The 57,671-nt window shown below is 43.5% G+C and carries 39 protein-coding genes and 1 pseudogene (1 of these 40 running past the window's edge); 23 read left to right on the top strand and 17 right to left on the bottom strand.

Features of this window, described 5'->3' with window-relative positions; genetic code table 11:
* Both nrdA and ACTXGH_RS06005 read right to left on the bottom strand, forming a co-directional pair.
* Window positions 1–2,178, bottom strand: the 5' portion of a protein-coding gene (gene nrdA, locus ACTXGH_RS06010; protein ID WP_439295964.1) for a class 1a ribonucleoside-diphosphate reductase subunit alpha. The gene continues 99 nt to the left of window position 1, outside the view; the window shows 2,178 of its 2,277 coding nt (coding positions 1–2,178); it begins with the start codon at window positions 2,176–2,178; its stop codon lies beyond the left edge, outside the window.
* 494 nt (window positions 2,179–2,672) lie between these two features.
* Window positions 2,673–3,068 carry a YbeD family protein gene (locus ACTXGH_RS06005; protein ID WP_439260785.1) on the bottom strand — a complete coding sequence of 132 codons (396 nt, stop codon included), beginning with the start codon at window positions 3,066–3,068 and terminating at the stop codon, window positions 2,673–2,675.
* A 400-nt stretch (window positions 3,069–3,468) separates the two neighbouring features.
* On the opposite strand from ACTXGH_RS06005, the gene ACTXGH_RS06000 reads away from it, so the two are divergent.
* Entirely contained in the window at window positions 3,469–4,395 is a 927-nt protein-coding gene (locus ACTXGH_RS06000) for a bestrophin family protein (protein WP_439260786.1), read from the top strand.
* Window positions 4,396–4,471: 76 nt separating this feature from the next.
* On the opposite strand, the gene ACTXGH_RS05995 is transcribed toward ACTXGH_RS06000, so the two are convergent.
* From ACTXGH_RS05995 to ACTXGH_RS05975, 5 genes are all read right to left on the bottom strand, one after another.
* On the bottom strand, window positions 4,472–5,935 hold the full coding sequence (locus tag ACTXGH_RS05995) for a di-heme oxidoredictase family protein (RefSeq protein WP_439295963.1): 1,464 nt from the start codon (window positions 5,933–5,935) through the stop codon (window positions 4,472–4,474).
* Between the two features lie 182 nt (window positions 5,936–6,117).
* Complete coding sequence (locus tag ACTXGH_RS05990) at window positions 6,118–7,782, bottom strand: RCC1 domain-containing protein (RefSeq protein ID WP_439295962.1); 1,665 nt, start codon at window positions 7,780–7,782, stop codon at window positions 6,118–6,120.
* Window positions 7,783–8,035: 253 nt separating this feature from the next.
* Window positions 8,036–9,949 carry an RNA polymerase sigma factor RpoD gene (gene rpoD / locus ACTXGH_RS05985; protein WP_439260789.1) on the bottom strand — a complete coding sequence of 638 codons (1,914 nt, stop codon included), beginning with the start codon at window positions 9,947–9,949 and terminating at the stop codon, window positions 8,036–8,038.
* Window positions 9,950–10,402: 453 nt separating this feature from the next.
* Window positions 10,403–12,553 (bottom strand): DNA primase, encoded by a 2,151-nt coding sequence (locus ACTXGH_RS05980; protein WP_439295961.1) that lies wholly within the window; start codon window positions 12,551–12,553, stop codon window positions 10,403–10,405.
* 332 nt (window positions 12,554–12,885) lie between these two features.
* A complete protein-coding gene (locus ACTXGH_RS05975) occupies window positions 12,886–14,067 on the bottom strand; it encodes an outer membrane protein assembly factor BamD (protein WP_439260791.1) in 1,182 nt (393 codons plus the stop codon).
* Window positions 14,068–14,676: 609 nt separating this feature from the next.
* On the opposite strand from ACTXGH_RS05975, the gene ACTXGH_RS05970 reads away from it, so the two are divergent.
* The gene (locus ACTXGH_RS05970; protein ID WP_439260839.1) at window positions 14,677–15,858 is read left to right on the top strand and encodes an RluA family pseudouridine synthase; all 1,182 of its coding nucleotides are present in this window, start codon (window positions 14,677–14,679) and stop codon (window positions 15,856–15,858) included.
* Window positions 15,859–15,861: 3 nt separating this feature from the next.
* On the top strand, window positions 15,862–16,788 hold the full coding sequence (locus ACTXGH_RS05965; protein ID WP_439295960.1) for a polyphenol oxidase family protein: 927 nt from the start codon (window positions 15,862–15,864) through the stop codon (window positions 16,786–16,788).
* 92 nt (window positions 16,789–16,880) lie between these two features.
* Here the strand turns inward: ACTXGH_RS05965 and ACTXGH_RS05960 are convergent, their stop codons facing one another.
* The gene (locus ACTXGH_RS05960; RefSeq protein WP_439260793.1) at window positions 16,881–18,149 is read right to left on the bottom strand and encodes a YeeE/YedE family protein; all 1,269 of its coding nucleotides are present in this window, start codon (window positions 18,147–18,149) and stop codon (window positions 16,881–16,883) included.
* Window positions 18,150–18,688: 539 nt separating this feature from the next.
* Between ACTXGH_RS05960 and ACTXGH_RS05955 the strand changes: the two genes are divergently transcribed.
* The 4 genes from ACTXGH_RS05955 to ACTXGH_RS05940 all read left to right on the top strand — a co-directional run bounded on the left by ACTXGH_RS05955 (window position 18,689) and on the right by ACTXGH_RS05940 (window position 24,262).
* The gene (locus ACTXGH_RS05955) at window positions 18,689–19,297 is read left to right on the top strand and encodes a flavodoxin family protein (RefSeq protein ID WP_439295959.1); all 609 of its coding nucleotides are present in this window, start codon (window positions 18,689–18,691) and stop codon (window positions 19,295–19,297) included.
* 1,059 nt (window positions 19,298–20,356) lie between these two features.
* The gene (locus ACTXGH_RS05950; protein WP_439295958.1) at window positions 20,357–21,796 is read left to right on the top strand and encodes a cytochrome c; all 1,440 of its coding nucleotides are present in this window, start codon (window positions 20,357–20,359) and stop codon (window positions 21,794–21,796) included.
* Window positions 21,797–21,989: 193 nt separating this feature from the next.
* A complete protein-coding gene (locus ACTXGH_RS05945) occupies window positions 21,990–23,591 on the top strand; it encodes a flavin monoamine oxidase family protein (protein ID WP_439260796.1) in 1,602 nt (533 codons plus the stop codon).
* 47 nt (window positions 23,592–23,638) lie between these two features.
* Window positions 23,639–24,262 (top strand): c-type cytochrome, encoded by a 624-nt coding sequence (locus tag ACTXGH_RS05940; RefSeq protein ID WP_439260797.1) that lies wholly within the window; start codon window positions 23,639–23,641, stop codon window positions 24,260–24,262.
* Between the two features lie 147 nt (window positions 24,263–24,409).
* On the opposite strand, the gene ACTXGH_RS05935 is transcribed toward ACTXGH_RS05940, so the two are convergent.
* The 4 genes from ACTXGH_RS05935 to tolQ form a co-directional block, all read right to left on the bottom strand.
* Window positions 24,410–25,702: a translocation protein TolB gene (locus ACTXGH_RS05935; RefSeq protein WP_439295957.1), complete on the bottom strand. Its 1,293-nt coding sequence runs from the start codon at window positions 25,700–25,702 to the stop codon at window positions 24,410–24,412.
* Between the two features lie 136 nt (window positions 25,703–25,838).
* Window positions 25,839–26,852: a cell envelope integrity protein TolA gene (locus ACTXGH_RS05930; protein WP_439295956.1), complete on the bottom strand. Its 1,014-nt coding sequence runs from the start codon at window positions 26,850–26,852 to the stop codon at window positions 25,839–25,841.
* Window positions 26,853–26,923: 71 nt separating this feature from the next.
* The gene (gene tolR / locus ACTXGH_RS05925) at window positions 26,924–27,382 is read right to left on the bottom strand and encodes a protein TolR (protein ID WP_299215903.1); all 459 of its coding nucleotides are present in this window, start codon (window positions 27,380–27,382) and stop codon (window positions 26,924–26,926) included.
* Complete coding sequence (tolQ, locus tag ACTXGH_RS05920; protein ID WP_439295955.1) at window positions 27,379–28,116, bottom strand: protein TolQ; 738 nt, start codon at window positions 28,114–28,116, stop codon at window positions 27,379–27,381. The genes tolR and tolQ overlap by 4 nt, the downstream gene beginning before the upstream one ends.
* A 498-nt stretch (window positions 28,117–28,614) precedes the next feature.
* Between tolQ and ACTXGH_RS05915 the strand changes: the two genes are divergently transcribed.
* The 10 genes from ACTXGH_RS05915 (at window position 28,615) to ACTXGH_RS05870 (ending at window position 47,924) form a co-directional block, all read left to right on the top strand.
* Window positions 28,615–29,910, top strand: coding sequence for an NCS2 family permease (locus tag ACTXGH_RS05915; protein WP_439295954.1), 1,296 nt, complete (start codon window positions 28,615–28,617; stop codon window positions 29,908–29,910).
* 754 nt (window positions 29,911–30,664) lie between these two features.
* Window positions 30,665–33,949: a bifunctional proline dehydrogenase/L-glutamate gamma-semialdehyde dehydrogenase PutA gene (gene putA / locus ACTXGH_RS05910; protein ID WP_439295953.1), complete on the top strand. Its 3,285-nt coding sequence runs from the start codon at window positions 30,665–30,667 to the stop codon at window positions 33,947–33,949.
* A gap of 11 nt (window positions 33,950–33,960) precedes the next feature.
* Window positions 33,961–34,650: a 1-pyrroline-5-carboxylate dehydrogenase gene (locus ACTXGH_RS05905; protein WP_439295952.1), complete on the top strand. Its 690-nt coding sequence runs from the start codon at window positions 33,961–33,963 to the stop codon at window positions 34,648–34,650.
* Between the two features lie 353 nt (window positions 34,651–35,003).
* Complete coding sequence (locus ACTXGH_RS05900) at window positions 35,004–36,749, top strand: xanthine dehydrogenase small subunit (RefSeq protein ID WP_439295951.1); 1,746 nt, start codon at window positions 35,004–35,006, stop codon at window positions 36,747–36,749.
* Window positions 36,746–39,331 (top strand): xanthine dehydrogenase molybdopterin binding subunit, encoded by a 2,586-nt coding sequence (gene xdhB, locus ACTXGH_RS05895; protein WP_439260804.1) that lies wholly within the window; start codon window positions 36,746–36,748, stop codon window positions 39,329–39,331. Before ACTXGH_RS05900 ends, xdhB begins: the two co-directional genes overlap by 4 nt.
* Window positions 39,309–40,385 (top strand): XdhC family protein, encoded by a 1,077-nt coding sequence (locus ACTXGH_RS05890; protein WP_439295950.1) that lies wholly within the window; start codon window positions 39,309–39,311, stop codon window positions 40,383–40,385. Before xdhB ends, ACTXGH_RS05890 begins: the two co-directional genes overlap by 23 nt.
* Before the next feature lie 262 nt (window positions 40,386–40,647).
* Entirely contained in the window at window positions 40,648–42,087 is a 1,440-nt protein-coding gene (gene guaD / locus ACTXGH_RS05885) for a guanine deaminase (RefSeq protein ID WP_439295949.1), read from the top strand.
* A gap of 102 nt (window positions 42,088–42,189) precedes the next feature.
* A complete protein-coding gene (locus ACTXGH_RS05880) occupies window positions 42,190–42,507 on the top strand; it encodes a hypothetical protein (protein ID WP_439260807.1) in 318 nt (105 codons plus the stop codon).
* Window positions 42,508–42,740: 233 nt separating this feature from the next.
* Window positions 42,741–46,985, top strand: a complete 4,245-nt coding sequence (gene hrpA, locus ACTXGH_RS05875; RefSeq protein ID WP_439295948.1) for an ATP-dependent RNA helicase HrpA — start codon at window positions 42,741–42,743, stop codon at window positions 46,983–46,985.
* 336 nt (window positions 46,986–47,321) lie between these two features.
* Window positions 47,322–47,924 carry a class I SAM-dependent methyltransferase gene (locus ACTXGH_RS05870; protein WP_439295947.1) on the top strand — a complete coding sequence of 201 codons (603 nt, stop codon included), beginning with the start codon at window positions 47,322–47,324 and terminating at the stop codon, window positions 47,922–47,924.
* 107 nt (window positions 47,925–48,031) lie between these two features.
* Here the strand turns inward: ACTXGH_RS05870 and ACTXGH_RS05865 are convergent, their stop codons facing one another.
* The 4 genes from ACTXGH_RS05865 to pnuC all read right to left on the bottom strand — a co-directional run bounded on the left by ACTXGH_RS05865 (window position 48,032) and on the right by pnuC (window position 50,840).
* The gene (locus ACTXGH_RS05865; RefSeq protein WP_439260810.1) at window positions 48,032–48,406 is read right to left on the bottom strand and encodes an MliC family protein; all 375 of its coding nucleotides are present in this window, start codon (window positions 48,404–48,406) and stop codon (window positions 48,032–48,034) included.
* Window positions 48,407–48,544: 138 nt separating this feature from the next.
* Window positions 48,545–49,465, bottom strand: a complete 921-nt coding sequence (locus tag ACTXGH_RS05860; protein ID WP_439295946.1) for a DMT family transporter — start codon at window positions 49,463–49,465, stop codon at window positions 48,545–48,547.
* 99 nt (window positions 49,466–49,564) lie between these two features.
* A complete protein-coding gene (locus ACTXGH_RS05855; protein ID WP_439295945.1) occupies window positions 49,565–50,179 on the bottom strand; it encodes an AAA family ATPase in 615 nt (204 codons plus the stop codon).
* The gene (gene pnuC / locus ACTXGH_RS05850; protein ID WP_439260813.1) at window positions 50,130–50,840 is read right to left on the bottom strand and encodes a nicotinamide riboside transporter PnuC; all 711 of its coding nucleotides are present in this window, start codon (window positions 50,838–50,840) and stop codon (window positions 50,130–50,132) included. Before pnuC ends, ACTXGH_RS05855 begins: the two co-directional genes overlap by 50 nt.
* A 268-nt stretch (window positions 50,841–51,108) precedes the next feature.
* On the opposite strand from pnuC, the gene ACTXGH_RS05845 reads away from it, so the two are divergent.
* The 6 genes and pseudogenes from ACTXGH_RS05845 to dnaX form a co-directional block, all read left to right on the top strand.
* Entirely contained in the window at window positions 51,109–52,254 is a 1,146-nt protein-coding gene (locus ACTXGH_RS05845; RefSeq protein ID WP_439295944.1) for a beta-ketoacyl-ACP synthase III, read from the top strand.
* Window positions 52,255–52,462: 208 nt separating this feature from the next.
* Window positions 52,463–53,551 (top strand): peptide chain release factor 1, encoded by a 1,089-nt coding sequence (gene prfA, locus ACTXGH_RS05840; RefSeq protein WP_439260815.1) that lies wholly within the window; start codon window positions 52,463–52,465, stop codon window positions 53,549–53,551.
* Window positions 53,552–53,663: 112 nt separating this feature from the next.
* A complete protein-coding gene (locus tag ACTXGH_RS05835; RefSeq protein ID WP_439295943.1) occupies window positions 53,664–53,972 on the top strand; it encodes a type II toxin-antitoxin system HigB family toxin in 309 nt (102 codons plus the stop codon).
* On the top strand, window positions 53,962–54,312 hold the full coding sequence (locus ACTXGH_RS05830) for a helix-turn-helix domain-containing protein (protein ID WP_439260817.1): 351 nt from the start codon (window positions 53,962–53,964) through the stop codon (window positions 54,310–54,312). Before ACTXGH_RS05835 ends, ACTXGH_RS05830 begins: the two co-directional genes overlap by 11 nt.
* 125 nt (window positions 54,313–54,437) lie before the next feature.
* The gene (gene lysS / locus ACTXGH_RS05825) at window positions 54,438–55,979 is read left to right on the top strand and encodes a lysine--tRNA ligase (RefSeq protein ID WP_439260818.1); all 1,542 of its coding nucleotides are present in this window, start codon (window positions 54,438–54,440) and stop codon (window positions 55,977–55,979) included.
* A gap of 187 nt (window positions 55,980–56,166) precedes the next feature.
* A pseudogene (dnaX, locus tag ACTXGH_RS05820) lies at window positions 56,167–57,513 on the top strand (DNA polymerase III subunit gamma/tau); the annotation flags it as partial.
* Between the two features lie 5 nt (window positions 57,514–57,518).
* Here dnaX and ACTXGH_RS05815 read toward each other — a convergent pair.
* On the bottom strand, window positions 57,519–57,617 hold the full coding sequence (locus ACTXGH_RS05815; protein WP_439296068.1) for a hypothetical protein: 99 nt from the start codon (window positions 57,615–57,617) through the stop codon (window positions 57,519–57,521).
* Window positions 57,618–57,671: the final 54 nt, after the last annotated feature.

Here is a 57,671-nt window from a genome sequence, read left to right as displayed (position 1 = left end):
AAGCTTATACGCGTTTAGCAAATCTTTTAGCAATATCTTCATCGGGACACGACCACCTTCATAACGAACGGGATCGTAGTTGGTATTGGCAGAGATACTTTGATCGACGAACTTTTGCATGATAGCGACTAGCTTTAAGTAACCGTCATTGTTTGGCATTTGCCATAGTAGCTCGTACTGATGTCTCAGCGTACCGATATCAGGGACAACTTGCTTTAAAATGCCATCTTTTGAGGCTTTGATAGAGACCAGACCGCGTGGTGGCTCGATACCATTGGTCGCGTTGGCGATCTGACTAGAGGTCTCAGACGGCATCAAGGCAGTTAGGGTAGAGTTGCGTAGACCGTGAGTGGTAATCTCACCGCGTAGCGTTTCCCAATCGAGATGTAGCGGCTCTTGGCAGATGTTATCCAAATCTTTTTTGTACGTATCAATCGGTAAGATACCTTGCGAGTAGGTAGTCTCATTAAAAGCAGGGCACGCGCCTTGCTCTTTTGCCAACTTGTTTGATGCTTTTAAGAGATAATACTGCAACGCTTCAAAGGTTTGATGGGTCAGACCAAGCGCACTACCGTCTGAATAGCGTACGCCATTCTTCGCTAAGTAATAGGCATAATTGATGACACCAACGCCCAGCGTACGGCGGCGCATACTGCCGTTTTCAGCTGCTTTGACAGGATAGTCTTGATAGTCGAGCAGGGCATCAAGCGCACGAACGATGAGTTCTGCTGGCTCTTCGATATCGCTGACGTTTTCGACTTTACCCAAGTTGACCGCTGATAGCGTACAAAGCGCGATTTCGCCTTCTTCGTCGTTGATATTATCAAGTGGCTTGGTCGGTAGCGCGATTTCCATACATAGGTTTGATTGGCGAATCGGAGCGATGCTCGCATCAAATGGGCTATGGGTGTTGCAGTGGTCGATATTTTGAATATAAATACGTCCAGTGCTGGCGCGCTCCTGCATCATAAGGCTAAATAAGTCAGCGGCTGGCACTTGACGCTTACGAATAGAGTCATCTTGCTCGTATTTGGTATATAGCTCTTCAAACTTGTCTTGATCTTCAAAGAAAGCATCGTACAGGCCAGGAGTATCACCTGGAGAGAATAGCGAGATGTCTTGTCCTTTAATCAGACGGGTATAAAGCGTTTTATTAATCTGAACGCCATAGTCCATATGACGAACACGGTTGTCTTCGACGCCGCGGTTGTTTTTGAGTACGAGTAATGATTCAACTTCTAAATGCCAGAGTGGATAGAATAGTGTCGCTGCACCGCCGCGCACGCCACCTTGTGAGCAGCATTTAACTGCAGTTTGGAAAAGCTTATAAAAAGGAATACAGCCAGTATGCTGAGCCTCACCGCCACGGATAGGACTACCAAGGGCACGGATACGACCAGCATTGATGCCGATACCAGCACGCTGTGAGACATAACGCACGATGGCGCTGGTGGTAGCATTGATAGAATCTAGGCTATCACCACATTCGATCAAGACGCACGAGCTAAACTGACGCGATGGGGTACGCACACCCGACATGATAGGCGTCGGTAGAGAGATTTTGAACTGTGAGGTTGCATCATAGAAGCGTTTGACATAGCTTATGCGCTCAGCTTTGTCATAGTTGGCAAACAGACACATACCGACCAGCATATATAAAAACTGCGGGCTTTCATAAACGGTCTTGGTGACGCGATCTTGCACGAGGTATTTGCCTGCCATTTGCTCAACGGCTGCGTAGGCCAAGTTCATATCGCGCCAATGATCGAGGTATTCTTCCAATTCATCAAACTCGCTACGACTATAATCGGCTAGGATATGCTCATCGTATTTGCCAGAATCTGTAAGAGTTTTAACGTGGTCATATAGGTGCGGCGGTGTAAATTTGTTATAAGCAATCTTACGCAGATGAAAGATTGCCAAACGCGCGGCCAAATATTGATAGTCAGGAGTATCTTCAGAGATAAGGTCGGCCGCTGACTTGATGATGGTCTCATGAATGTCACGAGTCTTGATCCCTTCATAAAACTGAATGTGCGACTTAAGCTCAACTTGTGAGACTGACACATTATCCAAATCATGAGCTGCCCATGCGATAACCTTATGAATTTTATCTAAATCAATAGGTTCTAAACGTCCGTCGCGTTTGGTCACTTGAATCTTATCGATATGTGTCATGTTGCCCTCTATTATTGATTGCTGATATGTACTTTACGTCGATTAAATCTCGCAAAGTTTTTTATTCTGCTATAACAAGGTGTTACGACAGCTGAAGGTTTTTGGACAACAGTTTGCCGTAGCACATAGTGATGAATAAAATCACCGAGCACTAGATATAGCGTTTGTATTAGTAAGTAGGCACAATATAGCGGGAAAATTTTGAAAATGCTATATTGATTTTAGGAGAAAACTATGTTGCTACAAGGTAGTAGCATGTCCAAAATTTGGCAAAGGACGATGGGATAAGGGTTAGACGCGATTGTCTCAAATAATAAAATTTTTTGTAAAAAAGTGGTTATGACTTTATTTTTATTAGTCGACAATTTCTTGATTATTTAGAGATAGAATCGAGTCAATCATCGCGGTGCTGATTGTACAGTAGACCCAAAAAAATCGCCACCCATATGAGTGACGATTACGATATTAAAATGCTAAATTTGGTTTTAAATATTTTATACGACCATGCGCACAGTTTTAGCGTTATCAAGTGCGGCATATAAGCGATTGACTTGCTCAACTGTCGTCAGGTATAAGTTGACACGCACTGAATGAAAGCGGCCTGTCTTTGAGGGCTTGACATCTATAGAGGCCAAGTCAAACTCAGGGAACTGACTGCCAAGGATCAGCTTGACTTCGTTAAGCAAAGTCTCGTGTTCGCCTTCGTGACCGATAATGCTCATAGGGTAGTCCATCGGGAATTCCCAAAGCTCAGGGTTTTGTACGTCTGTTTTTTTGCCTTTTAAGATACCGTCATTAGCGACTAACTCAGTGACTTTGACATCTTTTTTAGACGCATGGTCTTGCTCGCTATGGTTTTGATTGCTGGTGTCTTTTGGGTCATCACTCATGATGGGATCCTTATTTTTTATGGAAATATTGGCTTGCATAGTGTTTTCATCACATAAAAAACCTGAGACGCGCTCAGCTCTTTAGTTGATGTCATTTTTAAATGAGTACATTTTTTATGGGCGGTCGCTGTATTCACTATTTATAGTGGCATTTGGATATTATTCAAGTGCTGTGCTGATTATGACAAGGCATTATGAAATGATAGATGGTATGAGCGATTTAAAATCTTTTCATCAGATATTAGCTATACTATGATGCAGTACATTAACTGCGTCTTAGTACGTAAGAATTAGTACTTGAGGATTAGTGCTCAAGAATTAGTACTTAAGAATTGATATTTAAGCCGCAGTACAGTTTTATTTTTACAGTATTTACAGATAACCTCGCTAGGAAGCTGACATGATTGTCCGGCAAACACCCAATGCTCTCAAGATATTTTTTACCCTTCGCGGTTCAATCATTCCAAAGATCTATCCGCAAATTTTGTTGGTTACTTTACTAAGTACGCTTATAACCGTTATTCAGCATGAGTTTTCACGCTCTTTTCCCTCCTACACCATGGCGCCTTTTACGGTGTTTGGGATTGCTTTATCGTTGTTTCTTGGCTTTCGTAATAATGCAAGCTATCAGCGTTGGTGGGAAGCACGAGGATTATGGGGGCAGCTGGTCTATGAGGCTCGCAGCTTTAGCCGTCAAGTGCTCTCGTTTATAGATGAAAAAGATGAGCAAGGGCGAGACTCCCAGCGCTATATGATTTATCTTACGATTGCTTTTACCCATGCTGTGCGCCATCGACTACGTGGTACGGCGCCTTGGCAGGATGTTGAGCGTTTTGTGGCGCCTGCACATCATGCCGGCATGCGTCAGTCGCAAAACCTGCCTGATTATTTGATGCGATTGCTGGGTCAGCGACTTGGTGATAGTCGGCGTCAGCGCTTATCATCGGAGCAGATGATACAAAACATGGACGAGCGCCTTACCTCCATGACTATCGTCTTAGCCGCCTGTGAGCGCATCCATAATACGCCCTTACCATTTGCCTATATGCTTTTGGTACATCGTACGACTTATCTATACTGCTTTATGTTGCCTTTTGGCTTGGTTTCCTCACTGGGCTGGTTGACTCCTTTTACCTGTGCTGTGATTGCTTATACCTTCTTTGGTTTAGACGCGCTTAGTGAAGAGTTAGAAGAGCCGTTTGGTTTTGCAGCCAATCAGTTACCTCTGACGGCTTTGTCACGCACTATCGAAATCAATTTGTTAGAGGCACTGGGAGAAACCGATCTCCCACCTGATATCGCCCCTAAAAATGGCTATCTACCATAGCCAAGTACTTAAAAGCCAAATACTTAAAAACTGGATAATTAAAAGTTAGATGCTAAAAAACTAGGTGCTCGAAATCTTAAATGCCGTTTAGAAATGACAGTAATATATTTTTTTGCTCAACAGACAACTGCTCAAAACGTGTTTTTGCACCTTCTGCTTCACCGCCGTGCCACAGTATCGCCTCAGTCAGACTGCTGGCGCGACCATCGTGCAAAAAACGCGCGTCCGAGTCTTGTGCTACGATTCCAATACCCCATAATGGCGGTGTACGCCATTCAAAACTTTCAGCATTCTTTTCTTTTACGCCATCATCAAGTCCTGCGCCCATATCATGAAGTAATAAATCGGTATAAGGGTAGATGGTTTGTTGCGATAACAATGGAAAACGGTCACTATCGCCAGTCTTTTGCTTGGGCGTATGACAGCCAGCACAGCCGACTTGGGTGAAAAGATTGGCACCTTTATTAAAAGTTGATAAATTGCTCACCCGCCGCTCAGGAACTGCAAGCGCGGTCATAAAGTCAGTCACAGCATCCAAACTGCTGTCTGAGACCTCTGGCGTACCGCCATTGGCGGCTGTCCAACAAATTGGCTGATTAGCGGTACAGTTAGGGTCCATAAATATCGAAGTGGTTAAGCCCATATCTTGCGACATGGCGTTGGCGTTTTGGGTACGCAGACTTGAATTAATCGCTTTCCAACCAAAGCGGCCAATTCGCTCATGAGCACCTTCGTTAACCCAGTGCACACGGCCACTGATTTCATCTTTATTGTCATCGTTAGCATCGGCGGCAGCGATAATACTGGCTTCAGGGATGAGATTAAGTAAGCCCATACCGACCAGTTGCGGCGAGATACGTCCACTAATAGCGGTATCTCCTAAAGGTTGGTTGGAGTCCGTTGGGGTAAATTCGAATCTGATACTTTTAGAATTTTTATCGTCTTCAACAGTAGCGATATAGCGCATTTTACCTTCGGTAGCGATACTGGCGTCGATACTTTGATGCTGCATTTGCTCACCATAATAAGCATGAGCCAGTCCTTGTTTATCGCCTAGTCTAAATAAAATAGCGTCGCTTAGCTCACCGTCGCTAGCATAGATAGGTTTGCGTCCCTCTGCGCTATGGCACTGAGTACAGGCATTGGCATTAAACAGTGGCCCGACACCATCAAATAACACGCGGCCTTGATTGGCGGGCGTCCATTCGGTGATAAATAACTCACGCCCAGGCGAAACGCCGCCTAAGGCACTACTCGGTAAATTGGGCATGATCTGCAAAAACGGCTGCGAGATATCAGCTGTGATAGTGGCGCTGCCGCCTGCTGGTAGCCAATCGGTATCGGCTTCTGTCTCATCAGGTGTATTTGATGAGGGAGGGTTGCTAGGCAAGCTGGGGCTGCTAACTGTATTATCCTTATTATCGTCTGAGCCACCGCAAGCGCTCAGTACCAGGGTCGTCGCTAAGCAGAGCAGGGCATTACGCATAGCGGGTAGTGCTGATCTGGGTAAAATGGTTGGTCGATGGAGGCAATAAGACATGGAATTACCTAAAATAGTCATAAATCAGTACAATCAAGTAATGAATAAAAATGAGTAAGCTTGATCGTTAATTAAAAAGGGCGACATAAAATATGCAGCCCCTTTTTTTACTTAACGATTATGTTTTTTTAGCTCTTTATAAGTGTTAATCAGCAAGTTTGAAGGACATAAGCCATCGTTGCTTATAGCTGACTTGGCAAGTTCACAGGGATAGGGGTGTTATACATCCAGGCATGCGTGGTGTCTTTATTACCCAATGAACCCTCAAAGCTCCAGCCCCACGTAAATAAAAAACCATACTGAAGAGATGGACTGTTATCTGGGTTGAGCGACTTTTCATGAGCAACAAGATGCATAGCGCCCATTGCCATATTGTCGATGTTGTTTAGATTGGGCAGTTTGTCAGTTGGCTCATCTAGGTCATTATAGATGGTTTTACCTGCACCATTTGTTTCGCCAAACATGCCCCAAGGGTATACCTTGCCATCATCTAGTAAGGCGTAGCTGGCATTGCCATTAGCATAAATACGGCGAATATCTTTACCCTTGAACCATGGTAGTTTGGTAGGTGTTGCAACGATATCGTCCCAAGCTTTTTCGGTATCACCAAATAGCTCACCGTTGTAGCCTATTTGGCTTGTGGCATTGAGTCCCCAACCATAAACCGACTCTTTATTGGTCAAAGCCAATACATGGTCACGGCCAGCGGCAAGTTGAGTGACTTTTTCTACCTCTTTAGCAACACTATCATCAGCGATTTGAGTATCATCACTTTGACTGTTTTTAATGATATTTATAAGGACAGGGGTTGCATTGATATTGACGCAATCATTGGCACTGGTACAGGCTTCACCTTTTCCAAAATTGGCATAAGCGTCGCTACCCCAGCCCCAAACTTGTCCTTTATTATCTAAAGCGTAGGAGCTATTGGCACTGGCAACTACTTGCACGATATGTCCAATGTCAGTTGCTGCTGAGAAGTCTACTTTGACCGGTATGCTACTACCGTCTGTACTAGGAGCAGAGTCATTACCAAGCTGTCCTACATCGTTAGCACCAAATGCCCATATACTGCCATCTTTGGTCAGTACTAGATTGTGCTTGTAACCGGCTGCCACCATGATTGCATCCTCGATACCTTGAACAGCACTGATATCAAGGCGACAGTCTTCAACTTGACTACAGCTATTACGACCTGTTTCGCCGCGTCCCAATTGCCCATATTTATCTTCACCCCAGCTGTAAACTTGTCCGTTTTGGTCAATAGAGAGCGAATGGTTTTGATTAAAACTAACAGATATTAGGTTTTGTGGCGCATTGTTTATGAGCATTGGCGTATCTGGATGTCCCATGACGTCTGTTATTTTTGTTGTCAGTCCAAGACCAGTTTGACCATAATTATTGCGCCCCCAACCGTAAAGCTGACCATCACGAAGGGCAGCGGTATGTGCACCACCTGCCGCTATGGTATCGCCCAGATAGATGGCTTTAGTAGAGCGCATCGTATTACCAGCATTATCCGTCGCTTCTAGGGTTATTTTATTGTGGCCCAACGCTAAAAAAATAGACTCATTAAAATAGCCTTCAGCATCGATCTTTAGCGTACGTACCGGTTCGTCATTGAGTTGATAAGTAAATGACTTGATACCGCTGTTATCTTGTACTCGTCCTGAGACAGATACGGCGGCAACGGCACTATAACCATCAGAAAAATTGCTGTCGGTCGTCAGTAATGGCGGTGTCCCATCAACAATAGGAGTTGTCACTTTTTGGTCATCGCCACAAGCAGTTAAAGCCAGTGCAGTGGTAATAATGGCTAGTGCTCGAGCTAAATGGGATAGACGCATAAAACCTCAATAAGTGCAAATATATGCAAAATAATATAAAAAATAGGAAGGATGTAGAGATATTAAATGCGAATAATATTACAAATAAGAATCATTATCAATGTAAAAGTAAAAATGATGATAGATATTGTGGATTGACTATTACTTTGCGCTAAGTCATAAGTATCTGATAGACACAAAAAAGCTGAGACATGCTCAGCTTTTTGGTTTAATTCTAAGAACGTTTTTATGCGTTTAACAACTTCTAAGTGAATCAGTCGTTTTCTAAGAAAGAGCGCAAATGCTCAGAGCGTGAAGGATGACGCAGTTTACGCAAGGCTTTTGCCTCAATCTGACGAATACGCTCACGCGTCACATCAAACTGTTTACCGACTTCCTCTAAAGTATGGTCTGTTGGCATATCAATACCAAAACGCATTTTTAGCACACGAGCTTCACGCTCAGTCAAGTTACCAAGCACATCACGAGTGGCTTCTTGCAGACCAGCGGCTGTTGCATCATCAACTGGGCTTGAGATAGTACCATCTTCGATAAAGTCACCTAGGTGCGAGTCTTCATCGTCACCAATAGGGGTTTCCATAGAGATAGGCTCTTTGGCGATTTTTAGTACTTTACGGACTTTAATCTCGTCCATCTCTAAGCGTTCGCCCAATTCTTCAGGCGTTGGCTCGCGGCCCATTTCTTGTAGTAGCTGACGTGAGACGCGGTTTATTTTATTGATGGTCTCAATCATATGTACAGGAATACGAATGGTACGTGCTTGGTCAGCGATAGAGCGGGTAATGGCCTGACGAATCCACCATGTGGCATAGGTTGAGAACTTATAACCGCGGCGGTATTCAAACTTATCCACCGCTTTCATCAGACCAATATTACCTTCTTGAATCAAATCCAAGAACTGTAGGCCACGATTGGTATATTTTTTGGCAATAGAGATGACCAAACGCAGGTTGGCCTCGACCATCTCTTTTTTGGCACGGCGGGCTTTGGCTTCACCAATCGCCATACCGCGTGCCACATCTTTCATATCGTTGATTTCCATGTCGAGCTTTTGCTCGTAATCACGGATTTTACGTTGTAGCAAAATGACATCATCGATGACTTTTTCTAAGTTTTCAGCAAAAGCAGGCTTGCCTTTTAGGCGCTCAGTGAGCCAATCTACGTTGGTTTCGTTACTTGGGAAAGTCTTACGAAATTCAGAGCGCGGCATACGACCACGGCGGATTACTAAACGCATGATCTGACGCTCATGCTTGCGCACGTCATCATACACATCATGCATGATAGCCATGACTTGATCTGACATACGGTTATTAAGCTTCAACATCATAAAGCGGCTGGCAAGCTGCTCATAGGCTTCGTCAGCTTGTACGCTACCGCGGCCGTAATCAAGCAATGCTTGTTTGGCTTTGATAAATAAATGCTCAATCTCTTCTAAACGTAGGCGTACTTCTTCTGGATCGATACCGCCCGTTTCTTCTTCAGCCTCATCGCTGTCATCAACCTCTAAATCATCGCTGTCTTCATCATCGTCGTCGTCATCTTTTTCCGCCTCAGCTTTTGCATTGGCTTTCGTTTTCATGACTAAGATTTTTTCTTTTTCTCGCTCTTTTTCTTCTTTAGCTGCGGCGATGTCTTCGTCTGTTTCAGGATCTAAAAAACCAGTGATAACGTCAGAGAGTTTCTTTTCGCCGTCATGTACTTTTTGATATTCATCAAGAACGAATTGTACCGTACCTGGCCAGTAAGCCATCGCATGCTGTACATCACGAATACCTTCTTCAATACGCTTGGCGATAGCAATCTCGCCTTCACGGGTCAACAGATCAACTGTACCCATCTCGCGCATATACATACGAACAGGATCGGTAGTACGGCCGGGCTCAGTTTCAACAGAGGCCAATACTGCCGCTGCTTCATCAGCTGCCATATCATCATCGCTTGAATCATCGTTCATCAAAATATCATCAGCGTCAGGCGCAGCCTCAAATATTTTGATGCCGACGTCAGTGAGCATTTGGACGATGTCTTCGATCTGATCGCTTTCTGTAATAGAGTCAGGCAGCTGGTCATTCACCTCAGCATAGGTAAGATACCCTTGCTCTTTGCCCATTTGGATTAAGGTGGCCAGTTGAGACGTGGAATTGGAAACTGACTTGTCGCTCATAAATACTCACTTGCTTGCGTCGGGCATTTTCGTAAAATAACAGACTATCGCTTGTAGGGTGCGTTGATCTAATCAGTAGATTGATCATATGAAAAGCGTAGAAAATGTCAATAATAACGAAAATGAGTTGATATGAATAAAGGCTCAAAAAACTACAATATAACGGCTAAATAAAAACTTGCTAAAAATACTACTCAAAAATAAAGCAATATGGCTATCTTTAAAAACAACGGTATTTAAAAATAGTGTGACTCAAAACAACAGCCAATATTGACAACGGCATAGTTTAACACAGACCACCGCTTTCAAGCACAAGACAGCCAATCAGTTGCTGCATATATTATAGTCCATGTGTGCTTGCCATAATCATAGATGATGGGGGCAATAATCTATGTTTTAAAGGGCAAATATTTTATCTGCTATTGAATCACCTAAAATGGTCTTAAATTAAGACTAAACGCTGATCATTGATGCAGATTGCTCTGCTTGCTGTGCTCGCATCCAATCATTTAGAAGTTGCGTCTGTTTGCGTACGATCGCAAGTCTAACATGATCCGGATTCTTGATAAGATCTTGCATCTTTCTTTGCATATTAAGCTTGAGTAGCTGCATCACTAGGTTTTCGATCAACTCATCAACGCTTAAAATATTTCTTGTGGTCAAGGTCTTATAAAAAGCGCCCCAACTACGGCTTAATGTTTCTTGAGTGATAGGCTGTAGGTTTGACATAATAAAATGCGCAGCAGCGTTGGCATCTGTTGGTAAATAAAACAAGCAGCGTTTGATTGTATTGACAACATCGAGCAAAGCGGTATCCTGCAAGTCCTCCCATGCTAGCGGACGAAAAGCATCTAAAGGTGCTTTTTGCTTGATATGGGCAGGGAAGTCTAAACGATTGATACCTGCTTTTTGCCAGATTGACTCAATGGTGTCTTCTTGCAGTACGCGGGGCTGAAACAAAAAACACAGCTGCAGCTGTTGGCTGATGGTCATGTCACCATCAAAATCAAGCAGCGCGTCTTTGGCTTCGACATTTTGGCTGCGCTTACCACCCAGCTTTTGATATATATCGTTATTTAGCAAATACCGAAAACTACTGCCTTTCGGTAACGCAGTGGTCAAGCTGCGCACTTGTGACATTAGCTTGGCTTTGCCTTCTGCCAATGCCAAATCGTAACGCTCACTCAAATAGGCAAAAATGTATTGTGACAAGGGTTTGGCATTGGCGATTTGTTCACGCATGGCCTCACTGCCGTTTGCTTTTATAAAAGTATCAGGATCATGACCGTTGGCCAAGGTCAAAAACCGTAGTTCCTTATCATCAGCGAGTACTGGTAGAGCAACCTCAAGTGTGCGCCAAGCCGCTTTTTGTCCTGCGCTATCACCATCAAAACTGAGCGTTAGTGTGGGGTTTAGGGTCAGTAAACGTGAGATCTGGCTTTCATTGATGGCGGTACCCATAGAGGCTACTGCGCCATAAATACCTGCTTGGTAAAGGGCGATCACATCCATATAGCCTTCGACCACTAGCCAGTGCTCTGCACGCTGCTGGCGTGATTCGTAATAGCCATATAGTACATGTTGTTTATGAAAGACAGGCGAGTCAGACGAGTTGATGTATTTGGGCTTCACGTCATCGTCTAAAGCGCGACCACCAAACCCAATCGTGCGTCCTTGATTGTCTCGAATCGGAAAGATAACCCGATCACGGAGCAAATCATAATCACGTCCAGACTCTGACTGCCGTACTAAACCCAAGGCTTTAAGCCCTTCGATATCTTGCGGGAACTGATGCTCAAGATGCTGCCAACCAAATGGCGCATAGCCCAGCCCAAAAGTCTCAAAAGTTTCTTGGGTAATACCGCGGGTCATAAAATAATGCTTGGCATGGGGATGCGTGGTTAGATTGTGCTGATAAAACTGTTGAATCTGATTTAATAATTCATATAAGTTACCATCTTGCTCAGCATGGCTACTGCTGTCGCCAGACAGCCCCATTGCTGTCTCTGTTAACCACGCCGGTGGATAGCCATTTTCGGTATCGTTTTGATACTCTGCGCCATAAGTGTCTATTGGGTAAGGAGTTGAGTCGTAAGGATCTAACGGTGGATAATCATCGTACCCATTGCTGTCATCGTAAGCGGGTTGGTCGTTATACCCGAGTTGACTTGCGCCTTGATTACTTAAGTTAGATACGACAGAAGGAGTATGTGCGGTCTGTGCTGCGCTGTGACGGTCCACAGTCGGACTGGGCACTGATGGTGGAATAGGCTTAGATGCTCGGCGTTGATAACTGACGTTACGTTGTTCATCTTTTGGCACTTCAATGCCAGTTTGTTTTGATAACTCATTGACCGCTTCGATAAAGGTTAAGCTTTCATAATCGCGCAAAAAGCTAATGGCGTTACCGCCGACATTACAGCCAAAACAGTGATAAATGTTTTTTTGTGGATTGACATAAAACGAAGGCGACTTTTCGCCGTGGAACGGACAGCACCCTTTATATTCACTGCCAGCACGTTTAAGCGTGGTGTGACGACCAATGATACTGATCAAGTCAGCTTGGCTGTTTAATTGTTCAAGAATATGATTGGGGATACTCATGAGAAAGGACAGTTTATCATAGAATAATACAAAAGTTATTTTAACACTTTTATTCTTTGCAATAAGTACTTATAGATTATTAATGTATATGTAACACACAATGAGTGCTACTTTACATGAAGAAATAGCCTAAGTAGCTAAAAAATTGAACTTATGACTCATAGTCTAAATTTTATGTATTAATACACAAAAGACAAAGCTCAGCTAATGACAAAATAATGATAAATGAGGTTTGTTAAACCAACAAGCAAATAAGACCAACTATATAGTTGATCTTATTTTTAATAGCTCATAGACGAGTATAAGAATAGCAGAACAAGTGTAGCGAGCGTTTAGTTATTATCATCCAAGTCTACCGTATTGCTATCATTTGGTAGTGTGGTACGGCGCATGGGGTTCATGTTTTGTGGGTCGACACTTGCTTCTCTAGCGGTAGAACCTGTGCTGGCCTGATTGGTCACGCGCTCAGTTGCGCTTTCAGGTAGACCCAAACCTACATTTACACCGCTGTTGCTGCGGGTTGGTGCGCCGTTAGCGGCGGGGGCAGCAGCATTATCAGCTGGCAATCTGAGCTGAGTGGCCGCTCGAACGGTTTGAGTTTTGGTGGCGCCAGTATATTCACCGTTGTTCATGGGCACATCTTTTAAGCTTGCACGACCAAGCTGACCAAAGGTTAGCTTATTCAACCATGAGCGGTCAGTTTTGGTAGAGAGTCTGACACGGCCATCATTCGTGAGCCATTCAGGGTAGTTGATTTGCAGTAAAGTTTTATACTCTTGTGCCAAATCAGTTAATCCTAACTGCTGATGACTATAAGCAAGAATAGCAACCGCCTCTGGTACCGCTTCACTAAGTGGGTAGTATTGAAATACCCATTTGGCACGGTTAACCGCGGCGACGTGTGCTTCACGTTCGATATACCAGTTGGCTGCGGTCAGCTCACTACGGGCAAACTGATTGTAAATAAAAGTCATACGCTGCGCTGCGTCTGGCGCATATGGGCTGTTAGGGTATTTATTAATCAACTCTTGAAAATTGGCAAAGGCAATACGTAAATAGGCAGTATCGCGCTCAGATTGATCCATTTTGAACAGCTTAATACCCTCAGATGAGCCTTGCATATTGGCCACACCGCGTACGTAATATGCGTAGCTTACTTGCGGGTTAGCAGGATAGAGATTGATGAAACGATCTGCACTTGCTGCCGCTGTCTCAAAGCTACCACTTGCATATTGAGCATACATAATATCAAGGAGTGCTTGTTCAGCATATTGTCCCGTCGGGTAAAAAGTACGTAAACTGGTCAGATCCTCAATCGCCTGTATGTAGCGGCCTTTATCAATCTGAGTAATAGCATCGTTATAGTAATCTTGCTCTGATTTTTCAGCGGTTTCGACCGCGTCACTGTCTGTATTCGTCAGATTTTTAAAAGTCTGACAGCCAACCAAGTTTACACTTAGAGCAAGCAAGGTTACTGACGAGATTTTGATAAAGGTGTTGCCAATAGGGCGCATACTTCTTCTCCGGCACAAGGCGCACAATAGCGGTGACGCTATCGTACTAATAACAAAGTTAATGATAAAAGGCTAATTATTAAATTATAAGGTAATAACGTCCAAAACAGCAAAGCAACGAGACATAAAGTAACTAGTGGCTTATAGTTGAACATAGCATACAGCAAAATCACGTTTACTTTATAGAATAACGTCTGCTTCGTCTATTCTTCTGTGCGCTATTTTGTAGCCAGATAGCACAGCAAAGTCTGACACAACAAATTTTGGACAGTTTAGCATGAGCGTCTTTTATGGGCGATGACAATTGTGGCTATTCCACTATAATATACAGTAAATTACGGCAACGTTATATTATAGAGAGTTACTATTATGGCTATTTATTTGGCAAATTTTTAGTAGTAAAGAAGAGATAACTGTCTGTAAGCATAGGGGGAAAAGCGCTTAGCATGGTACACTATGACGATGTTTAACCAGCTTTTTATTGAGAGTCTGAAAGTTCTTACTTAAGCATCTAATGAATTGCGGCTTTATCGCTTTATAAAGTTAATCCTTATGACCTGCTCATTTGTGAATTAGGTCACCTACGAATCTGCTATGAATAATAATGCTATGACCACAAATATAACACCGAAACAAACGTCTGATACCGAATTGGTGGCGCAACAGTCATCTATAGAGGATGGATTGACCACCAATGGCTCAAGCCTTGATGTTGACTCGCTTGATGAGAATTTGTCTGATGATGAGCAAGCATCTGATTATGAAGAAATCAACGACGATGAAGATCAAGATGAATACGCCAGCTCTATAGCTGGGCAAGTCTTACCGCAAGTGATTGACATAACGCATACGGTAACTGAGAAGGAAGCGGGTCTACGTATAGATAAGCTTGCCTCACAGGTTTTTACTGACTTTTCACGAGTGCAGTTACAAGGCTGGGTTGGTGATGGTAGTTTGTTATATAACGGTAGCGTACAAAAGCCCAAACAACGTGTCAAAGCGGGAGATGTGATACATCTATCTACGACATTGCAGCAGCATAGTGAAGATCAGCCAGAAAATATCGCCATCGATGTCGTTTATGAAGATGATGACGTACTGGTGATTGATAAGCCTGTCGGCATGGTGGTTCATCCAGGGGCGGGCAATCAGACAGGCACTTTGGTCAATGCTTTGCTATACCATTATCCTCAGCAGCATCACTTGCCACGCGCAGGCCTTGTACATCGAATTGATAAAGATACCTCAGGGCTCTTACTGATTGGTAAAACCAAGCCTGCGCAAATGGCTTTGATGGAGCAGCTCAAAGACAAATCTGTTTATCGTCACTATCAGTGTGTCGTAGCAGGGGATGCAGCAAGCTTACTGCGTCATCGCCGTATCGATGCACCAATTGGTCGTCATCGCAATCAGCGCACAAAGATGACGGTGATGACCGCTGGACGTGAGGCCGTAACGCACTTGTTAAATGTCACACCGCTTAATGATAATTACTGTTTACTGGACGTCGGACTTGAGACGGGTCGTACCCATCAGATTCGTGTACACCTAAGCCATATCACTTATCCAATAGTTGGAGATCGTGTCTATGGAGGACGTCGTCAATTGCGGGCAGGGTTGACAGAAGAGCAGCGCCAAGCGATTGGTAATTTCCCAAGACAAGCGTTGCACGCATATACTTTGGGGTTTGTCCACCCAACGACGGGTGAAGATATCGAAGTGACCACTCCTATTCCTGAAGATATGCAAAAACTCATATCAGTGCTAACTGATGGTTATGATGACGAATAAAATATGACAGATAAACTTCCCCTGACAATGCTGGCACAGCTCAATGAAGTGACAGTATTCCAAACAGCCGCCTATCATACCGCTGGTTTTGTGCATGCTGATATTAAGCATAAAACGCTTGAAGATCAAAAACATCAACCAATGCTGCAATCAAAACAAGCAAGCTATGGTGAGTTAAATCTTGGACTGCACGTTGCTGATGATCCTGTACAGGTATTGGATAATCGTATGCGTTTGCTAGCGACTATCAATCAGCAACTGACAATCCAACGGCGTGCGCCTATCAGTAGTGTGTACTGGGTAAATCAAGTTCATGGTAAACAAATCTATGATGTAGACGCAAGCCCGCTTAGTATGCGTCCAGTAGATGCTGATGCAATGGTCAGTAAGCGAGATGGTTTGGGACTTGCTATTATGACAGCCGATTGCGTGCCAATCGTATTATATCAGCCAGCAAGCGGCCAGATTGCAGCGATTCATGCAGGCTGGCAAGGACTTGCCTGCGGAGTCATTCCAACGACGATAAAGCGTTTTACAGAGTCTGGCGACATCAAAGCGTGGATAGGCGTTTGTATCAGTCAAGAAAACTACGAGGTTGATAGTCAGGTTCGAGATAAGCTGCTAGCAGGTTGCATCGAAAATCAGTCGTTGTCAGTACAAAGTATAAGTAGTACTGAGCGCTTCGATCAGTTATATGCGGTAGATTCCGACGTTCATAGCTCGACTAATACGGACTTGTATACAGATAAAATTAAGCTTGATTTACCAAAGATAGCTGCCGATCAGATAAGCAATGCTAGCGTGACATTAGCAAATGAAACCTCGATAAGCTGTAGTTACGCTGATTCTAGCTATTATTCGTATCGGCGCCAGACGCATTTGCAGCAGCCAGCAACGGGGCGTATGGCATTAATTATTGTGCGTAGTTAAGCTAAAGCACTAACAAAAAGTGTTTAGGCAGTAATAAAAAGAGCAGGCTAAAACCTGCTCTTTTTATTGCCGTTTCAACAGACTCATTTATATTAGCATACAGAATCATTGGACTTTGGTACCGAAAGCCCGAATAGCGGACGTAAGTATAAGGCTAAAAAAGTACCGGCCATAGCAAGTATGCCCCAAATGTAGCCATGCAAGCTAAAAGATGCGATGCCGCCGAAGTAAGCGCCAATGTTACAGCCAAATGCTAAACGTGCACCGTAACCCATCATCAGACCACCAATGACTGACGCTGCAAAATTACCCACAGTAATCTGAGTAAACTTGAACAGACCGCCCGCCGCTGACGCAATAAACGCACCGATGATAATACCGATATTCAATACAGTCGTTGAGTCTGCAAAAATAGACGCATCAAGCGCCGCTGCATTCGCCCCTTGCCAATAGCCCCAGCTAGCGACATCAACGCCCAAGCCGCTCGCTATCTTGGAGCCCCATAAAGTAAATGCTGAGGTAATGCCCCAAGGCTGACCGCGCGTCAGTAACGTCAAGGCATTGAGTAGAGCAAGAACAATCGCTGCTGCAAATAGAGGCCAAGAACCACGAAAGATGCGCTTCCAGCCAGACTCAGATGGTACAGGTGCCATCTTAGGTGCGGCTCTTTTTTTCTCAACGACCAACGTAACCCAAGCGATTAAACCAAATAACGCAAGCGACACCAGCCAGGCGCCTGTATAACCAAGACCTGTAGAAGTGGCTAATGAATAGGGGGCATAAGCTGGCATCTCCTCTGTCCAAAATGGCAGATGATAAGCGCCAATCGTAGCCCCTATTATAAAAAAGATAAAAGTGATGAACATAACCGAACGTCCACCGCCTATCGCATAGAGTGTGCCAGAAGCACAGCCGCCACCAAGTTGCATGCCGACACCAAAAACAAAAGACCCAACTAAGAGGCTGACACCCAATGGCGCCACATAACCTGCGACTGGGCCGCCAAATATTGTGGTGCCATAAGCAAGAATAGGAGCAAACAATGTCACTGCGACTGCTAGCATCAGCATATGGGAACGCATCGCCTGTCCATTACCGACAGCCATGATACGTCTAAATGCTGAGGTAAAACCAAAACGTGCATGAAAGAGGGTATAGCCCAGCAAAAGACCAATACCCAGAAGTAAAGATTGAGAGATATGCTGGGTATCAAGTAAATGAATGAGTAGTAGCAGGCCTGCTATTACGCCGCCGGCTATTAATACTTTTTGCGGTGCATTGAGTGCTAGACTACCTCTTACAATGGGGTCTTTTGCATCATTTACAGGCTGAACTCTAGTGGTGGTATTTAACGTATTCAAGGCAATGACATCCTTCTCCGATGCATGTGATCGAATGTGATTTGTATAAGTATTTATATAAGAATAGGAAGTAGGGTTATGAGACTCGTTTGATGCTTTTAATAGTGTATAAGTAAGCGCTCCATCATAATCTTATTGTCATCAAAGTAAATATTAGCGCATTAGAAGAATAAGAATAATTATATGACAATATGGAATAGGCTGTTTATTACTGACTATTTAACATTAATAGAGGGTGACACTGCTTGTTAATTCTTGCTTGCTGATGGATAAAGCATAGTATCTATTACACAAGGATAATTGATAATGTGTAAAATCTCGCTACAGTGTGCACTAATAAATGACGAGCAGTAATAAGCTGGTACTCATTAAAACATGCCTGTTACAATATGCTTGAATTTACCGAAGTCTACCGCATATCAGGTAACAAGCATCTGCACCAGCTATGTTGGTAACGTTTCCCATCATATTTTGAGGGATTTAGAGCAACAGTACCCTACCGCTGAATCAATTACTTATTATCCATTATTAGAGTTTGTATGAATACATCAACCAAAGCATCTTTATCTACCAAAAACGCGCCTAATGTATCGATTGCTGTTATTTTTCATAGTAACTATGGGCATACCAAGCGCGTCGCAGAAGCGATCGTACAAGGCGCACATAAACAACTGCCAAAAGCTCAAGCAAAAGCGATCGATATCCATGATGTTGATTGGGATTTTGTGGATCAAGCTGATTTGCTGGTATTTGGTAGCGCGGTATATATGGGCAGTGTTACCGCTGAATTTAAGACCTTTATGGATGAGACCTCAAAGCGTTGGTATCATCGCAAATGGGAAGGCAAGTGGGCGGCGGCTTTTGCCAATTCAGGTGGACTAAGTGGGGATAAGCTTGCAGTATTGCAGCAAATTTCATTGTACGCTATGCAACATGGAATGAACTGGATCGGTCTGCCATTGATGCCGACAGGTCATGAGGCTCATGATTTAAACCGACTATCGAGCTTTTTAGGTTTGATGACTCAGTCGCTTGATGGCCCACCTGAAGAAACCCCAGGTAAGGGTGATATTGATACCGCTATTTGGTTCGGCGATCACTTAGCAAAGACAATTATCAAGCATCAGCCAGTTAACGAAACCTCATAGATTAAAGTTTCGTATTTATAAGTGAGCAACCATTAAAACAAAAAAGCAGACGTCAATATTGATGTCTGCTTTTTTGTGAGCTCAGTTAATAATGATCTATATCAGTGGTGGATAAATTAAGGTTGGAAGTCACAGGGATAGGGCTATCAAAAAGTAGCAAGGACTGACAGCCAGTAAAAAGCAGCATCGGTATCAACATGCAAAAAAGGTTAAAGGGTTTCATAGTAGTTTTTGGCATACCTTTCATAAAATTTGAATTAAAGCTTGAATAAAGACCTGAATAATCGTACCGAAATGACAGTTTTAAATTATGACTGAAGCTACAGCGTCTGGTGAGCTTCCATCATAATCCAAACATAAGAATATGCAACCATCTACTTTCACTCAAGAATTTTTTGCTAAAAGTAGCTAAATTAATTTAAAACAGCATTTTTTGTCTTTTTAGATTGTATAAGTTGATGACTTGTGATTGTGAGTTTTTCTTTGGAGAACTGACTACAGCCTTTGTATGTATTGTGTGTCTGCTATTGTTACTATAATTCGTATAGATGAATGAATACGTGAGATTTTATATGGTTGTTAAATGTTCGTTGTACAAATTATCGGGTAATTATTTTTCTTAGTTTATGTTTTTAAAGACTTTTTCATCTAAATTTTGAATACTATGTATTTTATTAACTTGAGATCGAAATTTACTTAGTATTTCGGCATGATTTTTTAACTTTTGTAAAAAAATGAGATAAATAGGTTAATATTCAAGCAATGTTAGCGAAATAGTTTTACCTTTATATGAGTAAACAGAAGCTAATTGTCATACTAACGTAATAATTAACAAAAGCTAGCTCTTTATGGATAAGCAGCCGGCACTTAAAGCAACATAAGCTTTCACCATGTTTACCTTATATTTATTAAATAATTAGAACATTAATAAGCTATTCACTGTTAAAGATTGCTGGGTGTTTTGCTACTGTTTTTATTTGACAATATTGTTGTATAACGAATTGTTGTCTAACGACCTTAGTTCTGCCAGCCACTATGTGCCAGCTATATGAGGATATTATGAAGCCACTTTCTATGATGTTATCGGTGCTTGTTATTGGTTTCACTTCCAGTACGGTAATGGCTGAAGGTGCTAGTCTATCAAGCGCCAGCCTACCCAACGTAAGCCCTGCCAATAGCGATTTGGTCAATCAAGGAGCGTATATCGCGCGTGCAGCTGACTGTATGGCTTGTCACCGCGAAGACTATACTGGCGGTGTCGCACTTGAGACCCCAATGGGTAAGATTTATGCAACCAACATTACGCCATCGAAACGTTATGGTATCGGTAACTATACCGAAGCCGATCTAAAAAAAGCCCTCAAAGAAGGTCGTGCGCCCAATCATATGCTTTATCCAGCCATGCCGTACCCTTCTTATAATGGTATGAAGGATGAAGATATCAGCGCACTATTTGCCTATCTACAAACGGTTCCTGTCGTAGATGAAGCGCCTGATTATGAAACCGATCTACCGTTTCCGTTTAACTTTCGCAGTCTGATGTTAGGCTGGAACATGCTCAATGTCCCTTCTACAGAGAGCCGTGAAGGATTGACACAGACGCAGCAGCATGGTGAGTATTTGGTTAATAACCTTGCTCATTGCGGGACTTGCCATACCCCGCGTAACAGTACGATGGGTTTTGATAACGACAATTATTTGTCAGGAGCGCAGCTTGGGACATGGTATGCGCCCAATATCACTCCTGATAAATCAAGCGGTATAGGCAATTGGAGTGAGCAAGACATCGTCACTTACTTGCGTACAGGTGAGCTGGATCAACGAGTCTTTGCTGGTGGACCTATGGGAGAGGTGGTATCGCACAGTACTCGCTATTTAAAAGACACAGATCTAAACGCAATTGCCTCTTATCTTAAGACCGTACCTGTCGTACAAACAGATGATAAGGTTCATCCGGTCAATGCATCCCGTCTGACAGCCCCACTCAATGAATCAATCACTCATGACCTGCTTGCCCAAAAGGACTACTTAGCGCAGGCGAAAGCTGAGGTTCAAGGTGGTAGTAATTCGCCAGAAGCATTATACCTTGCTGCTTGTGGTAGCTGTCACGGTGTTGATGGTTATGGCCAACCGGATGCTCGTTATGCACCTATTGTGGGTCTAAGCAGTATCCGCCGTGAAAAGCCGGATGGTTTAATCAATGTTATTCTTCATGGTGTTGATGGCGCAACCAATACCAGTCCTAAGATGCCAGGCTTTTCAGAAGAGTTAAGTAGTGAGCAGATCGCTGGTATTAGCAATTATGTACGTGTCAAATTTGGTAGTTTAAATAGCAGTGATGTCAATGCTGCTGATGTCGAGCGCGTGGCAACGACTGGTGCCGATCAGCCTTTTTTGATTAGGTACGCAGGTCTGCTTGCGATACTAGGTATTATCGTAGCTATCGTCATTATCATATTTATTGTACGAGCGATCATACGTTCTAGGCGTCATAGTTAGTTGAATCAATGAATTTAACTAGCAATACAGACAACTTAATAAACGCGTGTTAGGCGCTTATTATAAGACATAGATTCAGTGTAGGTCGGTAGAGTATTAAAGCTTAGCATCATAGATAAATTATATGAGCTGAACCAATAATAAAAGTGAGTACCTACCGCCATACACGAAAGTCTACTTTAAGGATATTACTATGAAAGACATGCTTCAATCACCAACGCGGCGCCAACTGCTCTCGATGATCGGTAAGACGGCTGGTGCAACTGCGATGTATCAAGCAATGACTACCTTAGGATTTGCATCTGAGTCTAGCTTTAAAGAATCGATGGACCTAAAAGGAGCGCCTCCAGGAGCGAGTATTGTCATTCTTGGTGCAGGTCTTGGTGGTCTCACTGCAGCTTATGAGCTACGTAAAGCCGGTTATGATGTTAAAGTGCTTGAGTTTCAAAATCGCGGTGGTGGACGTAGCTGGACGCTCAACAGTGGTGACAAATATACTGAGCTTGGCGGTGAGGAAGTTACCTGTGATTTTGAAGAAGGTAACTATTTTAATGGCGGGCCTTGGCGCTTACCAAGTCATCATTATGCTGTATTTCACTACTGCAAGAAGTTTGGTGTTGAGATGCAACCTTTTATTCAGACTAACGACCGAGCTTATCTGCATCGCTCTACGCACTTTGGCGGGGTGCCGCAGCGTTTAGGAGATGTAAAAAACGACATACAAGGCAATGTGGCTGAGCTGCTATCAAAGGCCGTCAACGTTGGTGGTCTTGATCGTTCAGTGAATACTGAGGATAAAGAAAAGTTGCTTGAGGGCTTAAAAGGCTGGGGCGTACTAGACAAAGACTATCGCTACAGAGCCAGTAATGAGACTACCAAGCATCGCGGTTTTAGCGTCTTTCCTGGTGGTGGCCTGATGCCCAACGAAAAACCCTCGAAGCCTCTACCTATCGGTGAGATATTGGACTCTGGCATGTGGTCAGATATTTATGCCAATCACATGACTTATGGCCATCAACCAACGATGTTTCAGCCAGTAGGCGGTATGGGCAAAATCGGTGATGCGTTCACTCGTGAGTGCCGCGATATGATTGAGTTTAATGCCAAAGTCACTAAGATTCATCAAGACGAAAGTGGTGTAACTGTCAATTATGTCGATAGCAATAGTCCAGATGGTGCGACCAAGACCATACGTGCTGACTGGTGTGTCTGCAATATTCCGCTAACGGTATTGACTCAAATTGATATCAATGTCTCAAAGCCGATGAAAAAAGCAATGGCAGCCGTACCTTATGATACCTCTTATAAGGTGGGCCTCGAGTTCAACCGCCGCTTTTGGGAAGAAGATGAGTGGATCTATGGCGGCTTGACCTATACTAATATGCCCATTACGCAAATCGCTTATCCTTCAGAAGACATGTTTAAAACAGGTACTGGAGTGTTATTAGGTGCTTATGGTTTTGGCCCGACCTCTTATAAGTTTAATACATTAACACCAAAGGAGCGTATTAACGTCGCCCTTGCTTATGGCAAATACATCCATCCACAGTATCCAAAAGAGTTCCGTGCAGGTACGTCAGTGGTATGGCACCGCATTCCGTGGACCTTAGGGTGTTATGGTATTTGGAGCGAGTCAAGCCGTGAGCAGTATTATGATCAGCTGTGTAGTATCGACAACCGTATTGTATTAACGGGCGAACATTGTTCACATATTCCTGCATGGCAAGAGGGCGCTATTTTATCCGGCATTGATGCAGCAAATCGTCTGCACAAAAAGGCAAAAATGCTTGGGTAACGTTGATAACCATAATAAATTCAGAGGCTGTCATGGATAATATAAGCATGAAGAAAACAACATTTAAGATGCTGACTGTGATATCACTTAGTATGATAAGCAGTGTAGCATTGTTAGGCTGTAGCCAAAAATCAGAGGATGTAGAGACAATAGCGAGCAAGCAAGACGCTGTACTGCCAGTTAATAATCAAGCCAGTCGTAATACTGGCGCTTGGGGCGGCGTCTATATGACTCGCGATGAGCTAAGAGCGCCTGATATCAATATCGTTGATGATAGCTCATTACCGAGCATGGAAAACGATCCCAGTCTTGCAAAGTGGGAAGCTAAGTTTGAAGGTCAAAATGCCTTTATTACTACTAATGGTAAAAAGCTATATCATGACTCATGTGCAGGCTGTCATATGCATGAAGGTGAGGGTGCTCAAGGTGCAGGTTATTACCCACCATTAGCCAATAACAGCAAAATGCAGTCGAAATACTACATTATTGATATATTGATTAATGGCTTTCGCGGTATGCCGTCATTTCATATGATGATGGATGATGAGCAAATGGCAGCTGTCACGCAATATGTCGTCAATGATTTAAATGGTTTTAAACAGACGGTCACTGCCGAAGATGTGGCGCAGCTAAGGCATGCCAATCCACCGGGTTATGATCCAAGCGAATAAGTGCCTTACACTCAGTCTTAAACGACAGCTAACAGCTAATATTAGTCATGTAAAAAAAGCGCTCGATAATATTATCGAGCGCTTTTTTATGGATACAAAATAAGAAATAAGCCTATATTAAGGTGACAATTTTAGAGAGTTAAAGCCTTATTCGGGACTTGATGACCATACTGGGGAGCGGATAATGCCTTGACCAGACTTACCAAATGACTCGCCACCATTTAGTGACTTAATGGTCAGCACGCCTTTACCGCCTTGGGTTGATGCATACACCACACGCTTACCATTAGGAGAGAAGCTTGGGGCTTCATCGATACCTGTGCTACCAAGGTTGGCAGTTACTGCACCGTTGCTGTTCATAATCGCGGCTGATCGCCCACTTAAAAACGCAATCTGTGTGCCATCACTACTAAACTGAGGACTGGTTGCATAACCGCTATTAGAGACCTTGGTCGTTCGACCTGAGCCAAATTCATAGCGATATATCTGCGGTTTATTAAAGCCTGCTCTATCAGAGACAAACACAAAAGACTTGCCGTCTGGTGCATAGTTTGGTTGGACTTCACTACTTGGCCAGTTTGTCAGTTTTTTAAGGTTACCACCGCCTGCACTCATCTCATAAATATCAGCACTACCTTCAAAGCTGCTAGAGAAGAGTATCTTGCTACCATCAGGGGAGAAAGAAGGACTTAGGTTGCTGCCTTTATAAGGGGTAACGACGGTTGCTGCACCGCCGCTGACATTTTGCACATAAATCAATGGATAAGATTTATCGCGCTGTACGGTATAGGCGATACGCGAAGCATCGGGCGACCATGTAGGCGAAAATATGGAGCCTGTGACTTCAGTAATCGTTCTAGCGTTTTCACCATCAGCATCCATAACTTTTAGGCGAGATATTTTGTCTTTTCCGCGTCCTGTCTCCTCGATGTAAGCAATACGACCTGAAAAGTCACCCGGCGTACCAGTAATCAGCTCATACACTTTGTCAGCGATGACGTGCGCAGCATAACGTAAGCTTTCTTGATTATTATCAGCGCTCAAGCTTTGCTTTCCTTGGAGTACACGACCAGATTTGACATCAATCACCTCATAAGTGGTCTCAATCTTACCGCGATTGGTACGGGTGCTACCGACTACTAAATACGGAATTCCTAAACTTTGCCACACTGGTAATGTCTCTGTCAGCTCACTACTGCTGCGCGGTTGCTGCGGTAGATTCTTGCTAGTCACATTCAGCTCAGTTCTACTCAAATCATTTAAGATGATGGGTGAGAGTACAGAATCGCCAGCGAAAGGCACAAAGGCGACTTGGTTTTGTTGTACTGGAATCTCGTAGTCCAACTCTAATACGACGGGAGCCGCGTATACGCTAGAAGCGATAAGTAGACTTGAGGTGCTAGCAAGTAAGCTAAGCAGCAGCTTTTTGTGAGTACGCATGACTGGATTTGGCTCCTAAAATGATATGGTAATCGTTTTTTATATACTTTAATTGAGTATTACGGTAAGACAATATTGCTACTGGTGCAAGTTTTTTAAGATAAAACCAACAATAAATCAGCCGTCTATCCTCTTATTAATTGCTGCCTTTAAACCTTATGGTAAAGGTGGGGTATTTAGGATCGTCAGTATCAATCGGTAAATGACGAGTATTTAATACCGCTTGCTTGGCCGCTTCATTGACAGCTGAATCGGGCCCTGAGACAGAGACATTAACCACATCTCCATTACTATTGACCGTTATGGTCAAGGTTGCCTGCTGAGTTGAGCCTTTAGCTGCTACCGGTGGATTATAGTTGCGCTTAATCAAGCTTACAATCTCACTATTGCTTGCCCCGCGACTACTTGCTGATGCACTACTACTGTTCGTTGATTGCCCAGAAGTGATGGGGCTTCCAGTGACTGTCGATTTTCCATCTGCTTCTAGGCTAAAGGTTTTGTTAGCATTATTTGTACTACCCGTTTCTATCTCCAAATTGGCCTGTGTGTTATTCGGTCGTTTGATTTTAGGCGGATTATTCTCTGTATGACGAAAAGACTTTAAACGCGCGCGCTCAGCATCAAGCTGGTTTTGTTTGTCTTGTTCTACTTGGTTCAGCTCTTCTAGGGCGGTCTCATCTAGCCGCGCTGCCAGCTCGGCCATATTACGCTCATACTCTTGCATCTGCTCAATACGCCGCTGATGCTGCTCTTGACTCATTAATACTGGTTGGTCCGCTGGAGCATCGGAGCGCGTAAATACAGACTCTCTTTGCAGGCTTGATGAGGCGTTTGTTTGACTGACATTATCGTTGTTATCTGCAGTTATAGGCTCACTGGTCTCTGTATTACTACTAGCTGCCTGCGCTTGCATCGCTGCACGGTTGGCCAATATTTGTCCTTGCATCTCAGCCAACTCTTGCGGCGTGACCATAGTGGTTTCAATATTGCCAACGGTTTCTAATTCGGGTTGTTGGTAGGTATAAATCAGCAAGCCAAGTACGATGCCATGAGCCAATAGACTTAATAGCATAGGTAGGGTCAGCCCATCACCTTCAGGCGCAGTTGGAATATAGACGGCAGGAGCATTATTCATGGTTGTGATACTCATTGACGTGTGTCATCAGGTTGTCTACTTATTCAAATCAAGTTGTAAAAGTAACTGTTTTTGATTTAAGCTCATTATAACGTAGGCGCAGGTAGAGGAGCACCTGTTAATAGCCCGACCTTCTGAATACCTGCTTGTTGCAAATTGGCCATCAAAGCCATGATGGCACCGTATTGATTATTTTGATCGGCGTTAATCATCACCTGCAGAGGGGGCACACCAGCGTTACTATTTTGCGATTGCAAGTTGGATAAGGTGTTAATCAATTCAGGCTCACTAATAGGCATGTCTATGTTGTTTTCATAGCTGATAAAAATCTCACCGCTACTTGTCAATGACACGATGACAGGCAGCTGGTTTTGGCTCATCGTATTGGTCTGCTCTTTTGGTAAATCGACATCGACCCCTGTGGTCAGCATTGGTGCTGTCACCATAAATATCACCAGTAGCACCAGCATAACATCGATATAAGGTACGACATTCATCTCAGCATTGAGTGCTTTTTTCTTGCGGCTATAGGGGTTTGGTTTCATAGCCCTGCCACCTGACCTGCACCAGCTCTGCTCTCATTATTTTTCTGCGCTTTATTTAGTGCATTTTGAGTATTGGTCTCACGCTGTAGCATACCTGTCATCTCATCACAAAATAGAGCACGCGACTCATATAGCTGGCCTGACTTTGCTGTAAAGTGGTTATACGCTAGTACGGCTGGAATAGCTGCAAACAGTCCCATCGCCGTGGCGATAAGTGCTTCAGCGATACCAGGTGCCACTGAGGCAAGGGTCGCTTGCTCTGTCTGTGAGAGACCCAAAAAGGCATTCATGATGCCCCAAACCGTGCCAAATAGACCCACATAAGGCGCTACCGAACCAATGCTGGCAAGGGTAGTAATACCGGACTCAAGTAGCTGCTGCTGACGACCAAGCCCAACGCGTAGCTTACGCTCGACGCCATCGATAATGTCATCTTTGGGTTGGCGTTTTTTGTGCATTCTCAAATATTCAGAAAAACCAATATAAAAAATCTGCTCAAGCCCTTGACGCTCAGGCGAGCCTTGGACGCCCTGATAAAGTTTGGCCAAATCCTCACCTGACCAAAACCACGTTTCGAACTGTTCATCGAAGTTTTTGGCAGTACCAAGGCGTGCACTTAGACGAAAGATAATAACCCAACTAACCAAAGAGGCTAGTAATAGCAACCCCATCACCATCTGCACGAGCAGACTTGCTTGAGTAATAAGATCGATAATGTTTAATGATTCAGGCATGTAACAGGCTCACTGATGATTAACAACAATTGACTAAAACTAAAAGACTCAAGTCAAATAATCCTAAAAGATACGATTAATACTTATTTGTTAGTAGTTAACAAATATATTTTATTATTGATTTCAACAACTTAATAAGAAGACCGCGTTTGAATGATAGTATCTTCTTTATGACAATAATATCTCAACCCCTTAGTTTACTGTTAAATAGACAAAAGGTCATTATTAATATGTTCAATGAGCAGTAGACAGTTTTTAGATTAATGGTTTGATAATGTGTTTTTACCGTGTACTATTGTTTATAGATAACAGTTAATATAGTTTTTAGGCGTGTAAGGCATGGGTAATGATTGAATTTGTGCACAGGTTTCTCTAGAATGTTGCGCTTTGTTACCGCTGTCTTTTGTTTTATGACGTCACCATGGTTTTGTTGACGTCATCTTTATTTTAGACACATATAAACTTGTTCTTTTCACTGGCCTGTTGGGATTGACCCTTATGAATGCAATTGAGCGCTATTTTGGAATTAATGGTGACAATACCACGATAAAAACGGAAATTGTTGCTGGTATAACGACATTTTTGACGATGGCTTATATCATTTTTGTCAACCCCAATATATTAGCAGAAGCGGGCATGGATAAAGGGGCAGTGTTTGTTGCTACCTGTCTTGCTGCTGCGATAGGCTGTTTTATAATGGGGCTTTATGCCCGTTTGCCCGTAGCGTTGGCACCTGGCATGGGTCTTAACGCCTTTTTCACCTATGGGGTGGTGTTAGGAATGGGCTATGCATGGCAGACAGCACTCGGTGCTGTTTTTTTGTCGGGGTGCATATTCATACTATTAAGCTTATTTAAAATTCGTGAATGGATTATTAATTCTATTCCGATTGCTCTTAAACAAGGGGTTATCGCAGGTATCGGTGCATTTTTAGCATTTATTGCACTGCAAAGCTCTGGCGTTATCGTTGGGCAAGACGCAACGCTAGTGACGCTTGGTGATATGACATCGTTTGGTCCTATGATGGCATCCATAGGCTTCTTTGTCATTATTGGTCTGTCGTATAAAAAAATCCCCGGTGCTGTGACAATTGGCATTTTATTGGTTGCTCTAATCAGTCTATTGGCAGGACATACTGAGTTTGCTGGGATTATATCTACGCCACCATCCGTCGCTCCAACCTTGATGCAACTTGATATTGCCGGTGCGTTTGATGTCACGATGATTAGTGTCATTTTTGCTTTTTTGTTTGTCGATTTATTTGATACCGCAGGTACGCTAGTGGCAACGACAAGCCAGGCGAAATTGATTGATAAAGACGGTAACATACCTAATATGGGCAAAGCACTACTAGCAGATTCGACAGCGACGGTGACAGGTGCGATGCTCGGTACCTCATCGACCACCAGTTATGTTGAGAGTGTTGCAGGTATTGCAGCAGGTGGACGTACTGGACTTGTGGCAGTCACGGTCGGGGTGTTGTTCTTATTAAGTACTTTTTTTGCCCCATTGGCTGGTATGATTCCAGCGTATGCTACCGCCGGCGCTATCTTTTACGTCGCCGTACTGATGCTAGGTACGCTAAAAGACATCAATTGGGCAGATTTGACAGATGCTGCGCCCGTTGTCGTCGTGCTGTTATTTACGCCGCTGACATACTCTATCGCCGATGGTATTGCCCTTGGTTTTATTACCTTTACCGCGGTCAAGCTGATGTCTGGTAAAGTCAATGAAGTGACTCTGCCAGTGTGGGTGCTGACAATCATTTTACTTGTTAAGATCATATGGCTATAGCTTATTTATGCTATGTATACCGATATATCGACTAGGGCCTATTGAATTTGGTATGAATACAAACTACTAATATGCATGAATGGCCACTAGTTTTTAACCCTCTTTATCTTGCACTGATAAGGAGGGTTTTTTAGCATAAGGCTCAAGCGTTTATGACCAAAGAATTAACAGTATGGCTGCAAAAAACGTTATTAAATAACCAATAATCAACAAAAGACCATAAATTAGAACCTATCTATAATTTTATGCCGCTAACTATTTGTTTTTAAATAACATATTTATTAATATAAATGAGCGATATAGTTAGTTTGAAAAATTATTTCATGATAATATGACGGGGTTAAGCGCATCACCTCAATCAACGCCGTAGAGGTTTTTCTTACAGTGAATTAGCGTCATACAAGATCATAGTTTTGGTTCAATCAGTTATATAAAAGCCATATCTGTTGATCGCACTCCTTTCACTACAAACAAGAAGAAGGCACTAATGCCGCTTAACTGTTCGTTGTTGCCTTTGAATTGTTAACGTAGCACTTTTTTTAACAATCGAACGACCTACTTAACCCTCTCCAGCTTATGCTGGATTTGCTCGTTTTGTGATGGTGTCGTTTGGTCTCCTATAGACAGCTGTTATTGGTTGTTGATCGTGGATATTTGACCAAGTGTATAATTGCTTTATTCTAAATATTTGCGACGTTAAGAGTCCACGCGTACCATTTATGATGGTTTTTTTAACGATAGTTATGGAGTTGGTATGAACCCAATAGACCAGTTTAGCCCCAAAGAGCCTATTTTATTTGATCCTATCGATTTGCTTGCACCTGAGTATATCACTCAGTCAGCAGATGACCTTTATGCGCGTATATCACCATTGTATAGTGTCGATGAAGACCGCTGGTTGAGAAATTTGCTACCCCTAGCTAAGCCTAGTGATAAAGAGCGCGATGATGCTAGCGAGCAGACACGTAAGCTGGTTGAATATGTACGTAATGATGGCAAAGCGATCAAGATGGTAGATTCATTGCTTCTTGAATACAGCCTTGATACTCAAGAAGGTATCTTGCTAATGAGCTTGGCTGAAGCGTTGATTCGAGTACCTGATAGTTATACGGCTGATGCACTAATCCGTGACAAGATGAGTGTGGCGGACTGGAAAAAACATCTAAAAGATGACAATGGTTTTATGGTCAATGCGTCAACGTGGGGCATGATGATGACCGGCCGTGTGGTCAGTATTGACAGCAGTACCACAGCCTCTGGATTTTTGGATCGCATGACCAAAAAAATGGGCGAGCCAATGATTCGCGGTGCGATGCAAAAAGCCATGCGTATTATGGGGCATCAGTTTGTATTGGGTGAAACCATTGAAGAGGCCAATAAAAACAGCCAACCTTACCGCAATAAAGGCTATACCTACTCGTTTGATATGCTAGGCGAGGCGGCCATCACTAATAAAGACGCTGAAAAGTACTTCAATGACTACCTACATGCAATCAAAGCAACTGCCAATGTTAAAGTCAAAGAAGGCATGCCTAAGCCCTCTGTATCTATCAAGTTGTCAGCGCTACATCCGCGCTATGAAGCAACGCAGGAAGCGCAGGTCTTAGGGCTACTACGTCAGCGCTGTTTGCTACTTATTGAAGCGGCACGCGAAGTCGATGTCGATATCAGTATCGATGCAGAAGAAGCGGATCGTCTTGAGATTTCCTTAAAGTTATTTGAATCACTATATCGTGACCCATTGACCGCAGGCTGGGATGGCCTAGGACTAGTCGTTCAGGGCTACTCAAAACGTGCGATTGCGATATTTGCATGGCTTGCTCGTTTGGCCAAAGAAGTGGGCGACCGTATTCCCCTACGTTTGGTCAAAGGCGCGTACTGGGACTTTGAGATTAAGCTTGCGCAGCAAAAAGGTCTGTCAGGCTATCCAGTTTGGACCCGTAAAGAGGGCACAGATACCGCCTATCTTGCTTGCGCACGGTTTTTATTGTCAGAACACTTACGTGGTTTAATTTGGCCACAGTTTGCAACTCACAACGCGCATACTTTGGCATCTGTCATGACCATGAGTACGCACAGAGACTTTGAGTTTCAGCGTCTACATGGGATGGGAGACGCGCTTTACGATCATATTCTACAGTCATACAGTATTCCTGTACGTATCTATGCTCCTGTTGGCGCTCATCAAGACTTGTTGCCATACTTAGTGCGCCGCTTACTTGAAAATGGCGCGAACAGCTCATTTGTGCATCAGCTATTAGATAAGTCGTATCCGATTGATAAGCTAACAGTACATCCGTATGACAAGCTACTGGCCAATGAAACGCTGCATAATATTGAGATACCGTTACCACTCGATATCTATGGCAAGCGCCGTGCTAGTTTTGGGCCCAATATATTTGTAGAGTCGCAATGGCAGCCGTTCAAAACAGCGATTGACAGTCACTTAGACAATACATGGTCAGCAGCACCTGTTATTAACGGCCAAGCAGTCAATACATTTGAGCAAGATGGCGCAAATCAGCCCCTTGATAGTCATACGGTACGTGCGCCTTGGAACCATAATGTTGTCGCTGGCAAAGTGCAATATGCCAATGCAGAGTTGGCTCGTCAAGCCATCGACGCTGCTGTGGCAGGACAAGCAAAATGGCAAGCAGTGCCAGCCTCTGAGCGTGCCGCTATCTTACGCAAAACTGCCGATTTGTATGAAGAAAACTACGCTGAGCTAATGGCACTATGCCAAATCGAGGCGGGTAAAACGACGCAAGACAGTATTGATGAGATCAAAGAAGCGGTCGATTTTTGTCGTTTTTATGCTGATGAAGCGGAGCGCCTAAATGATATCACGCATGAATTTACAGACTTAGCTGGTAAGCAGTCACGTCAAGTTTATAAGGCACGTGGCACCTTTGTCTGTATTAGCCCATGGAACTTCCCATTAGCAATTTATACAGGCCAAATCGTTGCGGCATTAGCAGCGGGCAATACGGTGGTAGCAAAGCCAGCAGAACAAACCAGCTTGATCGCACATTTTGGTGCCAAGTTGATGTATCAAGCTGGCGTGCCAAGTGAGGCGCTACAGTTTGTCACTGGTGCAGGTGAAGTAGGCGGCGCGCTGACAGCAGCAGACAACTTATCTGGCGTGATATTTACAGGCTCAACGCAAACCGCGCAGCGTATCAACCAAAGCTTAAATGATCATGCACAAGCAAATGGCGAGCTACCAATTTTGATCGCCGAAACTGGTGGACAAAACGCCATGATCGTTGACTCCACAGCATTGCCAGAACAAGTGGTCAAGGATGCCGTGCTATCAGCATTTGGTTCGGCAGGACAGCGCTGTTCTGCCTGTCGTATCTTGTGTGTACAAGAAGATGTGGCAGATGGACTGATTGAATTGCTACAAGGTCATATGGCAGAGCTAGTCGTAGGTAATCCAACTTACGTTGCAACAGATGTTGGCCCAGTGATTGATGCTGATGCTAAGCAGGGTCTTGAGAGTCATATTGAACGTATGAAATCTGAGCCGACAGCCAACATTTTGGCACAGACGCCTATGAGTGCCAGCTCAGTAGTCAGTGAAGAGCAATCTACCTTTGTATTGCCGACAGCGATCGAAGTGCAAACCATTGACGTTATTGGTGGCGAGCATTTCGGCCCGATATTGCACGTACTGCGTTATAAGGCTCGTGAGTTGGATCAGCTTATCGATGCGATTAATGCGACAGGGTTTGGTTTAACCTTAGGTATCCATAGCCGTATTGAAAACATCGCTGAGCATATCGAGCGCCGCGCTGTCGTGGGTAACACTTATGTCAACCGTAACCAAATCGGTGCTGTAGTCAATGTTCAACCTTTCGGCGGCTGCGGCTTATCAGGTACGGGCCCAAAAGCTGGTGGCCCGCATTATGTGCCGCGTTTGATGAAGCTAAGCTCTGAGTCTTTTAGCTCAGCAAAACCAAACGCTACAAAACTGGCTACCGAAGCATCTAGTACTGTAAACAATACGACATCAACCACTCAAACAGAGCTTGCATAAGGAGTAGCAACATGACGAACGAATTCAAAAAAAATCATGCTCAAGTTTGTGAAGCTTGGCGATTACTTGGTGCCGTACAGCGTGCCACTTATCTAGAAGCTGCTGTTCCTAAGCTTGCATTGTTCACGGGAGACGCCAATAAAGCGCGTCGCTTGTTCAATCATCTGCTGAGTGCAGCGCCCAGCCTAGATGAGGTACATCGTATGACGGGTGCTACAGGCGAGTCTAACGATCTTTATGTGACTGCTCGTGGTAAAACAATGGTTGTCGGCGGCGAATCAGCCAAAACAATGGCGGTACTCGGTCAGCTTATCGCAGCACTATTGACAGGAAATGAAGTCATTTTGCATTGTCCAAGCCAAGAAGAGATGTGCGTAGAAGCCGCCAAAGTACTTTATGACACTGGTATCAGTGATGATGTGCTAAGTGTGGCAAACGACTCACAAACGATTACTTTGCTACATATCGACCGCCTTGCTCAAGTAGTGGTTGCAGGTAGCGCTGCTGAAGTACAAGAAGTCAGTCAAACATTGGCCGATACTGATGGTATCTTAACCCAAGTAATCGCAGTGACAGATATGGAGGGCTTATCAGACATGCTAACGCCAGATTATCTGCATCGTTTTGTAACTGAGCGAGTGATAACTATCAATACGACAGCTATTGGTGGTAATGCAAGCTTGCTTGAGCTTGGAACATAGCAAAACTTAAAAAATTAATAATTAAGTCATTAGATAGAACTTAGTGTCATATAAGTAACGGTTAGTGTTTGTTTACGAGGTTTTAAACTGCCTGTAAATAATCGCTAACCGTTTTTTTTGGAAATTTTAAAGTATTTTATAACTTATCAGATGGGTTTTAAAAGTTTGGATAAACGATATTTAATTGCTTGTAGGCAAGCAATAGGGGTGATAATATAAATAAAACCTGACTGAATAGTCACGTTTATAAAGGTGTCAGGCTTATGTTCTATTGAACTTTTAATTTGTTGAAGTTCAGAATATCGTCCTATAACTATATTTTATAAAGCTCAATTTGTTAGCCGAGTCCTGCTATGATTAGTTTTTATCTAAACGAAAAGCGCCACGAGATAACCCAACTCAATCCAAACACGACGGTACTTGAGTATCTGCGCTCGTATGAACGTCAAACTGACACTAAAGAAGGCTGTGGTAGTGGAGATTGCGGTGCATGTACAATCATGGCGCAGCGTCTCCCCAGTCATGCAACCAGCGAGTCTAGTGACAGTACTCCTTTTTATACCTTCAATTCCTGTATTACTCTATTGTCGCTCATGGATGGTCATCATCTGATGACCGCATCTTATCTAGCGGATAATCCAACACATCACCCAGAGCGTGCGCTATTACATCCTGCACAGCAGGCAATGGTTGATTGCCATGGCTCGCAGTGTGGGTTTTGTACCCCTGGTTTTGTGATGTCGCTTGCAAATGTATATGAAAACCATCGCATGCAGCATAACCATGTTAAGCCAGTCACTGCCAAGCAAGACATTATAAACGGTGAACAAGGCGACAATGATTTAAGCTATGATGATATCGTCGCCTCAATATCAGGGAATCTATGCCGATGTACTGGCTATCGACCCATCATTGAAGCGGGTCTAATGATGGGTAAAATCGGCCAACAAAGAGACGCTGATCAGACAGTCGCAAAGGACTTGACCATAAGTCTAGCCACCGACGTCATGGCAAACGACAAAAAACCGCTACCCAAAAGCACAGCGACAAATATAGTAGATCAGGCGTCAACTAATACGCTGGCATTAGCTGAAGGTATACGGCAGCTATTTATTCCAAAATCAATGGACGAGCTCGATGAGCTATTAGCCTTATACCCAACGGCGACTATTTGGGCGGGTGGTACGGATTTAGGATTGAGTATCACTCAGCACTTAGTTGACCATGAAACAATCATTCAGCTATCGGCCATTGACGAGCTAAAATCTTGGTCACTGTCTGATTTAGAGCCTCAATCTACATCAGATAGTGCTAATAATACCAGTGTAGAAGCGAAAACTTTGAGACTTGGTGCAGGTATGACCTATCAGCAAATGCTGCCGATACTTGAACAGTACTTTCCTGCCTTTGCTGCGCTATTTGCCAGAATTGCGTCACCGCAAATACGTAATATGGGTACGCTTGGCGGTAATATTGCTAATGCCTCGCCTATTGGAGATCTGCCTCCCATTTTGCTCGCGTTAGATGCTCGCGTTCATTTGCGTCATTGTGGTCCTGATAATAAAAATGACAGTGCAAAAAAGATGAGTGATAAAGATACAGTCAATAAAAATGAATATGATAAAAAGTCTTATATTGACGAGATAATATCTTTAACGGAATTTTTTGTAGATTATAAAAAGACCAAGCTGCGGGCAGGCAGTTATATTGTCGCTATTGATATACCGCTTATGCAGGATAATCAGCACCTGTTTATTCATAAAATCAGCAAGCGTTATGAAGATGATATTTCTGCTTGTTTGGTTGCTATCAGTGTCGCTCTATCAGCAGATGGTAAAAGTGTCGATCATGCAAAGATTGGTCTAGGCGGTATGGCTGCAATACCTTTATTAGCAAAAAATTGTCAGCAAGCACTTTTAGGGCAGCCTCTTGAGGTCGCAAGTTTTGAGAGCGCTGCAAAAGCATTACCGATGGATGTCTCGCCGTTAACAGATGTTCGAGCCAGCCGTGAGTATCGCTTGCATGTAGTGCAACGATTATTGATTAAATGTGGTAAGCAGCTGATAACAGAGACGCAAACTGAGAGAGAGTCATCATGAGCCATCAATCATCCTTATTTGACAGCTACAGTATTCGCCGTGTACGTCCGCCTAAAAACAAAATCGGCACTTCTGCCAAGCATGATAGTGCGATAAGCCATGTCATGGGTACGGCTACTTATGTGGATGATATCTTAAAGCCACAGGGTACGCTACATCTGGCTGTTGGTAAAAGCAGTCACGCTCATGCTCGGGTAACCAGTATGGATCTTAGCGCAGTCAAAGCAGCTGATGGGGTGATTGATGTTCTAAGCTTTAAAGATTTGCCTGCCCAAACGGACATCGGAGCGGTATTTGATGGTGAACCATTGATGGTGGATGAGATCACACAATACGTGGGTCAGACGCTGTTTTTGGTCGTGGCAACCACTCACCGTGCCGCAAAAAAAGCCGTACTTAAAGCCATGATAGAATATGAACCATTGTCAGCAATATTAAGTGTTGATGAAGCTTTAGAGCAAGAGCAATTTGTACGTCCAAGCCATTTTATGCAGCGCGGTGATACCGATGCAGCACTTGCGAATGCGCCCAAGCGTATTGCAGGCCATATTCACATGCTCGGACAAGAGCATTTTTATCTTGAAGGGCAGGTGTCGTATGTGGTGCCTTGCGATGATGGTGGGCTTGAAGTTTATACGTCATCGCAGCACCCAAGTGAGGTGCAGCAGCTGGTCGCTGAGGTGACAGATCTGCCATTTCATGCAGTCAATACAGTTGTGCGTAGAATGGGCGGCGGTTTTGGGGGCAAAGAAACCCAAGCAGCTGCTTGGGCCTGCTTTTGCGGTATCATTGCCAAGCGTCACAATGTCCCTGTCAGTATGCGCTTAGATCGCCAAGATGATATGGTTGTGACCGGTAAACGCCACGAATTTGTCAATCGTTATGAGGTCGGTGTTGATGACTCAGGGCAAATCCTAGGTGTCGATATGCAGCTGGCTGGTCTATGCGGTTATGCACCAGACTTGTCCGATGCTATCGTTGATCGAGCGATGTTCCACTGTGACAACGCTTATTATTATCCAGCTGCGCAAGTGGCAGGACATCGCTGCAAAACGCATACGGTATCGAACACGGCCTATCGTGGTTTTGGCGGGCCTCAAGGTCTGATGACTGCCGAATATATGATGGATCAAATTGCTTATACATTGGGCAAAGACCCTCTGCAAGTACGCTTGACGAACCTCTACCAAAATGGCCAAAGTACTCATTATGGTCAGCCAATCGAGCATTTTGATCTGGCAACGATTATGGATACGCTGGCATCAGACTGTGATTATGATAAGCGCCGCCAGCAGATCATAAAAGTCAATGAGCAAGCCGAAGCTGCAGGCAGTGACAAACGTCTTGGTATTGCCCTAACACCTGTGAAGTTTGGCATCTCGTTTACCGTACAGACGCTCAATCAAGCAGGTGCTCTGGTACATATTTATACCGATGGCAGCATCCATCTCAATCATGGCGGTACAGAGATGGGGCAAGGGCTATTTGTCAAAATCGCTCAAATCGTCGCCAATGAGTTTGCCGTGGATTTGGATACCGTAAAAGTATCCGCAACGCGTACTGATAAAGTGCCTAATACGTCACCGACAGCGGCTTCATCAGGCACCGATATCAACGGTAAAGCCGCGCAAAACGCTTGCTTAACTATTAAGGCACGCATTGTCGAGTTTGCCGCTGAGCATTTTGCAGTGGCGCAAGAAGATATACGCTTTGAGCGCAATCATGTCTACATTGGCGATAAGGAAGACTTCACTTTTGCGGAAATGGTGCAGTTGGCTTATCAGCACCGCGTTAGCCTATCTTCTACGGGTTATTATAAAACGCCCAAGATATTTTATGACCGCTCTAAAGCGTGGGGTCGACCTTTCTTTTATTTTGCTCTAGGTGCTGCATGTACTGAGGTTGAAATAGATACGTTAACTGGTGAGTACCGAGTTCTACGCTGCGATATCTTACACGATGCTGGACAATCAATTAACCCAGCTATTGATATTGGTCAGATTGAAGGCGGCTTTGTGCAAGGTATGGGATGGCTCACAACAGAGGAGTTGACTTGGGATAAAAAGGGCACACTCGCGTCTAATAGCCCCGCCAATTATAAGATTCCAACGTCGCACGATTTGCCAAAACAATTCAACGTTAAGCTATATGATCGTAAAAATGAAGAGCAAACCATTTATAATTCTAAAGCAGTTGGTGAGCCGCCTTTTATGCTGGCAGCGAGTGTTTGGTGTGCTATTAATAATGCAATCGCAAGCTTGAGTGATTATAAAAAGAACCCGGATCTTACGATGCCTGCGACTCCAGAGGCAGTATTAAAAGCGGTGATGCGTATGCAAGGTGAGGCGTGGGAGATCGACACAAACGTAAACTTTGATGCGCTTGATAGTTTGACCGAAGATGAGGACAACTGCGGTATTGACGACGATAAAGTGAAGCCACAACTAGTGCCACACGCTACAGATATCAATCCACCGGAGGTTGAAGGTCAGACAGTCGACGATCAGCCAGAAGCGATAGAGCATCCTAACGTAGCGGGTTCAAGAGGCCCTGCACATAGTGAACCTACGCACAGTGAGTGAGTTATTAGCAGCTCCCACGCGCTGGTATGACGGTCTAGCACAGTATCAGCATCAAGGTTTGGCACACGTGTTAGCGACTGTCGTTGCGGTTAATGGCTCAGCACCGCGAGCACTACAGGCGAAAATGGTAGTCACACAGGATGGCTACTGCGATACGCTTGGTGGCGGCGGTCTTGAGCATGATGTTATCACGACGGCAAGGCAACTGCTAAATGACGAGATAGACATAACTGTACCAAAGGTATCCAAAAGAGACAAAAACGCTAATGATGATATTGATAATGATAACATTCGTGAGTCAAAGCCAACGAAAGCAGTCAGACGCGATGCTGTCTATACCAAGCATTATCCGCTAGGTGCGAAGCTAGCGCAGTGCTGCGGTGGTAGTGTCACGGTTATGTTTGAATGTTTCAATGTGACGCCACCGATGTCGATATTGGTATTTGGAGCAGGGAATGTGGCGGCAGCATTAATGACGATACTGGCAGAGCTGCCTTGCCAAGTGGATTGGGTAGACAGTCGTCCTGAAATGTTTGAGCGTTATTTATTAGACAATTCTAATTTGCCAAATAAGTCTATTCAAACCGAAGATTTGCCTCAACGATTAAACGCTCAGCCTAATTTAAATCAGCCTAAGCTTTATAAGCTTCCGGCCCATATCCGTCCGCATATTGATGATGATCCTGTTGATTTTATTCGCCCGTTTATTGAGCCATTTAGCCACCAAAGCGCTTATCGTTTTATTTTGGTTATGACTCATGATCATAGTCTTGACTTTGAGTTAGTACGTGCCGCGTTGGATGCTGCTTCAGAGGCAAACAGTTTAGCAACTAATCCTAATAATAGTTCAGAAGTATCACTGCCTTATATTGGTTGTATTGGCTCGGTAACTAAAGCTGAGCGTTTTAAAGGTCGTCTGCTGCAGCGTGGCTATGATGAGCCGATAGTCGATAAACTAACCATGCCAATTGGATTGCCGATTGGTGGTAAAGAGCCTATGGCCGTCGCTGTATCTATTGCCACACAAATTTTGCAGCATTATCATCAGCCGTAATTACAAATTTTCTACTTTTGACTGTTTAACTTTATGAATACATTGCAAAAGTAAAATGCTGGGCTAAAAGCGCCAGCCTACGAAAGTTTATACTAATTGGCTATATAATTGATTTATTCTAGAAGTGTTACAGTGCTGCTGGTATAGATTTGATGCAGCCTCTGTCTGCTAAGGCATAGCACGCAAGTAAAATCTATACCAGTCGCACGTTGATATTAATTTACTTCTTGATTAGAAGCATTCTGCCCCACGAGACCCTCAAATGACCCTACATATCTACCAAGCGCAGCTCCTACACTATCTTACCGAAGATGATCTGAATCAAAGGGCTGAGCGTGCGCACACTGAAAACTCTCACTCAACATCTTCTAATTATCCAAATACAGCAACAGTTGCAACTGTTGATAAAAATATAACGCTATTACCAGTCATCGCGGGCATGAACGTTTATCCTGAGTATATTGCTAATGGTGCGCTGGTTGTCGACGATGTGACAGGTCACGTTGTGGATTATGGTAGTAACGAAGCTATGCTGGCAAGCTATGCTCAAACGAATGATCAAGCACCGGTAAATATTCATAACTATCAAGATAAACTGATTATGCCAGGTTTTATCGATACCCATGTGCACTATCCGCAGATAGATATGATGGCAGCTTATGGTGAGCAGCTACTCGATTGGCTTAATAACTATACCTTTGTCACTGAAGCCAATTTTGCCGATCCAAAGATTGCATATGATACCGCCAAGTTTTTTTTAGAGCAGTTGCTCGCTAACGGTACAACCAGCGCCATGGTGTTTTCTACGAGCCATCCTGAGTCTGCAGAAGCCTTTTTCACTGAAAGTCATAGGCTTAATACTCGCATGATTACGGGTAATGTGTTGATGGACCAAAACGCGCCGGAGCATCTGTGCGTGCCGGCTGAACAGAGCATTCAAGACACGCAAAACATTATTAATAACTGGCATGGACATGGACGTCAACATGTAGCGATTACCCCAAGGTTTGCGATTACCTCAACGCCAAAGCAGCTACAAATGGCAGGTGAGTTATATGCAAGTTACGACACTGTTTATCTGCAAACACATCTGGCAGAAAACCGTGATGAAGTGGCTTTTGTACGTAAGCTTTATCCCAATCATAAAGGCTATCTCGATGTCTATGCAGATATGGGGCTACTGGGTCGGTACACTACCTTGGCACATGGTATCTACCTTGAGACGTCAGAATACGAAAGCCTACGCGAGACTGGTACACAGATAGCGCATTGTCCAACGTCCAATCTATTTTTGGGTAGCGGATTATTTGATTTACCTAAGACGCTGAGCTATACCGGTGTCAGTATCGCCACCGATGTAGGGGCGGGGACCAGTTTATCGATGCTGACGACTTTAAATGAGGCATATAAAGTTCAGCAATTACAAAACAATCAATTGTCCGCCCATCAAGGGTTGTATCAGATTACTTTGGGTAACGCACAATCATTAGTGTTAGATGATAAAATCGGTAACTTTATGCCTAATAAAGAAGCGGATTTTGTAGTCATAGACATGGCAGCAACGCCATTATTAAAAAGACGTATGGCACAGACTAAAACACTTGATGAGCAATTATTTGTATTGATGATGCTTGGTGATGATAGAGTGATTGAGGAGACAGTTATTGCTGGAGTGAGTCGTTATAAATCTCGGTCATTGTAGATTCAAAGCAACTTAATGTTTATCAAGTAGCAGCTAACACTCATGATGATAAAGTATACGTCGGTTATCTCAGTATCAGAAAATTAAGGAAGGGACTTTAATATGGCTTTAGATATGTACTTTAAGAACGGCATGATTCGCAAAACGCGCTGCCACATTCCTAATGACCTGTTTACCACCCTGTATCAGGTTCATAATAATGGCAATTTTCCACAATTAACATGGTTGATTGACAATCTCTATGATGATCCGCAGATTGGGCCAGACATTGCGAAGGCCTTTGCTGACGAAATAGTCGCGTTTGAGAGGTTAATACTTTCCTTGCACCTACCTTTCCCTCGAGTACCTTTACAAAAGTTGCATACCTTCTTTATGGAGGCTGCTACTAACCAACAGGTTATCTATACTAAGAGTGATTAGCTCTATTGTTTTAGTCGTTTTTATAATTCTAAAACGTAACTATTACTGTGCAGATAAGGACTGCTAACTAAGCTTAAGCTTATAGACAATGAGTTTGAAAACTTCCAATGTAATATTTTATACCATGGTAATAGTCTACATAGTTACCAACCAAACACCACAACTATCTTGAATCACGCCTAAAACATCCCCATAATCTAGACACTTTCTTATAATAAATAGCCTAAGCAGATATGCCGAATCAAATTAAAGAATTGCAAAACATAGAAACACAGACAAACACTAATCTTAAAGCTGATTTTGACAATAAAGTACCGCGGTTAAACACTCATACTGTGAATAGTGCCAGTGCTTTTGATTTACCAGTCCTTGCTAAAGATGAGTATTATCTTAGTCGCCTTGAGCGAGAGCTGGCGCGCACTGCCGTGGCTAAAAACAAAAAAGCTAATAAAGAGTCTGATAATGAAAAGCAGAATAAAGCAGATAAAGAGTTAGCTAAAAAACGTGCGCAGTACGACAAAATTAAAACCCGCTCACAGCAAGCGGTACAAGCACGTATCGATAGTATTCCAGACAATTTGCCTACGACCTTAAACCTAGATCTGCCGGTAAGCCAACGTGCTGAGGATTTAGTACAAGCTATTATCGATAACCAAGTTATCATTGTCGCAGGTGAGACGGGTTCTGGTAAGACCACGCAATTACCAAAGCTGGCTATGCTGGCAGGTCGTGGTATTACTGGGCAGATAGGGCATACCCAGCCGCGCAGGCTCGCAGCACGTAGCGTAGCCAACCGTATCGCTGAAGAATTGGGTGAGCAGCTCGGTAATACGGTCAGTTTTAAAATTCGCTTTAATGAGCAAGGGTCGGCGCAATCAGTGGTGAAGCTGATGACCGATGGTATCTTATTGGCTGAACTCGGTCATGACCGGTTTTTAAGTAAATATGACACCATCATCATTGATGAGGCGCATGAGCGTAGCCTAAACATTGACTTTATCATGGGCTATCTGAAAAAATTACTACCCAAACGCCCCGATTTAAAAGTCATTATTACCTCAGCCACTCTAGATACCAAGCGTTTTAGCGAATACTTTAGCCGTTATGATAATAAGCTAAAGCGTAGTGTCCCTGCGCCCATCTTCAATGTCGAAGGGCGTAGCTATCCTGTCGAGGTACGCTACCGTCCGCTCACTGATGAGCCAGTAGGTAGCTCTGATGATGATAGCTACGATGACTTTGAGGAGAATTTGCCGCGTGCGGTGGTTGCCGCCGTTGAAGAATGTTTCAGCGATGCACAGAATAAGGGCCACGCTGATCAAGCAGATATTTTGATATTTGCGGCGACGGAGGCGGAGATTCGTGAATTACAAGACGTGCTCGTGCGTCATGGACCAAAGCATACCGAAGTATTGCCATTATTTGCACGGCAGACCTATGAAGAGCAGCAACGTATCTTTCAGCCGTCAGGTCGTGGTCGACGTATTGTTATCGCCACTAACGTTGCTGAGACTGCGTTGACTGTACCCGGCATTCGCTACGTGATCGATTTGGGTTTTGCGCGAATATCACGCTATTCTTATCGCTCGCGCGTACAGCGTTTGCCGATTGAAGCAATATCACAAGCTGCCGCTAACCAGCGTAAAGGGCGCTGTGGCCGTGTCGCGCCGGGTGTTTGTATCCGTCTGTATTCTGAGGAGGATTTTAGCGGTCGTCCTGAATTTACCGAGCCTGAGATACTGCGGACCAATCTTGCCTCCGTTATTTTGCAAATGGCCAATCTGCGTTTGGGTAGTGTCGATGATTTTGCTTTTATTGAGCCGCCTGATAGCCGCTTAGTCACAGATGGACATAAATTGCTCGATGAGCTAGGCGCTATTACTACTAAGGCTGATACTGCTTATAAAAACAGCAAAAACAAACGCCAAAAAGGGCTTGATCATCTGCGTCTCACGTCTACTGGGCAGAAGATGGCGCGCATGCCCATTGATCCAAGACTGGCACGTATGTTGGTTGCCGGTAGCGACTTTGATTGTATCCGCGAAATGCTAATCGTTGTCGCAGCCCTTGCTGTCCAAGACCCGCGTGAGCGCCCAGTCAATAAGCGCCAGCAAGCGGATCAAAAACACGCAGAGTTTCGTCAAGATGATTCTGACTTCTTGTTTTATCTTAGCCTGTGGAAAGCCTTGTTTGAAAAGGATGCAGACGGCAATAAGCTGTCTGGTAATCAGCGTAAGCAGTTTACTAAGAAGAACTATTTGAGCTTTCCAAGAGTGCGCGAATGGAGCCAAACCCATCGTCAGTTGGTGCAGATGGTTACAGATCTTAAGCTGACAGATGATAAAGACAGCAAAAAAGAGGCGAATAATAGTGACCCTACCAGTATAGAAGACGAAGAAGTAAAGGCGGTCAAATATGCCAATTTGCATCGTGCATTACTAACGGGCTTATTGTCTACGATTGCTCACAAAACCGAAAATCGCGGAGAGTATCTCGCTGCTCGCCAGCAAAAGGCCAAAATCTTTCCAGCCAGTACGGTGTTTAAACAGGTGCCACCTTGGGTCATAGCCTTTGAGGTAGTCGAGACATCCCAAGTCTTTATGCGTACCGTTGCCAAGATTGAACCAGAATGGATCATCTCAGCGGCAGGTAACTTATTAAAGTATCATTATTTTGAGCCGCATTGGTCCAAGAAAACAGGCCGCGTGAAAGCTTACGCGCAGATTAGCTTGTTTGGGCTTATTATCATCAGTAAGCAGCTAACCAACTACGAGCAAGTCAATCTAAGTGAGTCGCGCGAGATATTTATCCGTGACGGTTTAGTTACAGGTAACTTGGGTCGTCAGGCACCATTCTTACAGCACAATATGGACAAAATCGCCCATGTTGAGCGTATTGAAGATAAGTTACGCCGCCGTGATTTACTTGTCGATGAAGAGACGCTGTATCAGTTTTATGATAGAAAGATTCCTGAGCATGTCGCCAGCCGTAAAGCTTTTGAAGATTGGCGTGCAGAGGTAGAAAAAAACGATAGCAAATATCTATTCTTTACTGATGATGATGTGCTCAATAGCCAAGCACCGACCACAGGTGACTTCCCAGAAGTGTGGAAGCTGGGCGATTTGAAACTGCCGCTACGCTACATTTTTGATCCTGCCAGTGATGATGATGGCGTGACCATTCGCGTGCCACTTGTTGCGCTGCCGCAGCTTGATGCTATTGAGTTATTGTGGGGCGTACCCGGTTGGCGTTATGAGCTGGTATTGCAGTTACTTAAATCTCTGCCCAAAGACATCCGTCGACAAATCGTCCCGATTCCTGATACTGCTGATAGCTTATTTGATGAATTGCAACCCGCTGGTGGACAGGGACTGCTCAAGCAGCTATGCCAAGCGCTAAATCGTCGCGGCATTATGTCGGTGACTGAGGAGAGCTTTAATCCGGCCAGCATTGATCGCTATTTGCAACCACAAATCTGCGTGGTCGATGATAAGAACCGCATTATCGAAAAAGGCCGCGATCTACAGACGCTACAGATTCGTCATGCTCAAGAGACCCGTCAAGCGGTCAATGAGCAACAAGGCGCGCACACTGATTTCCCTGAGCACTTTGCTTTTAGTAAAAACCACCATAGCGCAGGCGTAGTGATGAAGCAATTTGCTGCATTGGTCGCAGATGAGGCGGGCGAAGCGGTATCGATTCATCAATACACCGATGTAAACGCGGCACTACAGGCGCATCGCATTGGCGTTTTAACCTTGATCAAAGGTAAGCTCGGTGCCAAAAGAAAGCAGCTGACCAGTCAAGTCGATAAGATATTTAAATTAGCCTTTGCCCCGCTTGGTGATATGGAAAAGCTAAAAACCATCGTCATCGATGCCACACTTGATGCGACGCTTGAGGAGCATTATGTCTTATTTGATCATAGTGAGGACCTGCCTGAGAGTGCAGATGATGTCGCGATTGGACTGAGCGAGGAGCTGCCATTTACCCCAGAGGAGTATGCAAAGACGCTTGAGACCGTGGTTAGTAACTTTTTATTAACGGGTCAAAGTGTCATCAAAACCCTAAAAAATGTCTATACTCGCTGGCAGCGTATTCGTCAAAGCTTACTTATGCTGGATCGTGAAGTGTTTGGCGAGTCTATCGATGATATCGAAGACCAGTTAGAGGATTTGCGTCTGTCTGACTTTGTTTATCGGATGGATTATAGTCATTGGCAGCAGTATCCGCGCTATTTAGAGGCGCTAGAGATTCGTATCGAACGCCTTGAGCACAACCTTGATGCTGATCTCGATGGCGTTTATGCGCTCGATGTGCATATGGAGCGATTGGCTAATCGTGCCAGCGATACGGCCATCAGTGAGTATCGCTGGATGGTAGAAGAGTATCGTATCCAGCTATTTGCTCAACCCATGAAAACGCGTATGGCAGTATCACCAAAACGGCTGAATAAGGTGTGGGATAAGATGCGTTAAAAAATTGCATATTAGAAAATGATAAATTTTCTCTTACGCCACAATGGAGGCTACTTTTATATAAAATAACTTCCATTATATAAATAGAAAAGGCTGGACTAGCAAGCGCTAATTCAGCTTTTTTATTGATGAACAACCCCTAATAATGCTAATCCTGACTTTGTACAGATCCTATAAGTAACGAGTAACACCATTCTCACGAACTTTGGTTGTTGTCTCATGTAGCTATAAAGATAGGTGATCTCCTCTTTGATATTGTGGTTCCTATTGCGCCTTACCCACGGTACTATAACTGTAATAATTAGCAGGCTAAATAAAATACAAAAGGAAAATGACATGTGGGATGAACGCTATAGCGAACCAGGGTTTGCTTTTGGTAAAGAACCAAATGATTTTTTGAAAGAGCAGTTCCAGCACATACTAGCAGGGGGACGCGTGCTGTGTTTGGCAGAAGGCGAAGGCAGAAACGCGGTCTTTTTAGCTGAGCAAGGCTATCGAGTCACTGCCATGGACTTATCTGATGTGGGCTTGAACAAAGCGTTAAAACTGGCTATGGATAAAGATGTTACCATTACCACTCAAGTGGCTGACCTAGCGGATTATCAATTCGGTGAAAATGAATGGGATGGTATAGTGTCCATTTGGGCGCATATGCCTACTGATGTTCGTCGGTATATTCATACACAGATTGTCCCAGCGCTGAGACCAAATGGGGTCTTTATCCTTGAAGCTTATACCGAGCAGCAACTGTCCATGGAAGCTGTTGGCGGACCACCTGCTGCGCAAAAAAAGCGTTTTAACTCCCTTAAAAATATGCAGAACGAGCTTACAGAATTACAAGAAATCATTGGCGTTGAAAAACAGCGTATGGTTTTAGAAGGCAAGTATCATCAAGGTCTTAGTGCAGTGGTGCAATTCGTGGGTAAGAAAAATAAATAAGTGAGCAGTCTTTTTGCTACTGTTTAAGATAGAGCACAAAAAACCCCACGTAATATATAACGTGGGGTTTTTTACTGACTAATTGCAATGACTATAAAAGCATTCTATTAAATATTACAGTTAACGCTATATTGTTGACCATTGTCTGAGCTGATCGTCATAATGCCAAAGTCAGCTTTGGTTTGCCAGTCATAAGTCGTTTTAGGGTTAACGTCATTAATGTAGCGAGCACCAGAACCTGATACTGCTTGTTTCATCTCGATGTCTGCGTTATTTAAACCAATCTTTGGCAGGGTAACGTTAAGTTTGGCTGCTTGACCGTCAGCTGCATACGCGGCAGTCACCACGCCATCATCTTCACAAGTAAATGACTGTACCACTTGTTGCGTATTGGTAGTAGGGGCTGTCGTAGTGGTTGGTGCGTTAGTTGCACATGCTCCTAGTAGTACAGCAAAAGGCGCAACGGCTAATAATTTTTTCATAATAGTCCTCAAGATTTTTGTTGTTTGAGATGTAAAGCAGTATGTTACAAGTAATAGATTTATCTAACGTTATTGTTTGGCGTTAATATAGTACCTAAAGTGTTTCTGAGTGTTACAGGTTTGGTAATTTAAAAACATTTATCTAACTGTCTCAATATGGGCAGAGGGTTTAGGCGTTTGTTTGGTTAAGACAAATACTGAAACAGCAACTAAAATCACTATGGTTGCGATGATGAATCGCAGAGATAGTTGTTCAGACAAAAACAACACACCTGCGATAGCTGCCAATACTGGCACACAAAACTGTACAACCGCGGCTTGAGTGCTTTTTAACAATGGCATGGCCACATACCATAGGCTATAGCCAACGCCAGAAGTAATGGCTCCTGACACGCTTGCTAATATGACACCTTCTGTACTGATACCTGTCAAATAATTTATTCCTATCAAAAACAACAAAGGAATAGCGACAAGGCTTCTAATAAAGTTAAAACCTGTAGCGCGAAGCGGGGATACGCAAGCTTTGCCGCGTATACTATAAACGCCCCATGCGATACCGCTTATTGCCATAATCATCGCGTCAATCAGTGAGGGTACTGCTGCTGAAGGGAGCATTAAATAGACGAAACCTGCGAATGCTACAAAAAGAGCTACCCATTGTATGGTACTTACTTGCTCTTTTTGATAAATACCCCAACCGATCATAGTAAGTTGAACGGCGGCAAACAAAATAAGCGCGCCAGTACCAGTATCAAGTGCCACGTAAGCGAGTGAAAAGCAAAGCGCATAAATCACCAAGCTGAGACTGCTTAACCAGCTGCCTTTATCTTTTAAGATAGTTTCTCTTAAAACATCTGTATCTTGATGAGGCGTACTTGGCTGCTGTAGACGACGCTGATGCACACTCATGATTATTGCAAGGCAGATAGCACCACCTAACAGGCGAATAATAGTAAAGTTCCAAGGATCAATATAACCCTCAGCGAGCGCCATTCTACAAAGCAGAGAGTTTGCAGCAAAGGCTATCAAAGCAATTATCGTGTATAGCGTGGCTTTCAAGAAAATTCCTAATAAAAGGGCGTTTGAGAGTGGAAATGAAGGACGAACGATTATTGGCTGAATCAATGGAGAAAAAAATAGCCTAAGCAGAAGTAAAAATCACTCTAAATAACTAATCACTTGTCGAACTCGCTCCTCTCTATTACCGCCAATACGTCTAAAACATTTGTTATATTTATTTAATTGGCTCTCAAAATAAGCGCTAATCTCTTCACGCTCATATGGACTATCTCGCAAGTCATCCGCAACCCAAGGAATATCAACGTCTGTTAGCAGTATCAAATCATAATGATGCGCCAGTGCGGCTTGTTTTAGCGCAAGAGGACAGTCGCCATAATACCAATTTGAATAAACCATTAGCTCAAACAAACTGGTATCACAAAATAGATATTTTTGAGTGTCAGTAACAGTATCAATGTCTAGGCGAGATAAAAAATCTTGAGCCGCTTGCTGGGCCAGTTTATTCTCAAGCTTGATTTGACCTTGGGCAATGGGTAATAGATCGTCCCAAGTGCAAGTCATCTGCTCGTTATCCCATTTTTCTTGCAAATAAATACGCATATACTCTGGTACCCAAGGGCTACTAAAATGCGTTGCCAAATCACGACATAAGGTGGTTTTGCCCGTGCTTTCTGCCCCCAAAATAGCAATCTTAATTACCGTTTTAGGCGTATGCTGCGTGAGATTGAATGCGGTAGCGTCGTTGCCATTCATAATAAGCCCAAACTGCGATGAGAGTGAACACTACGTATTGTAATGCGGTAAAGGTAAGGCCCTTGTAAAAATATAATGGCACTGAGATTGCGTCGGCGACTATCCATAGTAACCAATGCTCAATCTTACGGCTTGCCATGAGCCACATCGCCATTAAGAACAGCGCGGTGGTTAGCATATCGGTATAATCGACCCAAGTAAACAAATGCATTCCTAGCACTGCACCATCAAAGCTAAAGTTGTTGTTGATGACGGGGCGGAAATAATAAACCAATGCCACAAAGGCAGCTGTCCCAGTCGCCAATAGTGCCATCATGGGTATGTCGCTTGATTGGATATGCTCGATATCGATATCATCTTGGTTAGAATTTTTACCACTACTTTTGATTGCTTTTGAGTTTTTTGACCAGTTAAACCAGCCATATAAACCCATTACTGTGTAATAAGCGTTAATAAACATGTCACCGAACAATTGCCATTTCCATAGCAAATACACAAAGATAGCAGTACTAACCAGACCAATGGGAAAGACTAGTACATTGAGCTTGCGCGCGAGTAATACACTGGCAACGCCAAAGATCACGCCGATGATTTCTAGTATAATAAAGAGTGTAGAATAGTCAGCATATTGTCCGAATAACCAAATAAAAAGACCTTCCATTATGTTCCCTAGCTATTATCTTGCCAAAATTGAGTGCGTTTAAATGAGGTTAATTATATAGTAGGTAGGCGTCAATAGCGTAGGCCTTTGCCGATTATTGACATGAAATTGATTATTTGTAACAAAGTATTAGAAAAATAATAATATTCAGGCATAATAAAGACATTGATTTTAAGTTTACAGTTATTCACCGAAATTAGACTTGCGCTATTTTCTCCCTTTTTATGCTTATTAATAAGCCAAATAGTAGTAGACAAGGAAGCTTATCATGACGACTTGTATCACCGGTACTGGCCTGTATGTCCCTCCCTTTAGCATTAGCAATGAAGAGCTGGTAGAGTCATTTAACCAGTACGTTGACAATTATAACGAAGCACATGCTGACGAGATAGCCAATGATACTATCCCTGCACTCCAGCATTCATCCGCTGAGTTTATCGAAAAAGTATCAGGCATTAAATCACGCTACGTAATGGAAAAAGACGGTATTTTGAACCCTGAAATCATGGCGCCAGTGATTGCCTATCGTAACTTGGGCGAAGAGTTGTCTGTCATGGCGGAGATGGGAGCAGCAGCGCTCAAAGACGCACTTGCCGATGCAGGGCTTGAAGCCAACGACTTAGACGGTATCATATTGGCTTGCTCAAACTTTCAGCGTACTTATCCTGCCGTTGCCATCGAGATTCAAAAAGAAATCGGCATGGTTGGTGGTTACGCTTATGATATGAACGTTGCCTGTAGTGCGGCAACTTTTGGTCTATCACAAGCACATGGCTCTATCGTATCAGGCCTTGCCAAACGTGTGGCTGTGGTCAATGTCGAGATTACCTCCGCGCATTTAAACTGGCGTAACCGTGACAGTCACTTTATCTTTGGCGATGTCGCAACCGCTTGTATCGTAGAAGAGCTGGATACACCAAAAGGCTATGAGATTTTAAACAGTAAGCTGTTTACTGAGTTTTCAACCAATATTAAAAATGAATACGGTTTTATGGATCGCTCGGAGTTTTTGGCAGCCGAAACACAAATGTATCCTGATATTAAGGAGCCAGTGACGGACAAGCTATTTTTACAAAATGGTCGTAAAGTCTTCCGTGAAGTCTGTCCAAAGGTGTCTGAAGTCATTCTTGAACATTTACAAGAAAATGATTTGGAACCCCAAGAAGTCAAGATGATGTGGTTACACCAAGCCAATGCCAATATGCTGGATCTTATTTTACGTACAGTAATGGGCAAAGAGGCGGATAAAGCTATCGTACCAAGCGTTATCGCTGAGTTTGCTAATACTAGCTCATCTAGCCCTATGGTAGTCTTCCATCGTTATAAAGATAATCTTAAGTCTGGTGATTTGGGCGTAATTTGCTCATTTGGTGCCGGTTACTCTATCGGATCAGTGCTAGTACGTAAGGTTTAAAAGTCGTCTTTTTTGATGGTTAAAGCTTATAATAAATCATATAGCCAAGAGCAGTCTTGGCTATTTTTTATGGTTCAAGTTTTATCTTTTAAGCGAATTTAAAGTTATTTATCACTATAAAGCCTAAGTTTAAGCAGTGATTTTAATTTCAGTGCAAAAATTTGCTATAATCGCATTCTTATTTCCCTTATTTATAAAAAGCCCTTTTATGAAAGAATCCTTGCGCTTGCGCTTAGACCAGATGGTAGACCGCTATGAAGAGGTTACCGCCTTATTGTCCGATCCTAGTGTTATTAGTGATAATAATAAATTCCGTGAGCTGTCGGTTGAGCACAGTGATTTGATGGACATCACCACCTTGTGGCAAAATTATCTGCGTGCAGAAGGCGATCAGGCCGATGCTGAGAGTATGCTAGCGGACGCATCAGACCCAGAAATGAAAGAGATGATGCAGGATGAGATCGACAGCGCCCGTGAAACCATCATCGAGATGGAAGAGGCGCTCAATGTCATGATGCTGCCAAAAGACCCCAATGATAAAGTTCCGGCATTTTTGGAGATTAGAGCGGGTACTGGCGGTGATGAAGCAGCAATATTCTCCGGCGACCTATTCCGTATGTACCAAAAGTACGCGCAGAATCAGGGCTGGACGGTAGAGGTGCTATCGGCTAATGAAGGTGAGCATGGCGGCTATAAAGAGATTATCACTCGTGTCTCTGGCAACAGTGTGTATGGTCGCTTAAAGTTTGAATCTGGGGCGCATCGTGTCCAGCGTGTGCCTGAGACAGAAAGCCAAGGACGCGTCCATACGTCAGCTTGTACAGTCGCTGTCATGCCTGAAGTTGAAATCGATGATAGCGTTGATCTTAACCCTGCTGATATCAAAATGGACACTTACCGCTCAAGCGGTGCAGGTGGTCAGCACGTCAACACCACAGACTCTGCTGTACGTTTAACCCATATCCCTACAGGTGTGGTGGCAGAATGTCAGCAAGAGCGTAGCCAACATAAAAACCGAGCAAAAGCGATGCAGATGCTCATCTCACGTATTCAACAAGCCAAAGTGCAAGAGCAGGTAGATACTGCAGATGAGATGCGCCGCGACTTGGTTGGTAGTGGTGATCGCTCAGAGCGTATTCGTACCTATAATTTCCCGCAGGGGCGTATGACTGATCATCGTATCAATCTGACTTTATATAAGCTTGATTCCATCATGGAAGGCGACTTAGATGAGTTGCTTGACTCGTTACTACGTGAGCATCAAGCGGACTTGATGGCTAGTATTGGCGGTGAGTAAGAAGGCCGCTTGATTAAAATGTAGCTAATGTACACTCTTAACTTCCATAAAAGGCTTATTAAATGATTGTTAGGATTGCTATATTCCCAAAATGGGAATATAATAAAGTCATATGAGAATCATAGCGAAAAGCACGTTACGTAAATTTTGGGAACAACCTAACTGTAATGATGCAAAAGGTCAGCTTGAGGCATGGCATGATTTCACTATAAAAGCAGACTGGAAGTCACCTCAAGATATCAAAGATGCTTTCAAGAATGCGAGCATATGTGCCAATAACAGAGTTGTTTTTAATATCGCTGGAAACAAGTATCGATTAGTCGTAGAGATACAATATCAAGTTGGTATTGTTTGGATAAAATTTATTGGTACTCATAGCGATTATGACAAAATAGATGTCGAGGTGGTCAATGAACATTAAACCAATCCGAAACGATCAGGATTTAAAACAAGCATTTAAGCAATTAGAAGCAGTGTTTCAAGCGCCTGAAGGCAGTATTGAAGCAGATACTCGTGATGTATTAGTGACTTTAATTGAAGCCTACGAAAATCAATACTATCTAATTGAACATGCAGAGCCAGTTGAGGCTATTAAGTTTCAGATGGAAAACCTTAACTTAAGTAGGCAAGACTTAGAGAGGTACTTAGGAGCACCGAGCAAAGTATCGGAGGTTTTAAATCGTAAGCGTCCATTAAGCTTGTCTATGATAAAAAAGCTCCATCAAGAGCTTCATATTCCGTATGAAAGTTTGATTCATTAGGGTCAGCAGACCCCAATACATAATGGCTATAACCAATGCTATGTTTATGCAGTTTTCACAAACTGCTTTTTTTGTTTTTATCTTTAAAAGACTACCCATAAATATCCAACCATTTTGAGAGTGTTATGTCAAAGCCCAATAATCAAAATCAGAACCAAGACCAAGCCCCAACCTTAGAAGAAGCCAACGAGCTTATCGCACAGCTGCAAGCTAAGCTCGATGATATTAGTGCTTCAGGCAAACAGCCGTATCCTAACCAGTTCAAACGTACAGATTATGCCAAAGATCTGCAAGCGGCTTTTGAGGGTGTGTCAAAGCAAGAAATTGAAGATAATGCGTCTAAGGGTGACAAAACACAGGTTCATGTGGCAGGGCGAGTAATGCTCAATCGTGGCTCATTTATTGTCATTCAAGACATGACGGGTCGCATTCAGCTCTACGTCGCTCGCAAAGAGCTAGATGAAGAAACACGCGCTAGCATCAAATCGCTAGATTTGGGTGATATCGTCGGTGTCTCAGGTTATATCGGTCGCTCAGGAAAAGGCGATCTTTATGTCCATATTGAAGAATTCCACTTATTGACCAAGTCACTACGTCCAATGCCAAATAAGTTTCATGGCTTAGCTGATGTAGAAGCGCGCTATCGTAATCGACATCTTGATTTGATGACCAATGAGACGACTCGTGATACGTTTGTGATTCGCAGCCAGGTGATTAGCGGCATTCGTCAGTTTATGTTGAATGAGCGCTTTATGGAAGTTGAGACCCCAATGATGCATCCTATCCCAGGTGGTGCTGTCGCGCGTCCATTTGTGACGCATCATAATGCATTGGACATGCCATTATATTTGCGTATCGCACCTGAGCTTTACCTAAAACGCTTGGTTGTGGGCGGTTTTGAAAAGGTATTTGAGATTAACCGCAGCTTTCGTAACGAAGGCGTATCCACGCGCCACAATCCTGAATTTACCATGATTGAATTTTATCAGGCCTATGCTGATTATCATGATTTGATGGATTTGACGGAGCGTTTGTTTAATAAGCTTGCAATGGATATTTTAGGCACGACCGAAATCACTTATCAAGAAGAAAGTATCAGTCTAAAAGCGCCGTTTGAGCGCATAACTATGACTGAAGCTATCGAAAAATATGCTGAAGACTTTGATATGGCACGTATCAATGATCGCGATTATCTAGCAGATTATGTAGCGAACACGCTTAAACAGCCAGTAAAAGATGTCTTTGGTATCGGTAAATTGATTACCATTATCTTTGAAGAGACGGCTGAGCATCAACTGCGTCAACCAACTTTTATCACAGAATATCCAGCTGAGACGTCACCACTGGCGCGCCGTAATGATGATAATCCCGAAATTACGGATCGTTTTGAGCTATTTATTGGTGGTCGTGAGTTGGCGAATGGTTTTAGCGAATTAAATGATCCAGCTGACCAAGCAGAACGCTTTCATGGCCAAGTGGCTGAAAAAGATGCTGGCGATGTAGAGGCGATGCATTTTGATGAAGAGTACATCGAAGCCTTGTCTTATGGTTTACCGCCGACAGCAGGTGAGGGTATCGGTATTGATCGCTTAGTGATGTTATTTACTGACTCTGCTAGTATTCGTGATGTGATTTTATTTCCGCATATGCGCCGAAAAGCGGATTAATGATTGAGTATTATTTGATCAATATTTTTTGACTAATGCTCTTGGCTAACGGCCACTGGCTAAGCGGATGTTAAGTCATTTTTGAACCGGTAAGAAGCCAGACGAATGCGCTGGCTTTTTGCTATAATAAACACTCAAAAAGCATACTCAAAATAAGAACTTTAACCACTTGGCACAATGGATAGCTATGTCGCAGCAATATCAAGTTCTAGCGCGTAAATACCGCCCAAAAAACTTCCACGAGTTGGTCGGCCAAACGCACGTCTCACAAGCGTTGATTAATGCGATTGATTATAATCGTCTGCATCATGCCTATCTATTTACTGGTACGCGCGGTGTTGGTAAGACGACGATTGCCCGTATTCTATCCAAATGTCTAAACTGTGAGACTGGCATTACCAGTACACCATGCGGCGTCTGTGACAACTGTGTCGCCATTGACCAAGGGCGTTTTATCGATCTGATTGAGATTGATGCGGCTTCGCGTACCAAGGTCGAAGACACACGCGAGCTACTTGATAATGTCCCTTATGCGCCAAGCCAAGGCCGCTATAAAGTATACCTTATCGATGAGGTGCATATGCTATCTACGCATAGCTTTAATGCGCTACTAAAGACACTAGAAGAACCCCCTGAACATGTTAAGTTCTTACTTGCGACCACTGATCCACAAAAGCTACCGATTACGATTATCTCGCGCTGTTTGCAATTTGTGCTACGCCCTTTACCGCAGACGTTACTCAGTGAGCATTTAGCAAACGTGTTGACGCAAGAGCAAGTTACTCATACCCAGCCTGCGCTTTGGCAGCTGGCAAGTGCAGCAAAAGGCTCTGTACGTGATGCGTTGTCATTAACTGATCAAGCCATTGCCTTTGGTCAAGGGTCACTTGATGATGTGACGGTCAATGCGATGCTAGGCTTGATTGACGCCGCTGATTTGGTCAGTCTAATTACAGATATTTATAATCATAACAAGTCAGCTGTTGCTGCTCATATTGAGCAAATGCGCGCGCAAATGGTCGATGCAACCAGTATGTTTGATGGACTCGCTGAGCTGCTGCATCAATTGGCATTAACACAGCTATTACCGGAAGTTGCTTTAAATGTAAATGAAGCGCAAGCACAAAATATTAATGCACTTGCCCAGCATATTAGTCCTGATGTATTGCAGTTATATTATGAAATTGTGGTACAAGCACGCGAAGGTATCAAACTTGCTAGCACGCCAATGCAAGCGCTTGAAATGTGTATCTTACGTCTATTAGCGTTTCGCCCATTACCCGTTGATGAAGTCTTAAAGTCTCATTCGATTGAATCAACTGGCTCAACAGATATATCAGAATCTATAGCTTCTGTAGGTCATGTTGCATCATCGCATGAATCACAAACTTATAACCTTGATAATGTTAATGATGTTCATCAGCAAGCTATTGTTAATGAGGAAGTTAATAATAGCGTTGAGCAAAGTGCTAATCAGATGACGGGCAATGAAGATCACTTCTCAGAAAGTACATCTTCAACAAATACAGCCGATATTAATCAGTTTGTAAACATGGCTGATACTAATACTGCTATAGATAATATTTCTGAGCCTGAGCCAATTTCTGAGCCTGAACCAATTTCTGAGCCTGAACCAATTTCTGAGCCTGAACCAATTTCTGAGCCTGAACCAATTTCTGAGCCTGAACCAAT

The sequence above is a fragment of the Psychrobacter sp. 1Y10 genome, assembly GCF_052259005.1.
Classification (GTDB): Bacteria; Pseudomonadota; Gammaproteobacteria; order Pseudomonadales; family Moraxellaceae; genus Psychrobacter; species Psychrobacter saeujeotis.
This window is presented reverse-complemented; position numbering and strand designations above follow the sequence as displayed.

Coding starts and splice junctions, on each gene's coding strand:
- ACTXGH_RS05845 (WP_439295944.1), top strand. CDS start 51,109: ATGACGACTTGTATCACCGGTACTGGCCTGTATGTCCCTCCCTTTAGC.
- ACTXGH_RS05990 (WP_439295962.1), bottom strand. CDS start 7,782: ATGCGTCTATCCCATTTAGCTCGAGCACTAGCCATTATTACCACTGCA.
- ACTXGH_RS05975 (WP_439260791.1), bottom strand. CDS start 14,067: ATGCGCCCTATTGGCAACACCTTTATCAAAATCTCGTCAGTAACCTTG.
- ACTXGH_RS05965 (WP_439295960.1), top strand. CDS start 15,862: ATGACAGATAAACTTCCCCTGACAATGCTGGCACAGCTCAATGAAGTG.
- ACTXGH_RS05955 (WP_439295959.1), top strand. CDS start 18,689: ATGAATACATCAACCAAAGCATCTTTATCTACCAAAAACGCGCCTAAT.
- ACTXGH_RS05970 (WP_439260839.1), top strand. CDS start 14,677: ATGACCACAAATATAACACCGAAACAAACGTCTGATACCGAATTGGTG.
- tolQ (WP_439295955.1), bottom strand. CDS start 28,116: ATGCCTGAATCATTAAACATTATCGATCTTATTACTCAAGCAAGTCTG.
- ACTXGH_RS05900 (WP_439295951.1), top strand. CDS start 35,004: ATGATTAGTTTTTATCTAAACGAAAAGCGCCACGAGATAACCCAACTC.
- ACTXGH_RS05950 (WP_439295958.1), top strand. CDS start 20,357: ATGAAGCCACTTTCTATGATGTTATCGGTGCTTGTTATTGGTTTCACT.
- prfA (WP_439260815.1), top strand. CDS start 52,463: ATGAAAGAATCCTTGCGCTTGCGCTTAGACCAGATGGTAGACCGCTAT.
- hrpA (WP_439295948.1), top strand. CDS start 42,741: ATGCCGAATCAAATTAAAGAATTGCAAAACATAGAAACACAGACAAAC.
- ACTXGH_RS05915 (WP_439295954.1), top strand. CDS start 28,615: ATGAATGCAATTGAGCGCTATTTTGGAATTAATGGTGACAATACCACG.
- guaD (WP_439295949.1), top strand. CDS start 40,648: ATGACCCTACATATCTACCAAGCGCAGCTCCTACACTATCTTACCGAA.
- ACTXGH_RS05935 (WP_439295957.1), bottom strand. CDS start 25,702: ATGCGTACTCACAAAAAGCTGCTGCTTAGCTTACTTGCTAGCACCTCA.
- ACTXGH_RS05995 (WP_439295963.1), bottom strand. CDS start 5,935: ATGTCTTATTGCCTCCATCGACCAACCATTTTACCCAGATCAGCACTA.
- ACTXGH_RS05930 (WP_439295956.1), bottom strand. CDS start 26,852: ATGAGTATCACAACCATGAATAATGCTCCTGCCGTCTATATTCCAACT.
- ACTXGH_RS05980 (WP_439295961.1), bottom strand. CDS start 12,553: ATGAGTATCCCCAATCATATTCTTGAACAATTAAACAGCCAAGCTGAC.
- ACTXGH_RS06000 (WP_439260786.1), top strand. CDS start 3,469: ATGATTGTCCGGCAAACACCCAATGCTCTCAAGATATTTTTTACCCTT.
- ACTXGH_RS05880 (WP_439260807.1), top strand. CDS start 42,190: ATGGCTTTAGATATGTACTTTAAGAACGGCATGATTCGCAAAACGCGC.
- ACTXGH_RS05830 (WP_439260817.1), top strand. CDS start 53,962: ATGAACATTAAACCAATCCGAAACGATCAGGATTTAAAACAAGCATTT.
- ACTXGH_RS05835 (WP_439295943.1), top strand. CDS start 53,664: ATGAGAATCATAGCGAAAAGCACGTTACGTAAATTTTGGGAACAACCT.
- pnuC (WP_439260813.1), bottom strand. CDS start 50,840: ATGGAAGGTCTTTTTATTTGGTTATTCGGACAATATGCTGACTATTCT.
- ACTXGH_RS05870 (WP_439295947.1), top strand. CDS start 47,322: ATGTGGGATGAACGCTATAGCGAACCAGGGTTTGCTTTTGGTAAAGAA.
- ACTXGH_RS06005 (WP_439260785.1), bottom strand. CDS start 3,068: ATGAGTGATGACCCAAAAGACACCAGCAATCAAAACCATAGCGAGCAA.
- tolR (WP_299215903.1), bottom strand. CDS start 27,382: ATGAAACCAAACCCCTATAGCCGCAAGAAAAAAGCACTCAATGCTGAG.
- ACTXGH_RS05945 (WP_439260796.1), top strand. CDS start 21,990: ATGAAAGACATGCTTCAATCACCAACGCGGCGCCAACTGCTCTCGATG.
- ACTXGH_RS05940 (WP_439260797.1), top strand. CDS start 23,639: ATGAAGAAAACAACATTTAAGATGCTGACTGTGATATCACTTAGTATG.
- putA (WP_439295953.1), top strand. CDS start 30,665: ATGAACCCAATAGACCAGTTTAGCCCCAAAGAGCCTATTTTATTTGAT.
- xdhB (WP_439260804.1), top strand. CDS start 36,746: ATGAGCCATCAATCATCCTTATTTGACAGCTACAGTATTCGCCGTGTA.
- ACTXGH_RS05865 (WP_439260810.1), bottom strand. CDS start 48,406: ATGAAAAAATTATTAGCCGTTGCGCCTTTTGCTGTACTACTAGGAGCA.
- ACTXGH_RS05855 (WP_439295945.1), bottom strand. CDS start 50,179: ATGAATGGCAACGACGCTACCGCATTCAATCTCACGCAGCATACGCCT.
- ACTXGH_RS05905 (WP_439295952.1), top strand. CDS start 33,961: ATGACGAACGAATTCAAAAAAAATCATGCTCAAGTTTGTGAAGCTTGG.
- lysS (WP_439260818.1), top strand. CDS start 54,438: ATGTCAAAGCCCAATAATCAAAATCAGAACCAAGACCAAGCCCCAACC.
- rpoD (WP_439260789.1), bottom strand. CDS start 9,949: ATGAGCGACAAGTCAGTTTCCAATTCCACGTCTCAACTGGCCACCTTA.